The following is a 57,671-nucleotide window of genomic DNA, read 5'->3' on the forward strand; positions in this document are numbered from 1 at the left end:
GTCACTGGTCACTGGTCACTGGTCACTGGTCACTGGTCACTGGTCACTGGTCACTGGTCACTGGTCACTGGTCACTGGTCACCACTCCCTTCTCTACTCTGAAGTGAACGCTAGGCGTTAGACTGATTAAGTCTTCAATATTCCTTTTCATGGTGGTACAAATAGTATCTAACGGCAAGTCATTTTGATCGAAACCAAAAGGGTTTTCTATCTCTAAACCAATCGCTTCAATACCAAACAAAGTAAAACTAACTAAAGCAGCGATTATACCCGTCCACCAACCCAAACTCTCTACAAGTTGAAAAGGTAATAAAAGACAATAAAGTAACAGCAACTGCTTGAGATGAATGGCATAAGCTAGCGGTATAGGAGTTTTTAAAATGCGCTCGCAAGCTCCTAAACTATCTACTAAGCTGTTTAATAATTCTTGTAATGTTGTTAACTGGTAGCTATTTAGACAATTACGATTGTACTGTATTTGTAGGTAATCCCCAATCCAGAAAGCTATTTCCAAGGGGGGGTTGTTCATTGTTTGCAATGTCAGATATTTAGAAATGGGCATGAGTTCTTCTAACTCTTTATTAACCCCTTTGCCACGCAAATGTAATTTTGTTGCCACAGCAAAAGCAACTAATAATCGTAAAACTCTTATTTTTTTATCTTTATCTTCTGGGCTAATTTCATCTATTGATACCCAAATTTGTCTGGCTAGATTTCGGACATCATTGACCATATTACCCCAAATTTTTCTTCCTTCCCAAAAACGTTCGTAAGCTGTATTAGTACGAAAAACTAGTAATAACCCTAAAACAATGCTGGGAATCACATTGGCTAGTATTGGTTGGAAGACAGGCAGTTTTAAATTATAAAGAATAGAAATTCCAAAACTAAAAAGACCGCATCCAATAACGCGTCTATAAATTGACTGAATAACTGAGCCTTCTAACTGAAAGGCTATTTGAAGCCACTTCGATGTTTCTGCTAACTTCATCAATGCGCTAAAAGGGTATTTAATCAATCGGTACAATAAAGGTCTGACTTTAGAAGCCTTCATATTATTTGAGAAGTGGTAGACAGCTTTCACTTATCATAGTCCTATCTCAAAACTCTGTGCATCTAGGGCACCAGTACAGTAATCCCAAAAACCCGGTAACTTCATCGTTGAGCATACAAGATATCAAGCTTTCCGACAAAGAGAAACCGGGTTTTTTGCTCCCTTTTTGACTACTGTATCGGCGCTCTAGGGCATCAGTACACTGATATCACGCAATCCAGTTTTTTGTCAGCTGTTGCCCTTTGAAAAATTACAATTGCTGTAGTGAATAGAGTGTCTGATAAAATCGAAACAAAGACAGTTTTTCTAATAGGTTTAAAACTGTCAGTATAACTCAACTTATAGTTCCTAACATCATGACTCAAACAAAACCAACTCGCCTTCGCAGTCAAGGCAGAATCTTCCCGGAATATTCTATACCGTCAGAAGAGTTAGCCAAGAGGGAAGCTGAAAAGCATGCTCGTTGTCAAAAAGCTCGTCATTTTTTTGACCAAGTTTCCTCTCAACTTATCACAGACCATTACAACTGGTTTATTATCATTGAGCCAAACACTGGAGATTATTTTATAGATCCAAATGAGGAAGTAGCGGCTCAAAAAGCACGTCAAAAATATCCTAGTGGCTGGTTGGTCACTTTCCGTCTTAATGAGACAGGAAACTGTGGTAAAATATGATACTTGGTAGGTTTGGTGATATAGGCGAGCTAATTTTTGAAATTGACTTGGTTGGTGTTGATACCGAAAGATATTCTACAGAGGTATTACTAGATACTGGTATTACTGTACGGCGCTCTAGTTCTTATATTGGTACTCTTTCAGTTAGAGAAAGTGAGACTTTCTGGAGAAAGAGCATCAGTTTGATTTTGATTACTTTTTACTATGTAATAAGTCAATAAACCGATTCCTATTCCTAGAATAGCTGGAGCAGCAACACCAAGAGCAACTGCACCACTACCACCCACTATCGCAGCAGCCAGAGTTCCTGCAACCCCTGCTGTTGTTGATGCAAATCTTCCTGCACGTCTGGCATTTTTTCTGGCATCACGTTCACGTTTGGGTAAATTTTCATCATCTTCCAGTACTTTTCTGACGACTAAATCAGTTGTGACACTACTCACAAAACTCCCCAAGCCTGCAATACTCCCCGCAGTGCTACCTGCTACAGTCGGTGCTTGTTGAATTGCAGTATTAATAATTGTTTGTGATATTGGATTGACAGCTTGCACTACAACTTTAGCTGCTTGTTGAGTGGCGAGTTGTGTTCCCAAACCAACTATACTTCCAGCTACAACACCACTGCTAATTGCACCAAACTTTTTCACTTGCTCGCTTTTGTGCTGACCTGTTTTGCAGTAATAAGCAAAATGCTCGCAGTTATTAAAAAAAACGTTGTATGCCTTCTCATATAACTTACTCTTAGCTCGTTGCACGACAATGTCATTGGTATCACAACTTCCGTACTCTTTTACATGAATTTTTCTGCCCTTCCCAAATCTGTTTTTAGGAATGATAGAAACTTTTTGCATATCGTAATGAATAATGTAACTATCGCCGTAGTCAATTCCATGATGAGTGACAGGAAAGCCATCAAAGAAAAAACTGACGTAAATATGATCTCCTCTTGCCATAATGACATCTCTCTATAGAAATACACATATCGAAGTATTCTATAGAAAGATTAAGGGTATTACATTTTATTGTCCAATTGTGGAATTACGGAAAAGTATAAAAAGCTATCATTAAGCACTAGAGCCTAAAATTGGGAAAAAAGTCGAGTTTTGATGGGTACAAACCAGGATATACGAACAAATATGCAAAAATATCATTTACTATGGCTTTGATTTAAGAGCATTAAATTGTTAATTTTTATATAGTATAGTAGGCTATCGTAGTTGCTCAGATCCCCGACTTCTCAAAGAAGTCGGCGATCTTACAGCCCGTACATATATACTTTGCACGGTCATAAGTTGAGTATTCAAATGAACAACATCCTTTGTAGGGGCGCAATGCCTTGCGCCCCTACACTTGGGTTCAAAAGCGCAATTTATAACCGTGGGAAGTATATTTCAAGTTTTCCGTCAAGGGGGTGAAGAATTCCTTTGACAATCACAACATAATAAACGGGTATAAAACGCAAACAGGAAAAAACCCGTGACAGACGAATTTAAGAAAGGCGACAAGGTTCAATGGAAAACCTCACGAGGTGAAACTACTGGTGAGGTAGAAAAAAAACTGACTTCCCCTACGGAGATAAAAGGACATCACGTTGCAGCTGCAAAAGATAATCCTGAGTATTTGGTCAAAAGTGACAAAACAGGAAAAGAAGCTGCTCATAAACCTAACGCTCTTGAAAAAATCGAGGAGTGATGTAGCAATATGAGTCAAAGTGTCAAATCGGTTATCGACGAATTTCACTCCTCAGTTAATATGACAGCTAAAGAACTCATAGCTTGGCTGGAAACTGAGGAATCACAAGCGGTTGGTCAGAAGAAAGAAGACGATGAATCAATTGGACATAAATCTGGTAAGCACATCGTCGAAGTGTTGCAAAAGGAAAAAAATGAGTACACTGATGATGATATATCGCACATGAAAAAAGTCATCAGTTATATTCATCGTCATTTAGCACAACAACCTGAAGGAGATGTTGAGCATACACGTTGGCGCTACTCTTTGATGAATTGGGGACACGATCCATTAAATTAGAAAATTATGAATTATGAATGCTCACATTATGAAAAAAAATTATATTTGAGCATTCATAATTCATATTTATTTCAATTTAAAAAAAGGACGATCGATAGTTGGGTTAGATTAAGTCTAAGCAAAGCATTCTTAATCCAAAATCCAAAATCTAAAATCCAAAATTGTATCACTTAGCCAAACCAGTGAGAGGGTTCACAATCGGGTTTGACCATTTCACATAAATGATGGCTGACCCAATCTGACTTTTCTTGAATAAGAGAAAAGATACCTTGTTGAATCAAATTCTCTAGATGGAGTTGCTGTTCTAAAGGTTGACGGCGCAACTTATAGCTTGACCAATAAGCTTTTTCTGGTTCAACTGCACTGTAAAAACAAGGAATACGGCTGAGAACGTAAGCTATTAGTTCTTGTCGTAGGTCTGGAATAGCAAAAGCCTGTTGATAAGGATAATAGGGATAATTGTCTAAAATGCTTTCAATTTCTTTTATGACGGACTGCTCTGTCAAGTTGACAACTGTTTTCATAAATGTTTAACTCCTGTTTCTGCAATTTATGGATTGATAAAAAATGCCAGTCGTTTTTAGAAAGCAATGTCACAATAACAAAGCCTACTAAAAAGAATTGAAGCAATAGCTGTTAGAGCATCGGTACAGTAATCCCAAAAACCTGGTTTCTTTGTACAGACTAGCCATGCTTAGTCTCTACGCATACGAGATATTAAGCTTTCCAAAAAAGAGAAACCAGGTTTTTTATCCCCTTTTTGAATACTGTATCGGCGCTCTAAAATCATTAGCCTAACTTTTGACTCCAAAAACATTAAATACCTGGCTGCAATCATTTGAAGGAAAGTTAATTTTTTTTAAGAAATATTTCCTGCAAAAATCTCGTAAAAATGGTGATGTGTCTTAGTTTTATTTATAGTGCCAATTATTGAAAATTTCTACTTTTTGGACAGAAAAATACATAAAACGCAGTATAAACTCAAAACCAGATATTTTCATAAATAACGAAAATGTTTTTGTGCAATAAATACAAATCGTAATTCGATTTGTATTTTACATTGCTTAATATTGAATGTTTCTGTTTATTATAACCTCTAAGCTTTAAAGCTATGAGTCTATACAAAGATTTTTACCATTTTCATGTTAAATGTTACGAGATTGAATTGATAAAAATAATTTTAAAATTCTATGGTGTATTTATATCGTCTTTATATAGAGTTATTAAAAACCTCTAAAAAACTAACTTTTTGGTAGAGGCTGGTGGTTGTTAATTGCCTCTGCTGTTGCAATACCGAAAAGCATTGCACCTCCACAAGATTGCCACTACACCAATCCCCACAACATAAGAGAGGTACAGAAGTTTCAGCAGCTAAATAGGGCTTGCAAAGGACACGTGGGAAAGGCGTAGCGCCAGTGATGAACTTGTATTGATTGTGAAGTTTTTAGCCAAGAAAGCTGTAAAGTGACAGATTTCCGCTCTGTTAGCGATCGCGGCGGTGGATGGATATTTTGCGATCGCACTCAAGCAAGGAGAAAATTCCACAGAACGCAGGTTATACTGTTGGGCGCAAACTAAACCTCCCATACTGGCACCAATCACTGCAATTGTCATTATCATTGGACTTTGGACAAAAAGATAATCATGAGTCCCAAACGCTAATAGTAGAATAAGGTACATACCGAAGCTGCATGGAAGGGAGGAAGGGAAATTGGATGAACTAAGGGCGGTTCTAGAACTGGCAACTGAAGAAGAATTGAAAGATTTGACAGCGATTCTTTTTAGTCGTAAGTTTAATCCTCTAGATTACGTTCACACACCTGAGCCTATAGAAGTACAAAGTAAAGGTCGTAAAGCTTGGCTGGATACACTAGAACAACGCTTTCGTTATTTAGCTGCTGATGGAATAACAGTACTGCGCGGACGTACTGGTCAGGTAAGTTACAGGCAAGTGCTGATTCAAGTATGTAAGTATTTAAAAATACCTTATTCGGATGAACTGACGACTGTTGATTTAGAAGCAGAAGTCTTTCTATTTTTGCTCGGACACGTATGGAAAAAATTGCCAGACAAGGATAAGCAAAAATTCACAGTTCAAGTTCAGCATCAACTCGCTCAATCACAACCGAACCAAAATCTACCACTTTCATTACAGCAAGATCCCCTTGGACTGCTTTTTAAAGGTGGAAGTGCCTTGGCTGTGACTTCCATTATTCAACCATTGCTGCTGAAACAAATTGCTCGTCAGTTTGCAATGCACTTTGCTACTTATGAAGTCACTAGACAAGCCGTAGTCAAAGGTTCGGGGGTAGCAGCCAACCAATTTCAAAACTACGTCACTTTGCAAATGGCAAAGCAGGGTATGGCTGTCAGTGCAACTCGTTATAGTGTAGCTCGCAGTATGTTCGCTTTCTTAGGACCCATGATGTGGGCTTGGTTTTTTGCAGACTTGGGATGGAGAGCAATTGCCACCAACTATAGTCGAATTATACCCACCATCTTCACACTCGCTCAGATTCGCCTCACTCGTACTGAATGTTGGGAGTTTGCTTGAAAATTCTGCTTCGCCATCTCAACTTTAGCTTGCAGTCTCGTTGGAAATACGCCCTACTGGGACTCGCTATCTTCCCACTGACTCCCCTATTTGGGGCGATCGGTATGGGTTGGGCTATATTGGGAACTTTGCAGCAACAGTATCGTGCGGTGGTGAGTCGCCCCCTTAACAGGGGGTTTATACTTCTCAGTGTCTTGCTAATCGTTACAGCTAGCTTTGCTTATATTAAGACTGAAGCTTTCCTGGGGTTGTTTAATTTTTTACCTTATTTTCTTCTTTTTGTTAGCTTTAGTGTTCTGATTCAAACTGTAGCTCAATTGCGGCAACTGTCTTGGATGCTGGTAATAACCTCTGTGCCAGTCATAATAGTTGGTTTGGGACAGTTGCTTTTAGGATGGACGACTCCCCCCCAGGGGTGGATCGGTTTTTTGGGTTGGGCGATCGCACCAAAAGGAGAACCACCAGGTCGGATGTCTTCCATATTTATGTACGCCAACAGCTTAGCTGGCTACTTAATAATAGTTTTTATTTTAGGGCTGGGGTTGTGGGTGGAACACTATCGTCAGTTAAGGACAAGGGAGACAAGGAGGACAGATCCCAGTCCCTCACTCCCTCACTCCCTCACTCCCTCACTCCCCTTCCTCTTCCTAACTCTGGCGATTATTCTCAATCTTGTCGCACTCATTTTAACTAACTCGCGGAACGCTTGGGCAATTGCGATTTTTGCCTGTTTGGCTTATGCCCTATATGAGGGCTGGCGCATTCTTGTCGCTGCTGTCACAGGTGTAGCGGCGAGCGTGCTTTTAGCTGCTTTCGCTCCAACACCTATTGCTCTGTTGTTCCGTCAGTTTATTCCTCGTTTCTTTTGGGCGCGGTTAAATGACCAACTCTATCCCGATAGACCGGTAGCTCTACTCCGCAAAACGCAATGGCAATTTGCTGTATCGATGGCTCAAGATCGTCCCTGGACTGGTTGGGGTTTGCGAAACTTTACCGTACTTTATGAGGCAAAGATGCAAATTTGGTTGGGGCATCCTCATAGCTTGTTTTTAATGCTGTTTGCCGAAATCGGTCTACCTGCAACTCTTTTTTTCTGTGGGTTATTATGCTGGATATTTGTTGGTGGTGTCCAACTTTTGCAAAATTCAAAGTATGTAGAGGCAAAAGATAAAACCATATTGTTCAGTTACCTTGTTGTCTTCATTGGCTGGGTACTATTCAATACAGTAGATGTCAGTTTTTTTGATTTTCGATTGAACGTTATTTCTTGGTTGGTATTGTCTGCTCTTTCTGGAGTTGTGTATCATTACAACCAACAACACAAGATCGCAACTGATAAGACTTAACAGCCCTGATTTTTCAGGATAAATACTGAGGTTATTCAATTTAAAAGTTAATAATATAACTATAAGCACGTCTGTGCCTATGTGACTAATTCCACGTTAGTCATTGTTGCTGATTGTTGGGAAGATGTAGGAATACCTCTTGTTGAAGTTTTCCTGCATAATGGGCATCTCTTGTAGATGCCTTTATTTATTGGTTAGTGGTTAGTGGTTAGTTGTTGATCTCCTTGTAAGATAGGTGTGAGTGGAAAATCAACAAAATAGATCCCCACGGGCAATTGCTCACAACGAGGGAATGAAAATAATTCTTTTCCAATCCCAATGCCCAATCCCCTATCAATTTCTATGTTCACAACAGATAATTTTTTTCAATACACCCAATGGTCTGGTATCGCAACATTGGCATTTGCTGGTCTGGTGATTTTGGGTTTTGTTTTCAAATGGGGTCTCCGTTTTCGTCTGGTGGGTGCGACCGGTTTTATGCTTGTGATTACAGGCGGACTATTTGCTCTCTCGTTAACACCCTTAACTCATACTGTTATTCCTGATGCCATACACTACAGTCTGGTTTATGATAACGGGGGACCCCAAGCAGTGATTGCACTCCCACCAGAAATCACGCCATCACAATTAGAAGCCACTTTACGTCAAGCAGCAAACGATTTGTATTCTTACGGTCGTTTAGGTGCGTTTAGCGATAATCAGTTAACGGTTCGAGCACGAACTATCATACACCCAGAAAAAGGTGTTTCCGTGCCTCTTTATTTGGGTCAGATTAGGAGATCCCTTGCTAAGCGCGAAGACCAACACATGGCGATCGAGATTTACCAAGATAAAGTGGCTCAGTTACCTCAACCTACTGCGTAAAACATTTAAATGTAGAGACGCGCCATGGCGCGTCTCCGATGGCATTAGACATACTGATATTATTTTTTGTTAAGATATAAGTCCAAAGATTACTCAAGGTATTGCAAGTAAAGTTAAAACTCAAGAGTTGTTGGGGACTGAAACAGTTCTTCTTCATCATGTAGTAAAAAAAGTTTCCTCAAGTATCCACCAAGTGTTAGTTTCATAGTTAGTGATATGTCTAATAAATTGACGGAAAAGTTGTCTACTCCAAACTCTAGCTCGTTATTCGCCCTGTGTGTAGCCCCAGCAAAAGTCTTCAGAGGGTCGGGAATTTTGGCTCAAGCTACAGATGCGATCGCCACACTGGGAAATCGTCCCTTAATTGTGGGAGGCAATGCCTTACGAAAAGCTGCTTCGGGTCAAAGTCCTTTTGCTTTCCAACTCCACTTGCAACCACTTTTGCAGCACAAACAGTTAGATTCTACACCAGCTTATTATACTCCCGATTGTAGTGAAGCGAGCTTGAAATCTTTGCACAAAGCAGCAAAAGAACATAAAGCCGATGTTATTATCGGTGTTGGTGGAGGTAAGGCATTAGACACAGCTAAATTACTAGCCCACCAATTGCAGTTACCAGTAGTCACAATTCCCACCTCATCTGCTACCTGTGCTGCTTGGACAGCACTATCCAACGTGTATTCTAATGAAGGTGCTTTTCTTTACGATGTAGCACTAAGACAATGTCCCGATTTGCTCGTACTTGATTACGATTTAGTGCAAACTGCCCCACAACATACACTTGTAGCCGGTATTGGAGATGCACTAGCCAAGTGGTATGAAGCTTCTGTTAGTAGCGGACACTCGGAACAAACTTTGATTATTGCCGCAGTGCAACAAGCGCGAGTGTTAAGAGATATCCTCTTCCAAAAATCTGCCACCGCCATTAAACAACCAGGTAGCGAAGCTTGGCGAGAAGTTGTAGATGCTACAGTGTTACTTGCAGGTGCGATCGGGGGACTTGGAGGCGCACAGTGTCGTACTGTAGCCGCCCATGCCGTGCATAACGGTTTGACTCATATTTCCAAAGGGAGTGGAAGCATTCACGGTGAAAAAGTTGCTTATGGTATTTTGGTACAACTGCGTTTGGAAGAAATGATACAGGGCAATCAGCTAGCAACGGCGGCACGACAACAGTTATTAAAATTTTATGCAGAGATTGGATTACCCCAAAAATTGAATGATTTGGGATTGGGTAACATCACACTGGCACAATTGCAGACTGCGGCTGAAATTGCTCTGACTCCAAATTCTGATATCCACAGACTACCGTTTAAAGTCTCGCTAGAACAATTGATGGCAGCAATGGTTTCTACCACTGCACCGGTAGAAGGAAATCGCCCTTCTATAAGTTTGACGCAAAGCGCGGAAAAAGTTGAGTAGTGATGAAGTGCTGAGGCGTCAACAATTACAAAGCTCCTTTGCACTCCACATAATTACTATCTCATCATATAATTCATAATTCATAATTCATAATTCATTCGATGACTTTAGATTGGATTGTTCCAGCTGAACGCGTACAGAAATTACCACCCTACGTATTTGCCCGTCTAGACGAACTCAAGGCTAAAGCACGGGAACAAGGGCTGGATTTAATTGATTTGGGCATGGGAAACCCAGATGGTGCAACACCGCCTACAGTGGTAGAAGCCGCAATAAAAGCTTTGCAAAATCCTGCAAATCATGGCTATCCTCCTTTTGAAGGAACTGCCAGTTTTCGCCGTGCTATCACTAACTGGTATCAGAGGCGTTATGGAGTGGATTTAGATCCAGATAGCGAAGCATTGCCTTTACTTGGATCTAAAGAAGGATTGGGGCATCTTGCCATAGCTTATATTAATCCGGGAGATTTGGTTTTAGTCCCCTCTCCTGCTTATCCCGCTCATTTCCGTGGTCCTGTCATTGCAGGCGGGACAATCCACAGTTTAATTCTCAAGCCAGAGAATGATTGGCTGATCGATCTAGCTGCAATTCCTGACTCTGTAGCCGAACAAGCAAAAATTCTCTACTTTAATTATCCTAGCAATCCTACGGCGGCGACTGCACCTCGGGAATTCTTTACAGACATTGTCGCTTTTGCTCGGAAGTACCAAATTTTACTGGTACACGATTTGTGTTACGCTGAATTAGCTTTTGATGGTTATCAACCAACGAGTTTGTTAGAAATTCCAGGAGCAAAAGAGATAGGAGTTGAGTTTCATACCCTTTCTAAGACTTATAATATGGCAGGTTGGCGCGTTGGTTTTGTAGTCGGTAATCGTCGTATTATTCAAGGTTTGCGAACGTTAAAAACTAACTTGGATTATGGGATTTTTGCAGCATTGCAAACTGCTGCGGAAACGGCTTTACAACTACCAGATGAGTATTTGTATGAGGTGCAAGAACGATACAGAATTCGCCGTGATTTTTTAATTCAAGGTTTGGGACAGTTAGGTTGGGATATTCCTAAAACTAAGGCGACGATGTATCTGTGGATACCTTGTCCTATGGGTGTCAGTTCTACGGATTTTGCCCTGAGTGTATTGCAGCAAACTGGTGTTGTGTTGACTCCAGGTAATGCTTTTGGGGTTGCCGGGGAAGGGTATGTAAGAATCAGTCTAATTGCAGATTGCGATCGCTTGGGTGAAGCTTTACACAGATTTAAACAAGCAGGTATTTACTACTCTTAAAGGTAAGGGCTGCAAGATCCCCGACTTCTCAAAGAAGTCGGGGATCTTGACCAACTAAGTTTTTAATTATACTTCTTCCTTCTTCCTTATTCTTTGTAACATAACTCTAGCTTCCTTGGCTAAAAATTGAGTTTGGGCAGCAATTCTAAATTTGAATTGGCATAAAGATTTTACGTTTATGTCCCAGCGAATGTGATTATATTTATCAGAAGTATGATTCCAGTACCTGAAGGTATTCACAAAAGAAGAAACTCGCACCTGGCAAGTTCAAACAATGGATTAAAATTGAAGAAGCAAGAACCGTGATTGAACACGGAGCGACAAAAAATGCTACTCATATTAGCGCATACAGACTTTAACTTCAAATAGGAAATAGAAACAAGATGAGTGGTAATCAAGAACCTACCAACCAGACCACGTTCTCTCATAACAACATTGCAACAGTACATAGTGCCAGTGGAAACATTACAGATGTTTCTCAATACATTGTGCAGAACCTTAATGACATCAATAGCTTGATTGAATCTCTACGTAAAAGGGCGCAGGAGTTTCCAGAAAATCAACGCGAAGAGGCTCTGACACATCTGGAGGACTTGCAAGAAGCGATCGATAAACCTGAAAAGCAAAAGTCTCCGAGAATTAAGGCTCTTTTGGTTGCCCTGGGAACAGTTGGGGCTATGGTTGTCGCAGGAACTGATTTTCTCAATAACCTTTTGGAATTGAGTGAAAAACTAGGTGTTCCAATTGAGCTGGCTCAACCTCAAACTGCACAGCAACTACCTCAATCAACGCTTCAGCAAATCGACTTGCAATCTCAGGGTATTGATAGAGCACAGGCTGAGGTTTTGCGAGCAAATCTGAAAATCTTTGCGGATGATTGGAACAGCCCAGAAATGAGTATTTATGACAACTATGACGCAGTCAAAGCCAATCGTAAAACGCGGTGATGTTATTTTGGTACTTTTCCCTAATTCCGATTTAGTTACTGCAAAAACACGACCTGCTTTGATCGTACAAGCAGATAACTTGCAAACTGGCTTGTCTCAAGTCATTGTTGCAATGATTACTAGCCAAATGTTTCGAGTAGGTCATCCAAGTCGAGTTACTGTCTTGCTGAATTCTTCAGAAGGACAGAAATCAGGTTTGCTAACGGATTCAGTAGTGATGACTGATAACTTGACAACAATTGTACTTTCATCGGTTTATCGTGTGATTGGCTCACTGCCGACATCGGACGTTGACGAAGCACTCAAACATACACTTGGATTATTTTAATTCTCGCGTGGGATGCCAGTCACAAGAGTATGAAGCTAGGATAGAGACCCAACCCAGTCTTTATTTGGAATTTACTTAGTTGTTGTGATTAACCAACATTCGGAAACTATCCTTAACGCTCAAGTGAAAAAAATATCAGATCGGGGTTATCCATTTACCTGGTTTGATTGGTTTTGTCTGTGGTATCCTCCTGGTTGGCTGATTTTATTTAACCGACATTGGCAGCACTATCATGTAGATACAGATGGTTGGAATTGGCTGGAGTATATCTTGTTTCTAATTCCAGGAGGATTCTACATAGCACTGTTTGTACGTTGGTTGCGTCTTGGCTGTCGTTCCCCACAGAGTGACTCTGGAGAATTTGACCCAAATTATCAACAAGCGTTTCGAGATGAAATTCTGACGCCTATTATTAAATATTATTTTCGTGGTGAGTTAAAACAAATCGAAAATTTGCCACAAACAGGACCAATGATTGTGGCAATGAATCATGCAGGAATGTGTTTCCCTTGGGATATTGTCACGCTAGGTTACCTTTTAAGTAAAACAAGAGGATGGGTGGTACAACCATTAGCTGGTGTATCTTTGTTCGATCATGTTTGGATAAATTGGTGGCTACCACCTGGATGGACAAAAATTTTAGGTGCTGTGAGAGCAGAGTTAGATGATTTTGAAGCTGCAGTACAAGAGGGTAAAATTCTTCTGTATGCACCAGAAGGTTTACGCGGACCAAGAAAAGGTTGGGGAAACCGCTATCAATTGGAAACCTTTGATTTGAGTTTTATTCGGCTAAGTCAGCGCTATCAAATTCCTATCTTGCCTGTGGTTTGCATTGGTAATGAAAACTTACACCCTTGGACATTCAATATAAAAAAATTACAAAGAATATTAAACTTGCCATTTTTGCCTCTATCACCTTTGATGCCAATATTTATTCTTTTTCCCTCAATGGGAGTTTGGGCAATGAGGTGTCGATTGCGTTATTTTATTCAGCCTTTGCATATAGTAAAAGATGATGGCAAACAAACAGAAAGAGCATTTGCTTATCAAAAAGCACAACAGTTAAAAGAAAAGATGCAAGCTCAAATAAAAGAAAAGATGCAAGCTCAAATAATCCAAATCTTATCTCATAGTCGATACTGACGATGATTTGTATGACCAGATTTTCAATACAAATACTCGTGGTACGTTCTTTCTTTTGCGACAAGCTGCTAAGCGATTGCGTGAGGGCGGACACATCGTCAACTTTTTAACCAGTGCCGTTGGTCTAGCTATGCCCGGTTATGCCGTCTATGCTGGCTCAAAGGCTGCTGTTAAAATCTTTACCAATATTATGGCTAAAGAACTACGGGGACGGAATATCACTGTCAATGCCGTTGCACCCGGACCTACCGCTACTGATTTATTCTATCAGGGTAAGTCTGAGGAATTGATTCAGAAATTTGCTCAACAAGCACCTCTAGAGCGATTGGGACAGCCAGAAGATATTGCTAACGCTGTCGCTTTCTTAGTTAGTCCTGCAGAAAGTTGGATCAATGGTCAAATCATCCGCGTGAATGGCGGCATTGTTTAGGTTGCTCTCTCGTCTCTCGTTCCCAGGCTCAGCCTGGGAACGAGAATAACGCAGGCTTGAGAAACTATGGCTTCACTTCAGGTGTAGAAGTTCCAAAGCGATACCCTTTGCCATAAACAGTGTAAATTAAAGGTGTTTCATTAGTCAGTTCAATCTTCCGCCGTAGCAAACGAATTAGTGCCGCAATCACATTACTGCTAGGTTGTTCGCCATCTTTCCACAAATGTTGCAAAATCTGCGCGTGAGTCAGTAATTGCCCGGAATTTTCCATAAAATACTGTAAAAGCTGGCTTTCTTTTTCAGACAGTTCGATCGCCCTTCCTTGACGATAAGCAACTTGGTTCTCGCCATCTAGTTCTAAATCAGCCACGGTTAACTTTTGAGTGGTTGCACCATAAGGCTGGGAACCAGAACGACGCAACAGAGCACGAACTCGTGCTAGTAACTCCCTTAATTCAAACGGTTTCACTAAATAATCATCCGCACCCACATCTAAACCTTGTACTCGGTCATCCAGAGTATCCTTAGCAGTCAGAAACAAGACAGGCGTTGTTTTACCCTGGCGTCGCAACTCCTGACAAATCTCTAATCCTGTCTTTCCTGGCAGCATCCAATCTAAAATCAGCAAATCATAATTGCCTTCCTGCACCAGTTGACCACCGCTTGTTCCATCATAAACTGCATCAACAGTATATCCCTCACGAGTTAACACGCGCGTCAAAGGGCCAGTCAGTTCAATTTCATCATCAACTACCAAAATTCGCATATCTCATATCAATTTTGATTTTGGATTTTGGATTGGAAAATATGTTCGGGAAACTGATATCCTACAATTTTGAACGCTTACCAGTAACCATACAATCTAAAATCCCCATATGCTGACTGTTGCACTGCCAAAAGGCGAACTTCTTAAAAATAGCATCCGCATACTGCAAGATGTAGGATTGGACTTTAGTGCTTTTTTGGATTCAGGTAACCGCCAACTTCAGATTACTGACTCTAGTGGACAAGCGAAAGGGTTACTAGTACGGGCGCAGGATGTGCCAGTTTATGTAGAATACGGTCAGGCACAGTTGGGTATTGTTGGTTACGACGTACTGCGGGAGAAAAAACCCCAAGTCGCTCATCTAGTTGATTTGCAGTTTGGAAATTGCCGAATGTCGGTGGCGGTGAAACAGTCAAGCCCTTATCGTTCGGCATTGGAGTTACCCCCTCATGGTCGAGTCGCTTCCAAGTATGTCAACTGTGCTCGTGAATATTTTGATAGTTTGGATTTTCCTGTAGAAATTGTACCGTTATATGGTTCTGTGGAACTGGGTCCGATTACAGGGATGTCGGAGGCAATTGTAGATTTGGTTTCGACAGGACGGACTTTGCGCGAGAATGGTTTAGTTGAAATTGCAACCCTGTATGAAAGTACGGCTAGGTTAGTTGCCCATCCTTTGAGTTACCGCCTCAATACAGGTCATTTACTTGAGTTAGTTGAGAAATTGCGGGTTAGGGGTTAGGGATTAGGAATTGGGGGTTATCAGCAATAGCACGAAGCCCAAAACTACCAAAGTATAATCAAAGCAAGGAGTAAACACAATGAGTCTCACTATTCCTGATGAAGTCTTAGAAACAATAGGGATGTCGGAAGCTGAGTTAATCCAGGAAATTGCAATTATTCTCTTTCAAGAAAAAAAATTGAGTGTGGGACGCGCCAGTCATTTAGCAGGAATGAATTTACTTGAATTTAGACGATTACTTGCTTCTCGACATACTGCTGTTGGCTACGGAATTTCAGAGTTTCACGAAGACCTCAAAGTACTAGAAGCAATGGACTCGGAATGATTGTAGTCAGTAATACATCCCCTCTAATTGGTCTAGCTACAATTGGACAATTAAATTTATTACAACAGCTTTACAGTAATATTATTATTCCCCAAGCGGTTTACGATGAAATCACTGCTCTAGATACACAAGACGCTTGTTCAATTGCAGTACAAACTTTTACTTGGATTCAAACCACAGCAGTAACTAATAGTGCAATAATTGCGACATTTCCAAAGAAATTAGACCTGGGTGAAACAGAAGCGATTGCACTGGCCATGGAGATAGGTGCAGATTTGCTGCTTATAGATGATGAATCAGGTCGAAAAGTAGCTCGCTCTCTTGGTATTAAGTTAATTGGAGTGTTAGGAGTTCTAATTAGAGCCAAACGCATGGGATTAATTGCTGCGGTTAAACCTGTGATGGATCGTCTAATTGTAGAAGCTGGTTATTGGATTGATAATAATTTATACAATGAGGTGTTGCAACAAGTGGGAGAGTAGTCAGTTGCCATAGCTGCCTTCCGCTTTTTGTCAATAGTAATTATGACAAAATTTTATATAAGTTAACATAAATCGCGAAAAACATCCTCGAAAAGTGTTAAAAATTAAAAGAACTTTCAAAATACAGAAAAAAGTTACTTTTGCAAGCTATAAATAGAGCAAAGTACAGAGTTATTTCTGTAAATTTATTTAAAGATTTATGAAAGCTGAGACAACTTATGATGAAGTAGCGAGGTTAGAAGCCCTCCGCCAATATCAAATTCTTGATACCGAACCAGAAGAGGCTTACAACAATATTGCCAAGCTAGCTGCCTTTATTTGTGATGCTCCCATTGTTTTGGTGAATTTTATTGATAAGGATCGCCAATGGTTTAAGGCAAAGATAGGTATTGATTTAACAGAAGTACCTCGGAGCATAGGTTTCTCTTACCTATGCCAAGAAAAACAAGATGTGGCGATCGTCTCTGACACTCATACCAATGAAGAGTTCGCAAAGAATCCAGTCGTTACATCCTATCCCTACGTGAGGTTTTATGCAGGATTTCCCTTAATGACTCCTAAAGGAGACATGGTGGGTACTCTCTGTGTTATCGATCGCATTCCAAGAGAACTGAACCAGCAACAGATAGAAGCTCTCAGAGCCTTAAGCCGCCAAGTCATCAGTCAACTGGAACTCAGACGCAATTTAACTGAGGTATGCCATTTTGCAGATGAGCTTCAACTCACGCAAGAAAAACTAGCACACAGTGAAAATCTTCTCCGTACAATTGTTCAGTCAGAACCAGAGTGTGTCAAATTACTTGCCAAGGATGGCACTCTATTGGAGATGAACCCAGCAGGGCTGGCAATGATTGAAGCTGATTCTCCCAACCAAGTTGTGGGAAAGTGCGTCTATCCCTTCATTGTTGCTGAGCACCGTCAAGCATTTATAGATCTCACAAATAAGGTTTTTCAGGGTGAATCGGGGATACTAGAATTTAAAATTATTGGACTTAAGGGAAAGCGCTGTTGGTTGGAAACTCACGCCGTTCCTTTGCGGAATTCCGATGGAAATATAATTTCTCTGTTAGCTGTCACACGCGATACCACTGCTCGCAAGCAAGCAGATCGAGAGCGTCAGAGACTCCTAGAACGAGAACAAATGGCACGCAAACAAAGCGAAGTTGCTCAACGCGAGGCAGAAGCAGCACGAAATCAAAGCATAAAAATCTTAGAGAGTATTACTGATGCCTTCTTTGCCCTAGACAAAGATTGGCGTTTTATTTACATCAATCGACAAGCAGAACGGTTTTTAGAAAGCAATCGAGAGGAATTACTCGGTCAGTCTGTATGGGATAAGTTTTCTGGATCTGTTGATTCTACTTTTTATCAACAATATCACAAAGCAGTCGCTCAACAAATCAGCGTTTCTTTTGAAGCGTTCTATTCACCACGAAATACTTGGTTTGAAGTCCATGCTTATCCTACAAGCGAAGGTCTTTCCGTATATTTTCAGGACATAACTCAGCGCAAGTACGCTGAAGTCGCTCTGCGAGAAAGTGAAGAACGCTGGCAATTGGCTCTAAGGGGCAATAATGATGGTATTTGGGACTGGAATATCAAAACCAATGAAGTGTTCTTCTCACAGCGTTGGAAAAAAATGCTAGGGTATGAAGACCATGAGGTTACCAATTATCTGGATGAGTGGCAGAAACGAGTTCATCTTGATGATTTGGAAAGGGTGATGCAAGTGATGAAGAACCACTTTGCAAAAAAGACCCCATATTATATCAGCGAACATCGAATACAGTGCAAAGATGGTTCTTACAAATGGATTTTAGATAGGGGTCAAGCACTTTGGGATGATGCTGGCAATGTCTTGCGAATGGTAGGTTCTTACACAGATATTACAGAACGGAAGCTAGCAGAAGAAGAATTAAAACACCAAAACAGGCGATCGCAACTTTTTGCCGAAATTACCCTAAAAATTCGCCAATCATTACAAATTGAGGAAATTCTCGAAACAGCAGTTACGGAAGTCCAAAAACTGCTAAAGGCAGATCGAGTTCTGATCTTCCGTCTTTGGGCAGAGGGTTCGGGGACTGTCATGCAAGAGGCTGTTTTGCCCGGATTTCCTGCAGTACTGGGAAAAAATCTTCACGATCCGTGCTTTGGAAAAGATTATCAAGAGCCGTACCGTCAAGGAAGAGCGAGTGCGATCGCGGATATTGAAACAGCAGGCATCCAAGATTGCCATAGACAATTTCTCGCACAATTTGGTGTAAAATCTAATCTCGTTGTACCGATACTCCAACGGGAAAACTTATGGGGTTTGTTGATTGCCCACCAATGCGATCGCCCTCGCAATTGGAGCAATATAGAGATTGAGTTACTACAACAGTTAGCAAACCAAATTGGTATTGCTCTATCTCAGGCACATTTGTTAGCACAAGAAACTCAGCAACGCGAGGAACTCGTTCGTTCTAATGCCGAACTAGAACAATTTGCTTACGTTGCTTCTCACGATTTACAAGAACCACTACGAATGGTCACAAGTTACTTGCAGCTTTTGGAGCGACGCTACAAAGATAAACTAGATGGTCAAGCCCATGAGTTTATAGCCTATGCTGTAGACGGAGCGCATCGGATGCAGAAACTCATTCAGGATTTATTGAGTTATTCTCGTGTCAGCACTCGCGCACAGCCCTTCAAATTAGTTAAGTGTCATTCTATTGTCAAGAGTGCTCTTACCAATCTCAAAATAGCCATAGAAGAAAGTGGTGCAGTCATCACGCAGGATTCTTTACCTGAAATTATGGCAGATGCCACACAACTAACACAGCTGTTTCAAAATCTGATTGCAAATGCCATCAAATTTCGCAGCGAACAAACACCTCAAATTCATATTGGAGTGGAACGTATAGAGGAAAAATGGCGATTTACCGTCAGAGATAATGGAATAGGCATTGAACCTCAGTATGCCGAGCGAATTTTTATTATTTTCCAACGACTGCACACCAGAGATAAGTATTCCGGCACTGGCATTGGACTGGCAATATGTAAGAAAATTGTGGAACGTCACGGTGGAAACATCTGGATTGAGTCACAACCAGAACAGGGTACAACTTTCTTCTTTACTATTCCCGATAGAGCAGGAAATCGTTTGTGAGTACAGAAATAGTTATGCCTATTGAGGTTTTGCTCGTAGAAGACAATCCTGGCGATGTCCAGCTAACCCAGATCGCTCTGGAAGATAGCAAAATCTCCGTCAACTTAAATGTAGCACGTGATGGCGTTGAAGCTATGGCGTTTCTACGCAAGGAAGAACAGTATCAAGGGATGCCAACCCCTGATATTATACTGCTCGATTTAAATCTACCTAGAAAAGATGGGCGAGAAGTGCTAGCAGAAATAAAAGAGGATAGAATTCTTAGAAGAATTCCCGTCGTCGTCCTAACCACATCTGGTTCGGAAGAAGATGTTCTCAGAGCCTACAATCTCTGTGCCAACTGTTACATTACCAAACCAGTAGACTTTGACCAATTCGTTAAAATCGTACATTCTATCGAAAGCTTCTGGTTTACTGTTGTCAAATTACCACAAGAGTAAAGAAGAAGGGAGAGTGGGGGAGTGGGGAAGTGGGAAAGTGGGGGAAAATAGTTAAATGACTACTAACTACTAACCACTAACTACTAACCACTAACCACTAACCAATCATAATGAAAGTCTTATTAGTTGAAGATAACCCTGGAGACGTCCGACTGTTGCGGGAATTTTTATTGGAAGTTCCATCCGTTGAATTTGTTCTGGAACAGGTACAGCGGTTAGATGAAGCACTAAAATCTCTGGAAGAAGAAAGTTTTGATGTCATTTTGCTAGACTTATTATTGCCAGATAGCCAAGGGTTGGAAACATTTGTCAAAATCCACTGTCAATATCCGGCCATTCCTGTGATTGTTTTGACAGGTTTTAATGATGAAACCCTGGCTACTCATGCAATGCAACAAGGAGCGCAAGATTATTTAGTCAAGGGACAGGTGAATGGCGATTTGCTGTTCCGTTCTATGCGCTATGCAATTGAACGTCAGCGCACGGAGGAAGCTTTAAGACAGAGTGAAGAGCGATTTCGGGTGGCATTGAAGAACTCTCCTATTTTTGTATTTAACCAAGACAAAGAACTATGCTACACTTGGGTCTACAATCCAATTTTTGGCTTGAGTGCTGAAGAGATTTTGGGCAAGTGCGACTCAGATTTTATTTGGGCTAACGATAGTGAACGTCTCAAAGAGATTAAATTAGGTGTACTGGCTACAGGGATGGGAATCAGAGAAGAAGTTTCTATTACCACAGCCCAAGGAACTCGATATTACGATCTGACCATCGAACCATTATACAACGAGTCCCATGAAATCGTAGGTATCACCTGTGCCTGCATTGACATTAACGAGCATAAACTAGCTGAAGAGAAAATTCGCCAACAGGCTGCTTTACTTGATGTTACTACTGATGCGATTTTTGTACGAGATTTAGAAAACCGTGTTTTATTCTGGAACAAAGGTGCAGAAAATTTGTATGGCTGGCTTTCAGAAGAAGCATGTGGAGAGAATGCTAGCAAGTTTTTGTACAATGAAACGCCACCAGAAGAGCAAGCAGCTTTTGTAAGTGTGACTCGCAAAGGCAAGTGGCAAGGTGAAGTGACTAAATTGACGAAGAATAATAAGGAAATTCTTGTAGAAAGCCGATGGACTTTGGTGCGCGATCGCAATGGCAAGCCTAAATCAATTCTGAGTGTTGATACTGATATTTCAGAGAAGAAGCTTTTGGAGTCACAATTGTTTCGTGCTCAACGATTGGAAAGTATTGGCACTTTAGCAAGTGGCATTGCTCATGACTTAAACAATATCCTAACACCTATTCTGGCAGTAGCGCAACTATTACCACTGAAATACCCCGATATTTACGAGCAGGATATGCACCTGTTAGAAATCTTAGAAGATAGTGCCAAACGTGGTGCCGATCTAGTAAAACAGGTTTTGTCTTTTGCTCGGGGTGTCGAAGGAAAGCGGATTACTTTACAGATGAGACACTTAATTAAAGAAGTCATAACTATTCTCAAAGAAACATTTCCCAAATCTGTAGAAGTCCGCACTGATATACAACAAGATTTATGGATGGTTTCTGGTGATAGTACACAACTGCATCAGGTACTCATGAACCTTTGTGTCAATGCCCGTGATGCTATGCCTAACGGTGGTACTTTGAGTATCACTGCCAAAAATCTATTGGTTGATGAAAATTATGCTCGCATGCATCTAGAGGCAAAAACCGGACCTTATACAGTCATTACTGTTTCAGACACTGGAGTTGGCATTTCTGCTGAAATTATGGACAGAATTTTTGAACCATTTTTCACCACTAAGGAACAAGGTAAAGGAACCGGTTTGGGACTTTCGACTGTCATTGGCATCGTCAAAAGTCACGGTGGTTTTGTGAATGTATATAGTGAAGTTGGCACTGGAACTCGCTTTAAGGTTTACTTTCCTGCAGTAGAGGAAATGGAAACAGAATTAGCATCAGAAGTTGAGGTATTGACAGGCAATGGAGAACTCATTTTAGTTGTAGACGATGAACCTTCGATTCAAGAAATTACCAAAGCGTCCTTAGAAGCATACAACTATAAGATTTTGACAGCAAATGATGGTGTGGAAGCGATCGCGCTTTATGCCCAGTACAAGGATACAATTTGTGTTGTGTTGATGGATATGATGTTACCTTTACTTGATGGTTTAACTGCTATCCGTACCATCCAAAAAATCAACCCACAGGTGAAAGTGATTGCTACAAGTGGACTTATGTCTAGCAGTAAGTTAGCTGCTGCTACTGGCAATGGTGTCCACAAATTTCTGTCCAAGCCTTATACTGTTAAAGAATTATTGTATGCTTTGCAAACAGTACTAGGTTGAAAAAGGGAGTGGAGAGTGGGGAGTAGGGAGTAGGGGAAGAGGGATTTTCATGATTGGTTGTGTTGAGAGTTGGGAGTGAGGGAAAAGAAAAATTTTGATTTGTTCTGGCGTGCAAAAGTACATAATGGTTACTTATGGGTTGGGAATCATTGCGACCTTAATGACCTTACGTTCCCTCATGTCACAAAAGACTTGTTCTAAATCCGTTAAGGGGCGGCGATCGCTAATTAATAACTCAAAAGGAATTTTCCTGGTAGCAATGAGTGAAAGTGCTTCTCGTACAAATACAGGGGTGTTGTGGAAGACTCCTTTTAGTGTCAGTTCACTATAGTGGAGTTGTTCTGTATTTACAGTAATACTAGTATCTCGCGGGCAACCACCGAAAAGATTGACAGTTGCACCAGGGCGAGCACAGGCAATAGCTGTTTCCCAAGCACTTGGCACTCCAGTTGCCTCGATCGCAACATCTGCACCCATTCCTTGTGTTAAATCTTTCACAACAGCAGGAATATCCGGTAATTGGCGGTAATTAAAGGTTGCTGCTGCACCTAGCTTTTTTCCAATTGCTAGCCGTTGGTCATTTCCTCCAAACAGTAGGACTTCTGCTTGTGTATCGAGAGCCAACTTTGCCACGAACATCAGCCCAATTGCCCCATCCCCTACCACGACAACACGAGCGCCCGGTTTGACGTTGGAACGGGCGACTCCATGCAGTACACAAGCTAAAGGTTCTGTCATGGATGCTAATTCATCGGGTAAGTCATGGGGAATGGGCAACAGATTATGCTGCACAATCGGTGCGGGAATTTTTAAATATTGGGCAAATGTTCCATTATTCCAGGTCAAGTTTGGGCATAAAGAGTATTCTTGGCGATCGCAAAAAAAACACTTCATACATGGAGCAGAATTATTTGCGACTGCGCGATCGCCCACTTGCCAATTTGTAACACCTTCTCCTACAGCTACAATCTGTCCAGCCGCTTCGTGACCAAATAGAGTAGGCGGTTTAAGCATTCTAGCATGACCGCCACGCCGCCACACTTTCAAATCTGTACCACAAGTTGTTGATACTCCCACTTGAAGAACAACTTCACCCTTACTAGGAGTAGGCTTGGCGACTTCTTCCAAACGTAAATCTTCTTTACCGTAAAGTAAAGCTGCTAACACGGATTGCAACCTAATATTTAACTCCACCCGATTGTAGCAGGTGGAGTTAAATATTCGTAGGTTTGTAGTAGCGATGTATGCGCTTAAGCGCTACTACGAGCCAATGAGACTTCTCTTTTTTCCTCACACCCTAATCTCTAATCTTTAGCGACCACCGCAGTCACAACGCCTAGATTTCTGCCTTCAATTTTGGACAATCGATTTACTGTTAATAACGGTACTTCTTGCCAACAAGTTTTACAGAACCAGTAAACTTCACCTTGCCGGACATGACGCAAGAGGCAATCACCGCAACATGGACAACTGTTGGATCTCATGCTCATATTTACGTCCCCCTTGTTAAAGAAATGTTGATATAAATGCAGTCAAAAAAGTGTTGATTAAAACTGGATTTTAGCAGCATGAATTCGACCATTGGTATTGACGCGATCCTTTATAATTCTGCAATAGACCGCTTCATATCCATCAACCATCTGGATAACGCTAAACTTGCTTTCTATATATTCTCGGCAAGTTTGACGATTTAATTCCAATGCTGAGGGAATCATTGCTGCCATTTCTTCGTAGCTTTGGCACACGAACCCTGACACACCATTGGCAACAACTTCTGATACAGAACCCATATTGATGGCAATAACTGGTGTACCAGTTGCCATTGATTCAATCATGACTAGACCAAAAGGTTCTTGCCAGGTAATGGGGAAGAGAGTAGTAGCAGCATTACCCAGAAGTTCAGCTTTCTCAGCATGGTTAATTTCACCTAAATACTGAATTTGCTGACCATCTATTTGGGGGGCAATTTCTTGTTCAAAAAACTTGGAGTCTACTACATCGACTTTTCCTGCCATCTTTAAACGCCAGCCCGCTTGTTTGGCAATAGCGATCGCGTGTTGCGGTCCCTTTTCTGGAGAAAAGCGTCCCAAGAATGCGAGATATGGTGGTTCTTCGTGTTTGGCTACAAAAGGATAATCTTCTGGATTAATCCCGTTATAAACCGTGCCTGCATAGTTCAGGTCTATTTGACGTTGCGCGTTACTAATGCTGACGTAAGATTGCTTTTGGTGATGGGAATAGACATGCCGATTGTCCGGTGTAAAACTGCCGTGCAGGGTATGCACTGTTGGCGTTGGCACTAAACTCGCTAAAGGTAATGCCGATATCCCTACATGGGAGTGAATTATGTCGAATTCCGATGCTAGCTGGTAAACTTGGCTGAGTTCTAGCATTTCGTACACTGCATACTCTTTGACATTTGGGTCTAAGCGCAACGCACGAGGATAAACTGCTTCTAACTTAGCCAACGTTTGCGAATCGCCAGATGCAAACAACGTGACATCATGACCCCGTTTTACAAGTTCATCAGTCACACGACTCACAACTAGTTCAATGCCTCCGTATGTTGGAGGTGGAACTCGTTCCCACAAGGGGGCTACTTGAGCGATTTTCATAGGTCTTTTAGTTCAGCGCTTTTACTGGGCTATAACTCGGATTTGTATCCAACTTAGGTAAAGCATTTATACTTACCTATCTAATTCTTAAGTTAACCCAAATATTTTGCAAGAGTGCAATTTCGGTTAACCGTACCTAGAAATAGTCACCAGCAACTTACGGAGAGTCAGCAATATATTTAGCAACTACACTCTTAATATAGTGCTGATTGCAGAATTTTATCATCTATCTTGGGGATCAGAAAAAATCCAAATTTTTGTAACTAAAAATACTAAATTCCCGGATGGGATCAATTCTTTTTACTTGCGGCTAACTCTTGACCAATGACCATTGACCGATAACTATTAACTATTGACTAATGACCACTGACTACTGATAAACCACTGTAAAAAAAATGAAAGTTGCTACTTGGAATGTCAACTCGATTCGCATACGCACTGGACATGTTATCGATTGGTTGAGTCAAAATCGGGTTGATGTCCTCTGCATACAAGAGACTAAAGTTGTGGATACTGAATTTCCGCGTGCGCTTTTTGAGGAATTAGGCTATCACCTTTATACATCAGGACAAAAATCATATAACGGTGTTGCGATCGCTAGTTGCCAACCACTAAAGGACGTCAGCTGTAGTTTTTATGATGTTTTGTCAAATTTAGACCCAGAATGGGACGAGCAAAAACGGATTATTACAGGTAGTATAGATAATGTAAGAATTGTTAATCTTTATGTACCCAATGGCTCCTCTATTGGAAGCGAAAAATACAATTACAAACTGCGTTGGTTAACAGTACTGCGCGAGTATTTAAAATCGCTTCTGGTGACCTCACCCAGTATTTGTATGTGTGGTGACTTTAATATCGCTTTAGAAGACAGGGATATTCATGAAGGTGCGATTGCCGTAAACCAGATTATGGCTTCCGTTCCAGAGCGCCAAGCCCTACGAGACGTTTTATCACTGGGATTCAGTGATGTTTTTCGTAAATTTACATCTGAAAGCGGGCAATATAGTTGGTGGGATTATCGCGCTGCTGCTTTTCGGCGTAACCTGGGTTGGCGAATCGACCATCACTATCTCACACCAGACTTGTACGAGCGTGCTAAAAGCTGCTCCATTGATGTTACTCCCAGAAAATTAACTCAACCCAGCGACCACGCGCCAGTCGTTGTGGAATTTTAGATTTTAGATTTTGGATTTTGGATTAGGGGATTTTAGATTTTGGATTTTGGATTAGGGGATTTTGGATTAGGGGATTTTAGATTTTGGATTTTGGATTAGGGGATTTTGGATTAGGGGATTTTAGATTTTGGATTTTGGATTAGGGGATTTTGGATTTTGGATTTTGGATTTTGGATTAGGGGATTTTGGATTAGTGTGGAAATGTCTATTGCATAGAGGGATGTGGGCGAAAGGAAATAACTAAATTTACAACACCTAGTGTTCATGACCCAATCCAAAATCCAAAATCTAAAATCCAAAATTCCAAATCCTATGTTTCTAGTTACTGGAGCCACTGGAGGAATAGGTCGCAGAGTAGTGCGACTTTTGCGGGAACAGGAAAATCTTGTGCGGGCGTTTGTTCGCCTCACTTCACATTACGGTGAGTTAGAACACAGAGGAGCAAATATCTTCATTGGCGATTTGCGCCAACAGCAAGATATCCAAAAAGCTTGTCAAGGTGTTCGGTATATTATTAGCGCTCACGGTTCTGATGGTGACGCCCTGTCCTTAGACTACCGCGCTAATATTGAACTTATCGACCAGGCAAAAGCAAATGGAGTGCAACACTTTGTGTTCATTTCCGTGTTGGGAGCAGATCGGGGTTACGAAGATGCTCCCGTGTTCAAAGCCAAACGAGCAGTAGAAAAATACCTGGAAACTAGTGGTTTAAACTACACTATTTTACGTCCAACTGGATTAGCATCGGATTTGCTGCCATCAGCAGAAAGGTTTCGAGAAACAGGGTTATACTTGCTCGTGGGTGACCCTAAAAATCGTACCTCTATTGTCAGTACAGATGATTTGGCTAGGATCGTGGTGGATTCAGTAACCTTGGAAGCTGCTCGCAATCAAATTTTTGCTGTTGGAGGACCGGAAATTTTGCGAAGAGAGGATATTCCCAAAATTTTTAGTCGCGTATTTAACAAAGAACCAGCGGTCATCAATCCGCCACTGTTTCTGGTTGACGCGGTCAGGGGAGGATTTGGTTTGTTTAATCCCCAAGCACAGAAGACTTTGGGTACTTTCCGCACCTTACTAGCAAATGAATTTTTCTGTAACCATGAGGAGATTGCTAAAGTAGAAGCAATTTTCAATTTTCAATTGGAAACACTAGAAAACTTCCTCCGCCGATATTTGGCAGTATGAATGAGGGAGTGGGGAGTGGTGAGTAGGGAGTAGGGAGAGTTATGAATAACTATTCATATAATTGACAACTCTTTACTCTGATTCCCTACTCCCTACTCCCTATTCCCTACTCCCCAATCTAAAATTTTATGAAATATTCCCTAGTAGCAAGTGCAGCTCAAGCACGTAAAACAAAACAGCGTTTCGCTAAACCAGAGGAACAACTTTCTTATGAACTGGGTAAGGCAGTTCAGGAATTGCCACCTTTATATACTAGATTGTTAGCAGGAACAATTAGCGCAGTCGTATTTGGAGCGATCGCATGGGCGCACTTTTCCCAAGTGGATGAAGTGGCGACAGCACCGGGCGAGTTAATAGCATTTTCACAGGTTCGTCCGGTGACAGCTTTGGGTAATGGATCGATTCTTGCAGTTAACGTCAAAGAAGGCGAGCGTGTGATCAAAGAGCAAATTTTGATTCAACGCGATCCTGATTATCAACAAGTTGATGTTGCTCGTCTATCGCAATCTACCAAGCTGATTCAAGAGGACTTGCGGCGTTTAGATGCAGAACGCATTGGAGTTAAAACTACGGGAACGCAGCTCCAAGATGAACTGTTAAGTTCGCGTTTGCGAGATTTTCAAGCCAGTCAAGCAGCTGCGGAAGCAGAAGCAAAGCGTCAGTTAGCCCGAATCGATCAAGCCAAAGTAAGATTGACTCGATTGCAAGAAAATTTGGTGAATGCGAGAACTAGCTTTGCCAATGCGAGAACTAACCTTGCTAACGCTCAAACTCTCCGTGCTAAAATTGAGAATGGCATGACTATTGCCAAGCAAAGAGAACAAAGTCTGAAAACTCTAGTCACTCCCGGTGCGATACCTAGAGTTGATTACTTAGACGCACAAGAAAGACTCAATCGTGCAAATGCGGAAATTACTAGGGCTAGTGACGAAATCACAAACGCCCAAAATAGAATGACAGAGGCGCAAGATAAAGTCAAATCTTTAGAAAAAGATCTTGATGCTCAAGCCCAAGAAATCCGTCAAGCCGAACAAGCATATCAAGCTGCAAGTACTCAAGCAGAAAAATTAGCTTCAGAGCGCCAGAGTGAAATTTTAACTCAGATTAATAAACGTCAAGAAGAATTGACCACCGTTCAAGGTCAGTTCGAGCAGGCGAAGAAGCAAAAAGATATGGAAACCATTAAATCCCCAGTTTCCGGGACTGTTTACAGAGTTAAAGCAACTAAAGGACCTGTTCAAGCAGGTGAAGAATTGCTGTCAATTTTACCTGAAGGAGAAGAACTCCTTTTGGAAGTTAAAGTACTCAATCGCGATATTGGTTTTATTCGTGAGGGAATGAAAGCAAAAGTTAAGATGGCAACCTTTCCTTTCCAAGAATTTGGCACAATTGATGGGGAAGTGGTACAAGTGAGTCCCAATGCCATTGTTGATAAAGAAATGGGCTTAGTTTTTCCCACAAGAATTAAGTTGAGCAAACACGTGGTTATGGTACGGGGTCAAGAGGTTGCATTTACTCCGGGGATGACAGCTTCTGGCGAAATTGTGACTCGTAAGAAGTCAGTTTTGACTTTTATCATGGAGCCAATTACTCGTCGATTTAGCGAGGCTTTTTCTGTTAGGTAATACGATGCGTGGATTTTAGATTTTGGATGAGTGGATTTTGAAGTTTAGATTTTGGAGATTGGAGATTGGAGATTGAAGTTTGGTTTTTGGATTGATCAAGTTTTTATTTCTTGTGGTACGGGCGTCCCCGCCCGTACATAGATGAGAGGGCGGGTGAAGACGCCCACCCTATTCCATGTGGTTTATGAATCTGAAAATTGCTGTAGTTGCGGGCTAGAAGCCCGCACCACAAGACGACTTCCCTACCCCCAGATTAAGAAAAATATTGATCGATCATTTTTTCAAGTTCTTTCAAAATCTTCTCAATATCACCTGTCCCATCATCCTTCTCTTTTTTATCTTTCTCATTGTCACTTACGCTATAGCTAGCGATATTGAAAGTATTTCCATCACTAAATACTTTTGAGAAAAGAACAGAATTTCCAGATGTTTCATTGTTCTTCATTTTAGGCTGGAGACTGAAAACAGATTCTTGCAGCTCCTTATCACTGTTCAACTGATTTGGTAACGTAGGAATTTCACTTGTCCAGCTACCAACCTCTGGAATAGGCAAAGAAGCCAATTCTCCTGTCTTGCTAAAGCCATCATTATATTGTTTGATACGGAAGTTAGAAGATACACTATTGCTTTCTGTAACAAAGTTAGATAGATTTAAAGTCGCTGCTTGTGTACTGTTGGCTGAGGTTTCTGAGACAATTTGACGGATTTGAGCATCACTTAAGTTTTTGTTAGCACTGAGCATCAGAGCAACAACACCAGCAACATGGGGAGTTGCCATTGATGTTCCGCTGTAGGAAGTATAGCCATTGTCTGGAATTGTAGAGTATACATTAACTCCCGGTGCAGTTACGTAAGTGAGGGGGTTGCTTCCTGCTTTGTTAGAGAACTCTGCTATGTTGTTATCCTTATCTACTGCTCCAACCGCAATTCCATATTTTTCCGCGTAACGGGCAGGATACCCTGGTTGCGAATCGCTTTCATTACCTGCCGCCATAACAACAATAACGCCTTGGCGACTAGCATAATCAAGGGCTAACTCCAGAAGAAAGTTACCAGAACTCCCACCCAAACTGAGATTAATGACGTTAGCGCCATTGTTTACGGCATAGTAAATTCCATTTGCGATCGCAGTATAAGAACCTGCACCAGAGTCATTCAAGACTTTTACTGGCATAATTTTGGCATCATAGGCAATACCCGTGACACCAACATTATTGTTTGCGCCTGCAATAGTGCCAGACACGTGAGTACCATGACCAGCGATATCTAAAGTATCTTTGTTATCTGCGTCAAAGTTCCACCCATACACATCATCTATGTAACCATTGTCGTCGTCATCTATGCCATTATCGGCAATTTCTTTGCTATTCGTCCAAATATTTGTTTGTAAGTCATTGTGGTTGCGATCGACTCCAGAATCTAAAACAGCAACAACAACACCTTGACCTGTATATCCTTGTTTCCACACTTCTGGAGCTTTCACAAAATCGGCTCCCCAATTGTTACCTCCAAGGTCAGCGACATCAGCAAAGGTATTCCGATCGGTAGCTTGAGCTACTGCTGCAGCTGCATTAATCGAACCATAACCAGAAGTAGAGCTAAACTGGCTGTTGGCAGTCGTGCTGTAAGTTGTTACAGAGTCTGTAGCTATTTCTAAATTTTCTACTCTTGAATTAAAGCTACTACTGTTAAGGCTTAAGTCATAGTCATTATTAGAATCAAAGGCATTTACTGAGGAGATAGAAGGAATAGTTAGCCCTTTATCGGAAGATAAACTGTGACTCGTAATATCATGGGGCATCAGTATTTTCTCCTCACTCAAATCTATTGAGAGTTTTTTACGCAAATTATGTCTTTATGTAGAAATTACTATTTAATTTAAGAAAAAAAAGATAGTTATTTGACAAATATTCTTTTTTTAAAAGTTTTGTAGTTTATGGATTTTTTCGATAGCGATACCAGTCTTCATAAAGTTAGCGAAGAAAACGCTATTCTCTCTATTAGTGCAAACTAGACTATAGTCTGTACGTTCGCTCATTTTTAAAGGGAGAAAGGAATTAATGCCTGACAGGGTAAGGAAACAAAAGAATTGTGAATCGGCGAAAAACCTAACCGTGTAATACGTGGAAAAGGGGGATTGATAGCTATAGGTTTGCACATAAGATGATATTTTGACAACGAAGGAATAGTACTTTCAGGCACAGTTTTTGCGCATAAGATGAAACGTATCGGCGCAAAAAGTGAAAATTTTCTACCAAAGAAGAGCAGGGATTTTTAAGAGTTAGGTAGGAAAGTACTCCGACTCTACTAGGAATTAACTCTTATGTTGTTTTTGAGTAATAATACTTAATCGTGTAGATGTGTTGACAAAATCGGTTCTCCAACACCTACTGCCAAAGCTTTATGAGCAAACATAGCGCTTATCAAAGCAACTGTAACAGCAATACTCCCCAATCCAGTGACAGAGACTACAAAAGGAATTGAGAAAGCTCCAACAGTAAAAAAAGCGCAAGCAACACAAAGCGCGAAACTGATAGCAACACCAATGGAGCTAGCTACCGCAGAGGCAATACCCAAAGCTCCAGCGACGAGATTGGCAATTAAAGCTCCAGTAATAGTGACAACAACTGTGATCGCAACAGCGCTCAAACCAGCGCCTAGACCTTGCCTAATAGTAATGATAAAGAAAACTGCAATCAAAATTAGGCTAAGCACGCCTGTGATTGAATTTTTAATGTTGCTGTCAAATATAACTGATACGAGATAAGCCGTGGAGCCTGAAACAACCCCCGATAATCCCGATATCAACCATAAACTCGTAACTAAACCAATCGCCCAACGCTTCTGTAATCCAGCTTGAGCAGCTTTGAAGTTAGCACCTTTGAGGTTAGCGCCCCTAAAATCCGCTTCTCGGATATCTGCACCGCTAAAGTTTGCCCCTTCTAGATTCTGACCTCTGAAGGAGCGCCCACGGAGATTTTGACCGGAGTAATCCAGGGGCATAACGAGCGAAAAAATGTTTCCTTACACATACAGCTTCTTCCGTCTGTTTTCCGGTTTTAGAGAAAAATGGCGTGTAAACTGACGATCGCAGCAGCGCAGGCTTTGGCCCCACACGAATCTGATTACCCCTAGGCGCGATATCTGGGTGTTCAACGAAGCGCCCTCTTTGGAGGAATTTAGCAGGTCCTGGAGCGTCAAAGTAAGGGCTTAGTATGGCTTTCACTTTTTTCACCTATTCAAACATAGCGATTAAATAAATGGAATATGGATTTTAGTTTAACAAGGGCAAAAACTGATGAGCATTAATCCACTCTTTACTAAGCTTATCAGAAACACCATACTTAGACTTAAGTTCAGCTGTTAACCAATCAATTATCGATTGACCATCGCCCCCCTAAGAAGACAAGTTGAACAACACCGGGATGGGGTAGGTAGGGTCAAATTTTTTACTTATCGCTTGGTCGCGATCGGCGATCGATGACGGCGCTTACTGCCAGATCGCATTATATGTGGATGTAAGGCGATCCAAAAGTGCTGTATGGTAAAGAGTGCCACTAGGGGATACTATCAATTACGAATGACGAATGATGATGAATTGCCCATACTGCGGGAGTAGTGTTTCCAACGTAGATGCCAGTGTAGTTTATCAAGTACCGGGCTACGGTAGATTGTGGCTGTGCGATAATTACCCAGTCTGTGATGCTTACGTGGGAGCACATTCCCAAAACAATGCCCCGAAAGGAACTTTGGCTAATCGACAACTTAGACATTGGCGGCGAAATGCCCATGCTTGTTTTGACCCAATATGGAAATCGGGAAAGATGAGCCGTAAAAAAGCTTATAAATGGCTTTGCGAACAGATGGGACTGACAAGAGAAAAAGCCCATATTGCCATGTTTGATGAACAGCAGTGCAGACAACTGATAAAACTTTGCTTTTTGAGAAACGAGCAAGCAGAAACTGGGGATTGATTTTTGTTTTTCAACAGGAGTGCGATCTGGCTGTACTCCGTAATACCCTGTTTATTGCTGTTATAAATATAACCAAAAAATTGAAATTACATATTGAACCACCAATACTTATGTATTCCTTTCAGTTTTGAATCCACGTTTCCGTGTTCATCCGACCATGTTAGTGTACTATCATCACCACATACATAACCATCGCTACCAAATTTGTTTTGACCCTCTTCTATGATTTCCATCATCACTTTAACGATGGTTCTTTCACTGACAGAAATGTCATAATGGTCTAGAAGCAATTTTTTAATATCTTGAGCACAAACCTGACTTTTCACGGCAAGTCCTCAAACCGCGAAACAACGTGACTTTTTCCACAAGCTAATTCTCAATAGCTCTAAGTTAATAAAAATGGCTAACGTAAAAATCAGGGTTTGAGAAAAGCTCAAAATGGTGTTTTCCAGATGCCATGAAAAGTCAGGAGCACAAACACCATCAAAAAATCTCGGTTGCTCGTTTAGAATATTAACAATCAGATTTTTGAGTTGTTCTGCTTTCATTGCCCATTCCAATAAATTGATATTCCAACTAACTACTGTACAGGCGCAATGCCTTGCGCCCCTACCAACCACTAACGATGACAGGCGAGACGCCTGTACTACGCCACTAACCACTAACAACTTACACAGTCGTATCCCAGTAACTGAAGTTTGACTGAACTTCACTCCAACTGACTTCGATAACACCAGGTTTGGAAGAGCTTGTGTTTATACCCCAGGGATTGAAAAGGGCAAATTTTTGGGTAGAAGAGTTATAACCAACAAGTGAGTAAGCGTGACCGGCTACTATATTTGCTCCCACTCCAGTGGTTTTTGTACCAAGTCCAACAAGTTGTCCGGAATTGAAGGCATTGATAATTGAGTTACAATCAATAGCTTTACCAAGTGCAGCTTTCTTACCAGTGATTTGTGCAAAAGCATCACTCATGTACCCTCCTTTACCAATACCTTCGTAAGTATTAGTATTGTTTTGAAAAATCCATCCTGATTCGTTTAGTTGAGCATAAGCTTTTTCAGCAAAAGCAACCCATAATTCATTACTAGCATTGCTGTAGTGACTGCCTTTACTTGCATAAATAAAAGCTCCAGAGGCGTCAGTGGGTAAATATTTGTCTACTGTGACGTAATCTGCAACTCCACTTCGCCAAAAGCGTACTGTAAAGGTATTGTCACCATTGTCAATGAACATACTCTCTATTGTGTTAGGGGTGCGAGAGGCTGTTGATGCTAGCCCTGCTAAGAAATAGCAGTCATTCATACTGCCTTGTTTGACATCTTCGTAGTTAATGCCATTTTGAAACAAAGAGCCACTTGCATACTGATAGGTGTAAGAGCTTTGCGGGCGATCGCTCCCAAAAAACCACTTGTTAATTAAGTTTTCTAGTTGAACATCGCTACTACCAGCAACCAAATTGCCTAAAGAGTTTCCTTGATACTTTTGGTTAGCAGTGTCATTATTAAGAACTTTATTAGACAACACTCTAACGTGTTCAGATATGTTTATGTAAGAGGTATTACTTATCAATGTACGGAGATCTGCTAGTTCAGTCCCATCCACCACATTTCCATCTTTCGACTCGCGAAGAATAGAGACCATATCGTTGCGATCTAACAAGCCATCACTAAAACGCGATCTTGCTGCCGAACGTATGACTTCATCTTGAATATTTTGGTCAAACCAATCTAATGCTGCTCCAACTTTAAAGCTTGTTTGTGTACTTTGCGTGCTAGCACCCAGTTTGTCGTAAGCTTTTGCTAGTAACTGGTAATTACCGCTAGATAGGCTATTTAGACAGTAAGTGAAGCTGCTGTAACAACTGTCAGTGTTATCAACAGAGAACTCTAAGACGTCATGAATATCTTGCCAATTACTTCCATCTTTTTGCAGCCAAAAATCAACTCGTGCCAAATCATTTGCACCGTTAGCGTCAAAAACCCTAGTATTGGTGAGATTGACTGTCTCTCCAGCTTCATAAGAGCCTTTATAAGTGTTGAATTGTAAAGATTGTGGTGCTTCGTTTTTAAAAGCCTTTAAGTTGTAACTGGTGTTTGCACTACCAACACGAGAAACTTCAATGTAATAAGTACCTGCACCTACAGTAATACCTAAGGATTCAGCCGTGTTATGACGGTTGTGTGAACCTGTAATGGTTGAACCGTTACTATCAAGCAACTGTACATCTGCATCTGCTGAAAGACCATCAAGACTTAAACTCAAGCTACTACTACCATTGAGGCTAAAACTATAGTAATCATTTGGATTACGCCGATCTAAAGAGCCTGCAAAAGTTTGATGGCTTGCAGTAATGTTAATACTTAAAGAAGTGTGGAGAGCATGACTGGTAAAATCGTTTTGCATAAAAATATATGTGTCCTTTTGCCGCAGAGATTTGGTAGACACACCAATCAGAACCTAAGCTAAGCTAAGGTTTTGCAGAAAGCTCAACGCGTGAGATTGAAGGTCTGTTATTCAATAATGCTTATTGCAACCTTAAAACAGCCACGCTAAAATCACGTATTTTTTTTAACACAAAATTATTTTTATATCAGTGTAAAAACTTATAATAGTGACTCCATGACCAGTGGTCACTGGTCACTGGTCACTGGTCACTGATTATGCAGATCCCATCCCAAGAGCCAATGTTCTACGTACAGCTGCACCAGCATTCACAAAACCATGACCGTAATCTTTGTCATGACCGGGAGTACCCAAGTCGTAAGCTGTTTGTGACAAAATTTCCTTGATTTGGTAAGCAGTCAGGTTCTTGTTAACACTCCAAAGTAATGCAGCTACTCCAGTCACGTGTGGTGCGGCAGCTGAAGTTCCATTAAAATTGGAGTTAGTGCCAAACTGCAATGCAGAAAACGTGTTCGATTGAGACGCGTTTGCGGCTAGTACCTCACCAGGTGCTGATAGGGTCAGATCTTGTCCGCCATTAGAACTCCACCAGTTACTGTAAGTAATACGTTCTCCCAAGAAACTTCTTGGATTGCTATAGTAGTCTCTACGTCCCCAAGAAGCACCTACTGCTATAGCATTTGAGTACTTAGCTAAAATTGCAGGTTCTGCAAGAGTGTCTCCGCCACTGTTGCCAGATGCAAAGACAAATAAAACGTTTTGGTGATTAACAACCAGTTGCTCTAATAGCGTTGAGAATCCTCCAATTAAGCTAAAGTTAATTACCAAACGCCGATTTTCTGTATTTGCCTTACGAATCATTTCTTGAGTGGCATCTACCAAACTTAAGTCGTTAGCATCACCACCCAAAACATCAATATGAAAAACCTCGAAATTCCCAATGCCACTCGTCCCTATACCGTTATTAATCGGGGCATTAATGACTGATTGAGTTGAAAGACCATGAGTTGTAGCAGCGATACCGCTTATCTCGTCCACATAGTTATTTGGGATATAAGTAGTAAGTCCTAGATCGGGGTGAGTATTACCATTGAGAACTGCTAGACCCGTATCTTGAACTCCCACAAGAACGTTCGAGTTACCTGTAGTGAAACGCCAAGCATCTTGCACTCCCATCATGTGTAAGTTCCATTGGTTATTAAACAGGGGATCGTTGGGTTGCACTGACAAATTAAACACTTGGTCTGCAAATACAACGCAGTTCATGCCTTCAAAAAGAATTTTTCTGCCATCAGTAAACTCAATGGCATCAAATAGACGAGTGCCGTTACCTAAGTTATAAAGTACCCCCCCGCCGCTAGTATTGGCAAATTTCACAGAAACTGTTGTGGAAAAAATTGTTGACAAATCCAACCAGTCTCGCTGTCCGCTACCATAATCAACGTTGCCATTACCTAAGAATACTGAGATGGCGGGACCGGACTCATAAGTAAAGGTATTAGCTCCAAGATCTCCTCTAACAATACGTGTACCGTTGTTTAGGGTTTGAGATGTAACTGCAGAAGCGGGTATCGGTGTCACAGCATTACCACTATTACCATTACCACCACCAGTAGAACTGGGTTGCGTGTTGCTATCGATGGGTATGAGTAATGTATCTTCGTTGAGAGGGGTTGCTGAAATACTCAGGTTGTAGTATGTTTTACTGCTGTTAGTGTCTGCATAAACCTGAACATAATATGTACCAGGTGATAGCCTTTGAGTGATGACTTCGTCTACATTGCCCACATTCTTAGAACTGGCAAGGGTAATACCACTGATGTCTTGTAACTTAACATCAGCATTGGCACTTAAACTGTTTAGTTCTAGTTTAATGTTGCAAGTGTTGTCAAGGTTAAATTTATAAGAGTCGATCGCTGAGCTATCTACCCAATCGCTGTAAATGTCAGTGTAATAATTGATCGGAATGGACAGATCTCTACTATAAGTATGATTAACACTGTCTGTAAGTGTTGTTAAAATACTTAACGTGTATTCTGCTACGGAATCTCCACTTGCATAAACTCTGTTGTCAGAGTCTCCTGTTTTTAATGTTGTGTCAATTAACTCAAGTGTCGTACTACCAAGTTGAGAAACCTCGATCGCTTTCGCTCCGTCAATCTTATTATCATTTTCAGATACAATTGGGTCTACATCTACAACATTAAATTTTTTTCCTGGTTTAAAACTACTGCGACCATAAAGATTGTTTGTGCATAATTCATCACTACGTATATTTACATAATTCTTGATGGCGATCGGATTATTCAAAATATTTGAGTTACAACTGGTCTCTAGAGAATCTGGGGATAACGTAACGGACATACTCTTTGCTGTACGGATACATACTTACATCACAATATTTCTTTTTCGGAAAAGAAATATGCTTGTGTATAAATTTACTAAAATAAAATAAAAATTTTACTGAAACTTTAAAGTATATTATGTACTTATATAGAAAATTTTAAAAAAGCCATTTATCTTGTGTTTATCAACACATGCCAAATTAGATTTGCGTATTTTAGAGATTTACTTCTAGTACTTTTTGATACAAAATAAAATTATTTTATATAATTTTGGTCTTTCGTCAGTTATTGGACTTTGCCAGGATTAGGGGTTGTAGCAAGCAATCCGCAATGCACTAGATTAGATATCCTATTGGTACTTTGGCAAAAATACGAGTGAAAAATCAGACGTTAATGATTTCTTTACTAAATTCTGTAAATCCTTGGTTAGTGGGAGTAGGACTCAACACCTTTTTGCTCGGCTTAGCTTGGATTGCTCCTAAAAAGCTACTGACACCAGCAGGATATTTCCACGCATGGTTACTTGGGACCCTCATTTGGGGAACACTAGGTTGGCAGGGATATGTAGTAGTTATGTTCTATTTTCTTGTTGGTTCTTTTGCAACCCGTGTCGGTATGGCACAAAAGGAAGCAGAAGGCATAGCGGAAAAGCGTTCTGGTGCCAGAGGACCAGAAAACGTTTGGGGTTCAGCGCTCACTGGGGCATTATGCGCCGTCGGCGTAGGTATTATTCATTCCGGAGTTCTCCCCCCTCCCCACTCCCTACTCCCCACTCCCTACTCCCTTCTTCTCCTAGGATACGTAGCTTCTTTCAGTACCAAACTTTCTGACACCTGTGCAAGCGAGGTAGGCAAAGCCTATGGTAAAAGTACTTTTCTCATTACTACATTCCAATCAGTACCACGGGGAACTGAAGGAGCTGTTAGTATTGAGGGAACTTTAGCTGGTGCAGTTGCGTCCCTGGCACAGGCGCTCCTTGCTTGGGGAGTAGGTTTGATAGATGTGTTAGGTGTACTGTGGTGCGTGCTGGCAGCGTTCATTGCCACCACTTTGGAAAGTGTGATTGGAGCAACACTACAATCTCGATTTAACTGGTTAACTAATGAATTGGTGAATATTATTAACACATTGATAGGTGCGATCGCCGCAATTTCCTTTGCTCTTTTCTGGTCAAGTGTTCTCGCTTAATTTTTTGTGAATATAATTTAAACTGTTCACCTGCGATTTTTTGAAGTTTAGTTGCGGCTTTAACATCCGACTGCTTAAAATTGCCGTATGATAGTTCTTCCAATCTGTTAGCTAAACTTCAGTCCCCATCTAGCATGAGTTGTATATTTTATTATGTAGTTTTTTCTACTCATTAAATTTATGGAGTCTGTATCGTTTTTAAGTGTAGATGACAAACCAATTTCTATCGGACAAGCAGTAAGATATTTACAAGCTTCTGGAAAATTGGGACAGTTCATAGGAGATGTGCTCCGACAATATGCGATCGAGCAAGAACTCGATAAACGAGTTGATATAGCGATCGGTCCAGCTATAACAGAACAGGCAATCATTGATTTTCGGCTAAAAAATCAGCTAACTGACCCCCAAAGTTTTCAAGAGTGGCTGACGAACAATGGTACGAATTATGAGAATTTCCATGCATCAGTGGCTTTTGGTTTTAAGGTAGAAAAACTTAAAGCCGCCATCACCGAAGCCAAGCTACAAGAATACTTTATTGAGCGGAAAATTTTTCTAGATAGAGTTGTTGTATCTCGGATTATTGTTGACAATCGGGAATTAGCGGAAGAACTACAAATTCAGATTGAAGAAGGTGCAAGCTTTGAACAACTTGCTAAAGAATACTCTCTCGCAGATGACCGGATTGTAAATGGGATGATGGGACCAGTGAGTCGGGGAACAATGCCAGATATACTCAGGGCAGCAATTGACATAGCTAGTCCCGGACAAGTGGTAGGACCAATAGAACTAGAACAACGCTATGGATTGTTTCGTTTAGAACAATTTCTGCCAGCGTCGTTAGAAGATACTCAACTAAAACAAGCACTACAAAATGAGTTATTTGAGAAATGGCTAGCAGAGAAAATCCAAAAGTTAACGGTAAAACTTCAAGTGAATTAAAACTAATAAGTAACGAATCGTTGCAAAATAACGTGCTAGCTTCTATACCTTGGAACCAACCACCGCTATGCTGGTTAACTCCCGAACAAAAAAGCCGACTGCAAGAAGTCTCAGAAACTCTTCGTTACAATTTGGGAGAAAAAATTTGGTCACCAGACATAGGAGATTTTCAGTTTCTGATTATTTCTGGTAAAGTGCGCTTGCGATCTGAAGGAGCCAATCAGCCATTAGCAACTCTACAACCAGGAGACTGGTTTGGTAACCTCCAAAAATTTTCTTTTGATTGTAAAGCTGTCGCTGCTAGCAAAGAAGTCATTGTGGTACGCTGGGATACCACTCTTTGGGCAGAAGTTTCTACACCACAAATAGAGGAGTTTTGGCAAGGCGGGGAAGAAGAGGGGGAGAAGGGGAGAAAGGGAGAGGGGGGGAAAGAACCAATACTCTCCCCCACTCCCCCACTCCCCCACTCCCCCACTCCCATATCAACTTATCCCTTTGTTAGTAGTGGAAATACAGGTGCGGCTTGTTTAACAATGGTGGCACAACAACTAGATAATCCCGTGCAATTGGAATGGGTACAGCGTCAGTTGCGGGGACAGGGACCAAAAAATCTTGTGGAAGCAGCAGAAAAGTTAGGTTTTGTGCTGCGACGGTTACAAGTCAGTTGGGCTGAGTTGCGACAGTTATCATTCCCTGCTTTACTGCTGTGGAGTTCCGATTCATCTTCCAATCCCAATTGGATTGTGGTGTATGCAGTGAAAGGCGATCGCGCGATCGTAGCCAATCCCCTCAATTCCGAACAAACTTGTGAAAGTTTGTCCAGAACAATTGTTGAGGAAACTTGGGATGGACAGTTGTGGCAAGTAGAACTTATTCAAAAACAAGAAAAGTTTAATCTCAGCTGGTTTACACCCGCAGTCTGGAAGTACCGGAAATTGTTGGGAGAGGTGTTGCTAGCGTCTTTTACGTTACAGCTTTTGGGCTTAACAACACCGCTTATTACACAAGTTGTGATTGATAAGGTGATGGTGCAGGAGAGTTTGCCAACTTTAGACGTGATGGCGATCGCACTCCTGTTAGTCGCAGTATTCGAGTCAGTTCTTGGGATCTTGCGGTTATTTATTTTTACCCATACAGCCCGCCGCTTAGATTTAAGCTTATCCGCACAACTCTTTCGTCACCTAATGCGACTCCCTCTAGCTTATTTTGAGTCGCGACGAGTAGGGGACACGGTAGCCCGAGTCCAAGAATTGGAACAGATCCGTCAGTTTCTCACGGGTACGGCACTCACTGTAGTATTAGATAGCATTTTTGCCGTGGTTTACTTGGCATTGATGTTCTACTACAACATTCCACTAACATTTGTGGCGTTAGCAGTTTTGCCCTTATTTGCTCTACTGACACTGATAGCAACGCCCATTCTTCGCAACTGGTTAAACGAAACTTTTAATCGCAGCGCTGACAGTCAATCATTTCTTGTTGAAACAATCACAGGAATTCACTCAGTCAAGGCTCATGCTGCAGAACCAGCAGCAAGAGTTCGCTGGGAAGGTCTATTTGCTCGCTTCATCCGTACAGGTTTCAAAGCTTCTACCACATCCAATATCAGCAGCAATATTGGTGATTTCCTCACTAATTTTTCCAGCTTACTGATTCTTTGGTTTGGAGCTAAGTTAGTCATTGACCAAAAGTTAACAATCGGTCAACTGGTTGCTTTCCAAATGCTTTCCGGTAGAGTCACCGCACCACTGCTGCGCTTAGTACAGTTATGGCAAAGTTTGCAACAAGTTCTACTTTCCGTAGATCGGATTGGTGATATTCTGAACGTAGCCCCAGAAGCGGAATCAGGAACAGGGTTAGTTTTACCATCCCTCAAAGGGCAAGTTTCCTTCGATCGAGTTTTCTTCCGTTACCGACCAAATACTGAACCCGTTTTAAGGGGAATTTCCTTTGACGTACAACCAGGGCATTTTGTCGGTATTGTTGGACGCAGTGGTTCTGGGAAAAGCACCCTTTCTAAACTTTTGCAACGTCTTTATCAAAATGAATCAGGACGGATATTAATAGATGGCTTTGATATAAAAAGTGCTGATTTAGCTTCACTGCGCCAACAAATTGGTGTTGTTCTCCAAGAAGACTTTTTATTCAACGGTTCTATCTTAGAGAACATCACACTGGGCAATCTCGATATTACAGCCGAACAAGTTGTAGAAGCTGCGCGATTAGCTGCAGCCCATGATTTTATTAGTGAATTGCCCCACGGTTATGAAACTAATGTTGGAGAAAGAGGTACAGCTTTATCTGGAGGACAGCGACAGCGCATTTCTTTAGCGCGGTTGTTCCTCTCGCAAGCACCTATTTTAATTTTGGATGAAGCAACAAGTGCTTTGGATAGCGAAACGGAACAGCAGGTACTGCAAAACCTGCAAGCAATTTCTGCTAACCGCACTGTGTTCTTGATTGCTCACCGTTTTGCCCCTCTCAAGCGTGCCGATCTTATTTTAGTGCTAGAAAAGGGTGTGATTGCCGAACGGGGTACTCACTCAGAGCTATTGCAACAAAAAGGTTTGTACTGGTCATTGTATCAAAGGCAACAGGCTAATGTCTAATTGCCCTCATCCCCAACCCTTCTCCCAAGGGGAGAAGGGAGAGGAAATCCAGTCCCTCTCCCTTTGGGAGAGGGTAAGGGTGAGGGAAAAACAAACTTAATTTGCCATAGTTGCCGGATCTAATGTGATTAAAGAGATAGAGCCTATACTGACATCAGCTTTTGCAGAACTGCTGTTGTCACCCAAGAAGAAGTAGTTTGACAAACTGTATTTTTCACCAATTCCTGAATAATCGCGCAGCTTACCACTGAGGACATAAGAATTGTCAGCAAACAGTTGGTAGTTATCTCCCAGAACTGATAGTTCGTAGTTTGTCATGGCAGTTGTATTTTTGGTAGCTTTCTCACTAGTGTCATGAGTCAACGCAAAACTACCAGAAGCACTGTCATAATTCTTTGCCCAGATTTCATTACTCCAGAAACCTAGTTCAATGCCTTTGCCATCACCACTTGCAACAGTTACGTTAAAACCAGCATTGTCGTCTAACTTGTCACCGTTGTTATCACCAAAGTGGCTTTCGGTATTGAGCTTAACTTGGAACTTAAGTTTATAGCCATTATTGCGATCGAGCTTAACAGCACCACCATCGTACTTGCTATAACCAGCAACACCATAAGTAGTAGAGACTAACTGAGATGAACCCTGAACAGCCGTTTGAGTACCACCGCCAAAACTGCTATCAAAGAATAGTGCAGGCGTTCCTTGGTCCGGTGTCCCAGAACCACTGTAGTAATTGTATGTTGTCTGGACTTGGTTAATAGTGGACAGAGTGACCTTATAGTTGATAGGAGTAGCAGTGTTTGATATTACCCGGATATAATAGTCACTGCCAGCAGGTAAAAAGCCCTTGAGTTGCTCTGGTGTCGTGTCTGATTGTGCTGATGAGAAAATCGCATCACTTTTATCAACCAGACCATTTTTATTTACATCCCAAATCACTTGCAAATTAGCATCTCCATTCAAACCATCAAGTAATGCATTGACCGTGCTTTCTGTCTTGACACTAAAGCGGTAAAAGTCATTAGCTGATAATGCGAGTGTGGAAGATTTCCCTAGTGAATTAGTACCATCTAGTTCGCCAAGCGAGATAGCTTTACTTAGAGGATTTTCTGTGGACAGAGTCAGATTGTAGTTAGTATTGGCACTATCAGCAGAGGAAACTTCTATATAGTATGTACCAGCCTCTAGTGTGCCATTAATTGTTTCGGATGTTGCACCCGTATTTAACGAACTTGCGATGATTTTACCTGTAGAGTCTAATATTCTAGCATCGGCGTTGTCAGTTAAGCTGTCGAGTTTGAGGCTGGCATTGGTAAGATTATCAAAAGAAATGCGATAATAGTCTTTGGTGTCGCCAAGACCGACAAAATCACTATAGGCGAGAATGCTTGTGCTTTGGGGAAAGATACGAGCAGAATCTAGAGAATTCCCAGCATAGTCGCTACCAGGACGTCCCTCTTTCTGTCCGTTCATTAGGAAGTGTGAATAAGCTTGTTGATTGCCGAAACCAGCAGCAACCAAATCAGCATTATTGGCTAGGTAAACTTTGACATTGAACGCAGATGATGAAACCCGCCCCTCAGTCAAACCAAAGAATTGAAAGTGTTCAAACAGTTGGCTGTTATTCAACTTTGCTGCTTTTAAGTCAGGATTGACCTCACGGTAGTAGGTGATATCAAAGGCAGGGTTAAATTGGCGTCCTTCAGCAACACCAAAACTGCTCAAATGCTCGAACAGTTGTTCATTGTTGAAGTTTAGTGCTGCTAAGTCACCATTTACTTGCTTGTAGAAGCCCAGGTCAACAAACGGAGAAAAGCGCCGTCCTTCAGCAACACCATAATTGCTCAGATGGTCGAATGCTTGTTGATTATTCATGCCAGTTAGATCGCCGTTGCTAGCACGATAGAAGTTGAGATTAACAAGGGGTGAAAACGATCGCCCTTCATTCAGACCAAAGCTTTGAAAGTGTGACAGTAATTGCTCGTTTGTAGTAATACCTGCTGCTGCTAGATCTGAATTGGCAGCTTTATAGTAATTAGCATCGAATAAGTTAACAGCCATACATTGCGTCCCCGTAACATAAACAAATTGGCTCCTTAACCTATGCCTGGGTGTTATTCATTTAAAAACACAGGATGAGAAGCCAAAAAGTTGGTATTTTATGTTACTTGTTTATTTGTTTTTTCTCTAAAATGAGAATGGTAAATATGCTGATTCTTGCCATTCCATTTAAGCAAGACTTTCAGTAATTATGCGCCCTCAGTAAGCTGTCCTCTACCTTATTGGTACTAACCATGAATCCAACTTTATTTCATCTTGCTTTTCCTGTCACAGATATTACCCAAGCAAAAACTTATTATGTAGATGGTTTGGGCTGTCTCCCCGGTCGGGAGAATCGCCATGCTCTCATTCTCAAGCTCTACGAGCATCAACTAGTAGCTCATGTTACTAAAGAAACACTCGTCCACCAACACAGTATATACCCCAGACATTTTGGCATAATTTTTACCGCAGTGGAAGATTGGGAAGATTTACTGCTAAGAGCGCAACAACAACAGCTACTTTTTCGCGAAGAACCCAAACACCGCTTTGTTGGTTCTCCTTTAGAACATCGCACTTTCTTTTTAGAAGACCCTTTTTATAACTTGATGGAATTTAAGTATTACCGTTATTCTGAAGCGATTTTTGGGGATGCTGAATATACACAAATTGGCGATCGCGTTGAACTGGAGTAGCCAAGGCGTCTGCGACTGATGCTAAGCTTCTGATATCTGTCAGCATCCAAGCATGAGTTAAAACTGGGACAATTACATTTCGTCCCACGGGAAGACGCGAACTATTGGCAGGGACAATCATCAAATCGTATGGCGTCCATATAGATGTAAAATCTAGCTGTTTCAACATTGCAACATCCCGGTTTAAGTCCTGTAGAAAAGCACTGTCAGGACGCATTTGGATACAACCCAAGCCTTGGGTGCAAAAGGCTACCCACGTACCGTGATGTGGAGAGGAGATAGTGATGAACCGTTTTACGCGATTTATGCCACCCAGTTTCTGAATGTAATAACGACTGACGATACCCCCCATACTGAAGCCCACTAAATCTATAGGTTGTTCTGGGTCAAAAGTGGTGTCAATATAGTGAGCGACTTGCTTTGCCAAATCATCAAGACCAATTCGACCACTATTTGGTACCAAGTCTAGGTCGTACAACGTAAAACCCCTCTGTTTGAGGTAGGGAATCATTCTATCGAAAACTCGACCAGTATCAAAAATGCCATGTACCAGTACTACGGGGTTTTTCTGTTCTTCTATACTAGTCATTTAATATTCCTAATTTTTCTAATTTAATCAAGAATGATTGCTACTTGACATATACAATATGACAGTCCCCCTAGTGGTTTGACAGTGACCAGTGACCAGTGACCAGTGACCAGTGACCAGTGACCAGTGACTATTAAGTTTTGTTAAGCAGTCTCTCAAAATCTTGCCTCTAGTTACAATAAAATTTAATAATTAAGTCTGACTGTATACAGGTTACGAGTGCCTGAAAGCAAGAGCTCATAAGCATTAACCCCGTACTGTTACAACAACCTTATTGAGAAGTGAGCCTACGGAGGCTGTTACTCAGATTGGTTATACAGGCGACTGGCTTAATGATGTATGTCTTGATAAAACGTAACAATATTCCGTGATTTTTTAAGGATTGCGGTCAGAGACCAGGTATAAAAAGCAGGAGAAATTGTAATGTTCGGTTTTATCAAAAATTTAATTGCCGGAATTTTGAATTTTTTCATCGGGCTGTTTGGCGGTAAAAAAAACGGCTACTATCTGGAGTTAGATGAAGCTGCTGAGGTAGCACAAGATGCAGCTAAAAAAGCAGTATCAAAGACTCAGGAAGTAGCACAAGATGCAGCTAAAAAAGCAGCATCAAAGACTCAGGAAGTAGCGCAATCAGTTGTATCAAAGACTCAGGAAGTAGCACAATCAGTTGTATCCAGCACAGAGAAAGAGGTAGAAACCGCAGCAGCGAAAGAAAAGAATGCTGCTAAACCTGTCGCTGCACAAGAAGAAGCGACACAGAATGGAGCAAAGATTGCTACAAAAGCTACTAAGGCAAAATCCGCTAAGGCAAAATCCGCTAAGGTAGAGTTAGTACAAACTTCCAATGGTGTAAGACCAGAACCCGTTCAACCAGCAAAAGCTGAAGCAGCAAAAAAAGTCATCAAAGAGCAACCAGCTGAAACAACTTTTGCACCAAAATATCTTGTACCTAACAATAGCAATGGTCGTAGGCGTCCTGGTGCGAACATGAATCCTTTCTTAGATATGGCACGTCAGGTGAAACCTGCTAAGTAATTAAGTTGGAGAAAACTTATTAAAACCCAGTTTCCCCGATCGAGAAACTGGGTTTTTTCCTTGAAAATGACAAATAACCCATGAACTTTAGTTGTGACGACTTACTTTATAAATGACTTCTAACATTCTGCAAAAAAACCAGACTACTATATAAGTGAAAAGCGGAGTCCCAATCAGTTGGTTCTCTGCGAAATAAATGAATATGAGATTGAATTTGATGTAGTAGCTCTGTTCGATCTAATGCTGTCTGTGCAAAATGTGTAAACTCCGACCAAACTTCAACTTGTAGAAGCTTTTGGTCAATCCAACTCAACAAACTATTCCAATTCATTCTGATTGTACTGTGGCTGGTGCGATAAGCCGGGTACGGCTTGCGCTTCGCGACGGCAATTTCTATTCCTTGTTGGAAGTCATAGCCGTTGTCATGAAGTCGTAGAATAGAGCTTCTCCCAGGAAGATGTAAATCGTAAAATTGAAAATAATCTTGAGTTTGAGTTTTGCGTTCCAATTTACCACGCACATTTCTGTCTACAACTTGTTCAAAAATGGGCAGAAGCCCCTGTACGCGTCCTCGGACTTCTGACCATTCAAAGTTAAGAGAACCAAGTTGATTTGAATCATTTTTGCAAACGACAGTTACACCTGAAGTAGATTGTTGGAAGTAACTGACTTGAAAAACTTTAATCTTTTGAATTTCAGAGAGTGTTGTCCAAAAACAGGGAATATTGGCATTGCGTAGCTGTTCGCCATAATATTTTAGCTCTCCTACTGCTCCTGTTCGGTATACCCGCCAACCGCGACTTGGTAGCATCAATCTTGCATTGTAAGCGTCAAGCTGCATAATCTGAGCAAATTTTTGTGCTGCTTGAGTTTTCAATTCATTGCCAATCGGTTCTAAGACTAAAACGCCTAGTTCTGTATTGCTAGCGTCAGATGTTGCTCTTGCTTTCGCTTGCTGTCGCTCCTCTTTTTCAATGTCTTCCAAGCGTTGTAAACCTTGACGTGCTTGTGTTAGTAACTTAGAGTTCGTTGTATCCCGCAGCAGTCGGCGATAGACTTTTTCTGCCTCTGTTTGCTTTCCAGTGGATTCATACAGCCTTCCCAAATAAAACTGCACCCAAGGATTATCTGGTGATTCTTTCAGTAACTGTTTAAGTAATTTAGCAGCAGTAGGATAATCTTTACGCTCTAAAGCGGAAGCAATTTGCTCAAGCATGGATTTTAGATTTTAGATTTTGGATTTTGGATTTTGGATTTTGGATTTTGGATTTTGCGGAAAGTTGAGTTAATCGCTTGCAGTGAGTCCGGTACCAATACTACTTGGATAAGGCAGTAGGGTGGGCATTGCCCACCATTCAATATTGGTGGGCAATGCCCACCAATATTGATGGTAAGTTTTAGCGCGAAATTATTATTTATAGTTCCCAAATTTCTCAGATTCTAACTCAGCTACGACAATAGATAAGGCAACAATTGGAGCTGTGACTGCTCTAAGAATGCGACGCCCAAGCGAAACAGTTTGAAATCCGGCGTCAGTAGCGCACTCTACTTCTTTTTGCGTCCATCCTCCCTCCGGTCCCACTGCAATGACAATTGTTCTTTGTCCGTTATCATTTGTGATTTGTCCTATATCTTGCAAGCAATCTCGCAAATGAGGAGAGTTACCACGAGCAACACAGATGTATTGCTGATCGTTTGCAGATGACAAAGCTGTGCTGAAGGAGACAGGTTCCAAGATAGTCGGGACAAAAGAACGTTCTGATTGTTCTGCCGCTTCTTGTGCAATTCGTTGCCATCTTTCAAGTTTCTGCGGGCTTGGTTTAAGTAGAGTTCGTTCGCTCATCACTGGCGCAATGATAGCAACCCCTAACTCAGTACAACAACGTACCACATCATCAAATGTATTACCTTTGGGCAAAGCGAGTATCAGTGTTATGGTTGCTCTTAATTCGGTTTGTACTACCATTGGTTCTAAAACCTGCGCGTTGTCCCCTTCTAACTGCGCCAGCCACCATTGTCCCATTCCATCCATTGCAATAAAGCGATCGCCTGTACGCAAGCGTAAAACCCGCCCCAGATAATGCTGTTGTTGGGGTGTGAGCAAAATTTGCCCTTGTTGGAGTTGGGATGGTGCGATCGCAATTCTTTGCATTTGTTAGTTGTTAGTGGTTAGTTGTTAGTGGTTAGTTGTTAGTGGTCACTGGTCACTGATTACTGGTCACTGGTCACTGGTCACTGATTACTGATTACTGGTTTAATTTAATTGGTCACCCCTAAGTACTGTCATGCTTCCAAACATTGAAACAATTCCGCAGCGCCATATGGCTTCAGGTGATGTGCTCTCCTTTCAAGTCTATAAATTTATTGGTGCTCATCCCGGCAAAAAAGTTTATATTCAATCTAATTTACATGGTGCGGAAATTGTTGGCAATGCCGTTATTCACCAGCTTATTGAATTTTTGCTATCCATAAACAACACCGATCTAACTGGACAAATTTGGCTGGTTCCTGTTTGTAATTCTATGAGCACAAATCAGCGATCGCACTTTTTTTCTTCAGGTCGTTACTGTATTTCTGAAGCTAAAGATTGGAACCGTATCTTTTGGGATTATGAGAAGTTTACTAACAATTTAAGGGAATTTGCCCAATCTCAAATTCATCTTAATCCAGAAGTAGTGAGGAAAAATTATCTAAATGCTATTGAGCAGAAATTTACGGGTCTTTTAGAAAAAATCAACTCTTCTAGTAGCGTCCCTTATACAGAAAAATTTCGTTACAAATTGCAATCTCTGAGTATAGATGCTGATTTTCTAATTGACTTACACAGCCACACAACTCAAGGATTAAACTATGTGTATTACTTCCGCGATCGAGAAGAAAGTGCAAAATCTTTTTTACTTCCACTAGGAATTTTACTAGATGAATATGATGGAAATGCTTTTGATGAAGCGTTTATCAAACCTTGGTTAGCCCTGGAAAAATCTTTCAAAGAACTTGGAAGGGAAATCAGATTTGATGTGGAAGCTTGGACACTAGAACTTGGAACGGGAATGCAGATGAATCCTGATTCAGTCGAGAAAGGAGTTAGGGGCATAAAAAATTATTTAGTACAGAAAGGAGTGTTGCAAACTTCTGATCTTCCTGTAAAAGGAGCTTTATTACAAAGCGCATCCCATGAGATGAGTTTTAGCAGAAGAAGCCAAGCCAAAAAATATCATGCTCCAACAGGTGGAATGATTCAATCAAAAGTTGACTTGGGGAGTTCAGTAAAGGCCGGAGATAGGGTGTATCAAATTTTGCAATTTAATAAAGAAGGCAAATTACCTACTGTCATTGATGTCTTTGCCGAACAAGACGGGCTGATTTACGATTCTTCAACCAATCACGCCGTTAATGAAGGTGAGTTTGTACTGGGTCTGATTTCAGTGACCAGCGATCAGTGACCAGTGACCAGCGATCAGTGACCAGTAACCAGTGACCAGTGACCAGTAACCAGTGACCAATGACAAATGACAAATGACAAATGACAACTAAGGATTGTTAAACTTTAAGCAAAGGCGCAAAGGCAATTAAGAGAGTTGCCAGGGTGATTTTATGTTCTTTCTGCATTTGCAACAAAACTTAGGAATTCTTAATGTACAAGATGAGGGTGGAGCCAAAGAGTGAATAGTAGTGATAATAACATCTTCTCTAATCCAGGAGAAATGATGATTCCACAGGCTCCTCCTGGATTTAAGTCGGGTTTTATTGGCATTATTGGTCGCCCTAATGTCGGTAAATCTACGCTGATGAATCACTTAGTAGGACAAAAAATTGCCATTACATCACCAGTCGCACAGACAACACGCAATCGGTTGCGAGGCATTTTAACGACACCAGAAGCACAGTTAATCTTTGTGGATACACCAGGAATTCATAAACCTCATCATCAATTGGGAGAGGTGTTGGTGCAAAATGCCAAAATAGCAATTGAATCGGTGGATATTGTACTGTTTGTCGTGGATGGCTCTTCAGTCTGTGGAACAGGCGATCTGTATATTTCCGAGCTACTCAATCGCATTCAAACACCAGTGATATTGGGTTTGAACAAAATTGATCGACAACCAGAAGAGTTTCAACAAATAGATGGGAGTTACGCTCAATTAGCTAAGTCGCTTCAATGGCAAACGGTAAAATTCTCAGCTAAGACAGGTACGGGATTGTCGGAACTGCAAGGGTTACTAATTGAACAATTAGAGCCAGGACCGATGTACTATCCACCTGACCTAGTAACTGACCAACCAGAACGCTTTATCATGGGGGAGTTAATACGAGAACAAATTTTACTGTTAACTCGTGAAGAAGTTCCTCATTCAGTAGCGATCGCAATAGATATGGTAGAGGAAACTCCGACTATTACCCGCGTATTTGCTACCATACACGTAGAACGCGATTCCCAAAAAGGCATTCTCATTGGTAAAGGTGGAGCCATGTTAAAAGCAATTGGTAGTGCTGCTCGCGAGCAAATCCAAAAGTTAATTGCTGGTAAAGTTTACCTAGAGCTATTTGTCAAAGTGCAACCAAAATGGCGTCATTCTCGGGTGCGATTGGCAGACTTGGGGTATCGCGTAGAGGAGTAAAAGTGGCTAATGATTAATGGCTAATAGCTAATGGTAAGAAAGCAATTAGCTATTAACAATTAGCACCTAACAACTAACAACTAACAACTAACAATGTCTTTAGAAAGTACCTTTCTCCTAAATTTGCCAGCCGATGCTTCTCCGGTACGAGTTCTCATTGTGGAAGATGACCCAATGATGCAACTCGGACTCGAACAATCACTCATGGCTCATCCCCAATTAGAAATTGTCGGACAGGCGGAAGATGGTTATTTGGGCGTGCAAGCAGCACTCAAACTCAAACCAGATTTGGTAGTTATGGACATTGGTTTGCCACGTTTAGATGGAATTGCAGCAACACAGCAAATAAAAGCAGCACTTCCAGAAACTCATGTCGTGATGCTAACGTCTCACAAAACAGACACAGAAATTGTTGCTGCTTTATCCAGTGGTGCAGATGCATATTGTATCAAAGGAGCAAGTGTGGAACGGTTGTTAAGTGCGATCGCAGCTGCTGTTGAAGGAGCAACTTACCTCGATCCCCAAATTGCTAGACGAGTTATTGAAAATCTTAAACCACCTACTGCTAGTGGAAATACAGCCAATCTATCTCAGCGCGAGTTAGAAGTGTTGACGCTGATGGTAGAAGGATATAGCAATCCAGAGATTGCTGAAAAACTTTATCTCAGTCCCAACACTATCAAAACTCACGTTCGCGGAATTATGAATAAACTTTCTGTTGATGACCGCGTACAAGCAGCCGTTGTGGCTTTGCGTTCTGGGCTTGTTTGATTTCCGGGGAACTTCTCAATTTCTCGAAAAATCAAGCCAAGCCTCTTATTCTAGTACGCTCTTCTATTGACACACTACTGATGGTCTTTACAGTGGAAATACTTGTTTACTGTAAATATTTCAACTTCAAAAATCCATTAGAGACACCCAAGATTGAGACATTTACTGTGAATTTACCTCAAATTCCACAAGTCGGTCACACAATCGTGGTGGAGAGAATGTCACCAAACAAACAATTTGTCATTATTTTTGAGTACGTAGTTACAGCAGTACAGTTAAATGCGTCAAAGGTATCTACCAATTCTCCCGATGCTAGAGTCAATGCATTTTTGAACCATTGCTGGGAGGGAACATCAAGTTTTAAAGTCACGAATTTTTTAGAACAGTGACCAGTAATCAGTGACCAGTGACCAATGTTAAAAAAATAACTCTTTTAGTTTTTGTTGATTTTCCTGAAGTTCTTTGGGGCTTCCTTCAAACGAAACTTTCCCCAGTTTTAATGAATAAACGCGATCGCAAATTTCTAATACTTCCCGAACTCGTTGTTCTACAACTAAAATAGTGGTGCCAAAGATCTGGTTGATTTCGACGATCTTCTCGAATAACATACTTAATACTGTCGGCGCTAATCCCAACGACGGCTCATCCAACATTAAAAATTGTGGATTGGGGATAAGCGCACGAGCTATTGCTAACATCTGCTGCTGTCCACCACTAAGTTTACCTGCTTTGTGGTATGTTCTTTCTCTTAATGCTGGAAAAATATCTAAAACAGTCTCAGTTCGTTGTTTGAATCTCACAGGGGATAAATGGTGTCCGCCGATCCTCAAATTTTCTAAAACAGTAAGTTCATTAAACACTCGGCTTCCTTGTGGCGCAAATGCAAGTCTACAAGTTGTCATTTGAGCTGGGTGTAAACCATTGAGTCGTTTGTTGTTGAAAACAACTTCTCCATTCCAAATAGGAGTTAAACCATAGATAGCTTTTAGTGTTGTAGACTTACCAGATCCGTTTGGTCCAATAATAGCAACAATTTCACCCAATTCTACGCTAATGGATACACCAAAAAGAATTTGCTTTTTGCCATAACCTGTTTCTAAGGACTTGAGAGTTAACATAAATTTTTAACGTAGGTAAGCTTCAATAACTTTAGAATTGTTATAGACTTGCTCTGGTGTACCTTGAATGATGAGAGAGCCAGCATCTAAAAAGAAGACGCGATCGCATATCTCTTTCACGACATCTGGATTGTGCTCGATTAACACAGCAGATTTATTTTGTCGCGGTAAGTCTTTAATAAGTGGAATAATTTGCTCTATCGCTGCAGGCGAGACTCCAGCTATTGGTTCATCTAGTAGTAGCAAATCTGCACCTGTTGCCAAGCAGCAAACAATACTTAAAAGCTTTTGCTGACCGTAAGAAAGGTCTTCAGCTAAAGTATTGGATTTGTCTGCTAATCCTACATTATTTAGTATTTTCTGGGAAATTTGAGAATGTTTAATTTCTCGATTTTCAGATTTTTTCCAGTTCAGAAATAAGTTCGTAAGTTTTTCACCTGGTTGATGCTTAAATGAAAGCAATACATTTTCCAATACAGTCAAACGCCGAATTAACCTCAAGTCTTGAAATGTTCTGGTAATCCCAATTTTTGCAATTTCATGAGGAGAAAATTGGTGTAAGTTGCGCTCGCGAAAAATCACTTTCCCACTATCAGCACGAAGCAGATTTGTCATTACATTGAAAAGTGTAGTTTTGCCCGATCCATTTAGACCAAGTAAACCAACAATTTCCCCTGCTCTAATGCTACATGAAATCTCATTCAGAACTTTCAACCCATCAAAGCTCTTTGATACTTTTTCTAATACTAAAAAATTTGATTTTAATTTTGTCATATCTTTCCCTCGTTTGCAAGAAAAATTCTCCTAACAAACCTTGCGGTCGCCAAAGCATAAAAGCTATTAAGAGGCTTCCGTAAAAGATTTGACGAATATTTGCAGCTAAAGTAGTTGGTAAGCCCAAAAACCTTAGCAGTTCAGGTAAGGCAATGAGAAATGTTGCACCAACAATTGAACCCCACAAATTACCAGCACCACCAACAATCACAATGGAAATAATAAAAATGGATTCTGTCACTGTGAAGCTTGTAGGATCGATGAAGGTAACGTAACTGGCATACAAACAGCCAGCAACTGCTGCTATCATTGCTCCTACTACAAAAATGGTGATCTTGTAAGCAAAAACATTTTTTCCCAGTGAGACTGCAAAGATTTCATCTTCACGAATGGCTTTCAGAACTCTCCCAAATGGTGAGTGAACAATTCGGTAAACTATCCCTAAAACTGGAATACAAACAGCATATGTTAGCAACAGAAAATCTAAAGGAGTAGAAATTTGCCAGTCCCATAAAGTGGGTTGAGGGATTCCTGTTAATCCCATTGGTCCGCGTGTTAAATCTACCCAGTTATTGAAAATATTGAAAATAATAACCTGAAAACCAAAGGTGGCAATTGTGAAGTAGTCACCACGAGTTTGAAGAGCAGGTATACCTACTATAATCCCTATGAATCCTGTCAGAGCAGTAGCACTTAAACAATTTATCCAGAAAGGAGTGTTCAAGTTTAAAGCCATGAGCGCTAAGGTGTAAGCTCCAATACCGTAAAAAGCTGCATGAGCAATAGAAAGCAATCCTGTATATCCTGCTACAAGATTTAAGGAGACAGCAAGGATAGTATAAATTCCGATAAGTATACCGATATGAATAAGGTATTGCATTAGCTTTTACCTAAAAATCCTTGTGGTTTCAGGAGAAGAAACGCCAACAAGAGAATGAACGCGATTGTTTCTTGCCATTGAAAACCGATGAATGAGGCTCCTACATTCTGAGCAGTGCTGAGAAACAAAGCTCCTAGTAGAGAGCCAGAAATTCTCCCTAAACCACCTACGATCGCAGCAACAACACCTGCCATCATGAAATTCATACCCATGGTTGGAGTCATATCAATATCAAAAGAAATTAAAATACCTGCGACTCCTGCTAGAGCAGAACCAAGCGCAAAGGTTACTCCAATTATTCGATTGCTCTCAATTCCAGCAATTTCAGCTAGTTGGGGATCGTTGGCAACAGCTCGAATTGCCTGTCCTGTTCTCGTTTTTTTTAAAAAAAGCGCCACAGCAATGACAAGCACGAGACTAACGCAAACAATCGCAATTTGAATAGAAGTGATTCGAGCATCAAAAAAACTGATTCCTTCCTCTATAACACCAGATCGAATTGTTCTCGTGGTATCACCAAAAGTCACAGAAATAACATTCTGCAAAACAGTATACGTTCCGAGAGACGCAAGCAAGAGAATCAAAGACGTTGCTCCTTGCTTTCTCAATCGTCGATAAATAAAAAAATCTATGAGACATCCAAGCAATGCACTTAGTATTACAGCAATAATGCCTGAGATAATGAGGGGAAAATGCAACCACTCCTTAAACAAAAATGTAAAATACGCACCAGAAGTTAGAACAATACCGTAGGCAAAATCGAAAAAGTGTGTTGTTTGATAGATAAGTGCAAATCCAAGAGCTATTAAGGTTGTAACTCCCGTTGCGATCGTTATATTAACTATAATTTGAGTCATGCTTACTTCCCTATAGCTACAAACTTACCTTTTTGAATCGTTTTAAAAACTACAGGTTTGACAACATCTCCATTTTTATCAAATACAATCTTTCCGGTAACACCTTCGTAACTTTTCCTAGTACTAAAGTAGTTCTTGATACTTGTTCCGGTGACTTGACCATCACTGCTGTTCGCCGCTTGATATGCCATCATAAAAGCATCATAAGAATGTCCTTCTACCCAACCTGGTTTGTATTTATACTTTTTCTCAAAAGAATTGACAAAATTGTCAACTTTAGGATTTTTGATAATTGTGGGATCGAACCCAGTTGCCAAAGGATAAGTAATCCCCTCGGCTGCGTTCCCAGCTAGTTTAATGAACTCATCATCTTCAATAGCTGTTGTCCCTAAGAATTGAGATTGAATTCCTAACTCACGAGATTGCTTTAAAATACGAGCAGTATCAGCAAAGTAGCCAGCTACATAAACTACATTGGGTTTAAGACTGGCGACTTTAGATAATACAGGGCGGAAATCAGTTGCTTTGTCAAGATAGCCTTCCTTCAAAATAACATGACCACCTTTTTGCTCAAAGGTTTTTTGAAAAATATTTGCGATCGCCAGTCCGTAGTCATTATTTAAATGGAGAATGGCAACACTTTTAAAACCTCTTTGAGTAGCTAGTTCAGCAATCCTAGTTCCCTCAACTAAATCGCTTGGCCAAATGCGGTAAATATATTCGCCTGCATTTGTAATTGCTGGAGCAGAAGAAGTAGGAGCAAGAACAACAACCTGGTTTTTTTCTGCTATCGGTGCGATCGCAAGTGTTACAGCACTAACAATATCTCCTACAATCACTGGAACTTTATCCACATCAATCAGTTTTTGCGTTGCTGTCACACCTGTTTTGGGTTCTGCTCGCGAGTCCTCAAAAATTGCCTTGGCTTTCTTCACCTCTTTTGCGTTAATTTCTTCCATCGCCAGCTCGATAGCCTTTTTCCCTTTTTCACCATAGGATGCAGCATCGCCAGTTAATGGAAATAACACTCCTATCTTGATTTCTGGAGGTTGATAAGAGGAGGATTGATTGTTAATAGAAGTGCAAGATGTTACCGTAACCAGAAGGACACTCGAACTAAAAAGGATTGTTCGTATCAAAAGACGACGTTTCATAGTACTGTCCTAAAAATAGGGAGTAGCAAGGTGGTTTCATAGGGAGCATCCCCATTTGGAAACGCGCCTACGATTGGAAATCGTGGCTATACAAACTAAGTCCGCAAGGCAAGGACTAGTTCTTAGCCTGCGAAGGCACATGAAAAGCAGACGACAGTTTAAGACCCTTAAAATTATTCTTTGCTTGTATAAAATAACTTTGCCACAAAAATAGAGAGTAGGGAAGAGCAATATTCATATTGGGTTGTGAGATTTTTCTATGATTAGAGACCTTTAAATACAAAATATCCCAGAATTTATTGTGGTGCGTGCGTCCCTGCCACTCATAGAGAACGGGTAGGGACACCCGTCCCACAATATAAGGTAATTTATTTCTTGCAGTTCCCTTAGCTAACTTGAAGTAGTTCCAGAGCATTGGTAATACTTGAATTACCATAAACAAATCCTTTACTACCTCGAAAGCGCCCGTCAGGTTCAATTGTGAAAATATCTTGCTGCCAATTATGTTCGTCAATGCTTTCTGTTACAGGAACGTAGTTGAAGCGATCGCATATAACATTGACGTTTGCTTGCTTTAATTCAAGTAGAGATTTTTCTAAGCGCTTTTGGAATAAATAAGAGATTTGATTTGTGCTCGCTCTACCTATGCTGACTAAAGGGCGAACAATTAAGCTTGCGCCAATAGACTTTGCAAAATTCCCAACAGCTAATAATTCGCTAACATTTTCATCGTCAA

55 protein-coding genes (1 of these 55 only partly in view) are annotated in these 57,671 nt (G+C 41.0%); 31 read left to right on the forward strand and 24 right to left on the reverse strand.

Annotation, left to right across the window (positions count from 1 at the left end; all coding sequences use genetic code 11):
- Positions 1–64: 64 nt before the first annotated feature.
- Positions 65–991, reverse strand: coding sequence for a bestrophin family protein (locus WA1_RS03405; RefSeq protein WP_033334745.1), 927 nt, complete (start codon positions 989–991; stop codon positions 65–67).
- A gap of 419 nt (positions 992–1,410) precedes the next feature.
- Between WA1_RS03405 and WA1_RS03410 the strand changes: the two genes are divergently transcribed.
- The gene (locus tag WA1_RS03410) at positions 1,411–1,728 is read left to right on the forward strand and encodes a hypothetical protein (RefSeq protein WP_017741521.1); all 318 of its coding nucleotides are present in this window, start codon (positions 1,411–1,413) and stop codon (positions 1,726–1,728) included.
- A gap of 140 nt (positions 1,729–1,868) precedes the next feature.
- Here the strand turns inward: WA1_RS03410 and WA1_RS03415 are convergent, their stop codons facing one another.
- Positions 1,869–2,681 (reverse strand): lecithin retinol acyltransferase family protein, encoded by an 813-nt coding sequence (locus WA1_RS03415; protein ID WP_017741522.1) that lies wholly within the window; start codon positions 2,679–2,681, stop codon positions 1,869–1,871.
- 523 nt (positions 2,682–3,204) lie between these two features.
- Between WA1_RS03415 and WA1_RS03420 the strand changes: the two genes are divergently transcribed.
- Both WA1_RS03420 and WA1_RS03425 read left to right on the forward strand, forming a co-directional pair.
- Entirely contained in the window at positions 3,205–3,420 is a 216-nt protein-coding gene (locus tag WA1_RS03420; protein WP_017741523.1) for a hypervirulence associated TUDOR domain-containing protein, read from the forward strand.
- 9 nt (positions 3,421–3,429) lie between these two features.
- Positions 3,430–3,759: a DUF3140 domain-containing protein gene (locus WA1_RS03425; RefSeq protein ID WP_017741524.1), complete on the forward strand. Its 330-nt coding sequence runs from the start codon at positions 3,430–3,432 to the stop codon at positions 3,757–3,759.
- Between the two features lie 170 nt (positions 3,760–3,929).
- Here WA1_RS03425 and WA1_RS03430 read toward each other — a convergent pair whose 3' ends face one another.
- The gene (locus WA1_RS03430) at positions 3,930–4,283 is read right to left on the reverse strand and encodes a late competence development ComFB family protein (RefSeq protein WP_017741525.1); all 354 of its coding nucleotides are present in this window, start codon (positions 4,281–4,283) and stop codon (positions 3,930–3,932) included.
- A gap of 847 nt (positions 4,284–5,130) precedes the next feature.
- The gene (locus tag WA1_RS03435; RefSeq protein WP_148662602.1) at positions 5,131–5,379 is read right to left on the reverse strand and encodes a hypothetical protein; all 249 of its coding nucleotides are present in this window, start codon (positions 5,377–5,379) and stop codon (positions 5,131–5,133) included.
- A gap of 91 nt (positions 5,380–5,470) precedes the next feature.
- Here WA1_RS03435 and WA1_RS03440 point away from each other — a divergent pair, with 91 nt between their 5' ends.
- From WA1_RS03440 to WA1_RS03480, 9 genes are all read left to right on the forward strand, one after another.
- Positions 5,471–6,313, forward strand: coding sequence for a YaaW family protein (locus WA1_RS03440; protein ID WP_017741528.1), 843 nt, complete (start codon positions 5,471–5,473; stop codon positions 6,311–6,313).
- Entirely contained in the window at positions 6,295–7,659 is a 1,365-nt protein-coding gene (locus WA1_RS03445; protein ID WP_017741529.1) for an O-antigen ligase family protein, read from the forward strand. Before WA1_RS03440 ends, WA1_RS03445 begins: the two co-directional genes overlap by 19 nt.
- A 342-nt stretch (positions 7,660–8,001) precedes the next feature.
- Positions 8,002–8,523, forward strand: a complete 522-nt coding sequence (locus tag WA1_RS03450; protein ID WP_026134455.1) for a Ycf51 family protein — start codon at positions 8,002–8,004, stop codon at positions 8,521–8,523.
- 216 nt (positions 8,524–8,739) lie between these two features.
- A complete protein-coding gene (locus WA1_RS03455) occupies positions 8,740–9,945 on the forward strand; it encodes an iron-containing alcohol dehydrogenase family protein (protein ID WP_017741531.1) in 1,206 nt (401 codons plus the stop codon).
- Between the two features lie 101 nt (positions 9,946–10,046).
- On the forward strand, positions 10,047–11,231 hold the full coding sequence (locus WA1_RS03460) for an aspartate aminotransferase (RefSeq protein ID WP_017741532.1): 1,185 nt from the start codon (positions 10,047–10,049) through the stop codon (positions 11,229–11,231).
- Between the two features lie 383 nt (positions 11,232–11,614).
- Complete coding sequence (locus tag WA1_RS54590; protein ID WP_017741533.1) at positions 11,615–12,178, forward strand: hypothetical protein; 564 nt, start codon at positions 11,615–11,617, stop codon at positions 12,176–12,178.
- Positions 12,144–12,506 carry a type II toxin-antitoxin system PemK/MazF family toxin gene (locus tag WA1_RS03470; RefSeq protein WP_017741534.1) on the forward strand — a complete coding sequence of 121 codons (363 nt, stop codon included), beginning with the start codon at positions 12,144–12,146 and terminating at the stop codon, positions 12,504–12,506. Before WA1_RS54590 ends, WA1_RS03470 begins: the two co-directional genes overlap by 35 nt.
- 84 nt (positions 12,507–12,590) lie before the next feature.
- On the forward strand, positions 12,591–13,649 hold the full coding sequence (locus tag WA1_RS03475; RefSeq protein WP_017741535.1) for a 1-acyl-sn-glycerol-3-phosphate acyltransferase: 1,059 nt from the start codon (positions 12,591–12,593) through the stop codon (positions 13,647–13,649).
- A gap of 7 nt (positions 13,650–13,656) precedes the next feature.
- Positions 13,657–14,079: an SDR family oxidoreductase gene (locus WA1_RS03480; RefSeq protein ID WP_017741536.1), complete on the forward strand. Its 423-nt coding sequence runs from the start codon at positions 13,657–13,659 to the stop codon at positions 14,077–14,079.
- A gap of 64 nt (positions 14,080–14,143) precedes the next feature.
- Here WA1_RS03480 and rppA read toward each other — a convergent pair whose 3' ends face one another.
- Positions 14,144–14,845, reverse strand: coding sequence for a two-component system response regulator RppA (gene rppA, locus WA1_RS03485; protein WP_017741537.1), 702 nt, complete (start codon positions 14,843–14,845; stop codon positions 14,144–14,146).
- Between the two features lie 109 nt (positions 14,846–14,954).
- Between rppA and hisG the strand changes: the two genes are divergently transcribed.
- From hisG to WA1_RS03515, 6 genes are all read left to right on the forward strand, one after another.
- Complete coding sequence (gene hisG, locus WA1_RS03490) at positions 14,955–15,587, forward strand: ATP phosphoribosyltransferase (protein ID WP_017741538.1); 633 nt, start codon at positions 14,955–14,957, stop codon at positions 15,585–15,587.
- Positions 15,588–15,666: 79 nt separating this feature from the next.
- On the forward strand, positions 15,667–15,912 hold the full coding sequence (locus WA1_RS03495) for a UPF0175 family protein (protein WP_017741539.1): 246 nt from the start codon (positions 15,667–15,669) through the stop codon (positions 15,910–15,912).
- Positions 15,909–16,394, forward strand: a complete 486-nt coding sequence (locus WA1_RS03500) for a PIN domain-containing protein (protein WP_017741540.1) — start codon at positions 15,909–15,911, stop codon at positions 16,392–16,394. The genes WA1_RS03495 and WA1_RS03500 overlap by 4 nt, the downstream gene beginning before the upstream one ends.
- A 199-nt stretch (positions 16,395–16,593) precedes the next feature.
- Entirely contained in the window at positions 16,594–19,542 is a 2,949-nt protein-coding gene (locus WA1_RS03505) for a PAS domain S-box protein (RefSeq protein WP_017741541.1), read from the forward strand.
- 14 nt (positions 19,543–19,556) lie between these two features.
- Complete coding sequence (locus WA1_RS03510) at positions 19,557–19,982, forward strand: response regulator (protein ID WP_051077018.1); 426 nt, start codon at positions 19,557–19,559, stop codon at positions 19,980–19,982.
- A 110-nt stretch (positions 19,983–20,092) separates the two neighbouring features.
- Positions 20,093–22,336, forward strand: coding sequence for a hybrid sensor histidine kinase/response regulator (locus tag WA1_RS03515; protein WP_017741543.1), 2,244 nt, complete (start codon positions 20,093–20,095; stop codon positions 22,334–22,336).
- A 132-nt stretch (positions 22,337–22,468) separates the two neighbouring features.
- Here WA1_RS03515 and WA1_RS03520 read toward each other — a convergent pair whose 3' ends face one another.
- The 3 genes from WA1_RS03520 to WA1_RS03525 form a co-directional block, all read right to left on the reverse strand.
- A complete protein-coding gene (locus tag WA1_RS03520; protein ID WP_017741544.1) occupies positions 22,469–23,503 on the reverse strand; it encodes a zinc-dependent alcohol dehydrogenase in 1,035 nt (344 codons plus the stop codon).
- A gap of 137 nt (positions 23,504–23,640) precedes the next feature.
- Positions 23,641–23,826 carry a hypothetical protein gene (locus WA1_RS52215; RefSeq protein ID WP_081402828.1) on the reverse strand — a complete coding sequence of 62 codons (186 nt, stop codon included), beginning with the start codon at positions 23,824–23,826 and terminating at the stop codon, positions 23,641–23,643.
- Positions 23,827–23,883: 57 nt separating this feature from the next.
- Positions 23,884–24,951 (reverse strand): glycosyltransferase family 4 protein, encoded by a 1,068-nt coding sequence (locus WA1_RS03525; protein ID WP_017741545.1) that lies wholly within the window; start codon positions 24,949–24,951, stop codon positions 23,884–23,886.
- A gap of 395 nt (positions 24,952–25,346) precedes the next feature.
- Here WA1_RS03525 and xth point away from each other — a divergent pair, with 395 nt between their 5' ends.
- The 3 genes from xth to WA1_RS03540 all read left to right on the forward strand — a co-directional run bounded on the left by xth (position 25,347) and on the right by WA1_RS03540 (position 28,942).
- Positions 25,347–26,129 carry an exodeoxyribonuclease III gene (xth, locus tag WA1_RS03530; RefSeq protein ID WP_017741547.1) on the forward strand — a complete coding sequence of 261 codons (783 nt, stop codon included), beginning with the start codon at positions 25,347–25,349 and terminating at the stop codon, positions 26,127–26,129.
- Between the two features lie 312 nt (positions 26,130–26,441).
- Positions 26,442–27,317 (forward strand): SDR family oxidoreductase, encoded by an 876-nt coding sequence (locus tag WA1_RS03535; RefSeq protein WP_026134458.1) that lies wholly within the window; start codon positions 26,442–26,444, stop codon positions 27,315–27,317.
- Between the two features lie 128 nt (positions 27,318–27,445).
- Entirely contained in the window at positions 27,446–28,942 is a 1,497-nt protein-coding gene (locus WA1_RS03540; protein ID WP_017741549.1) for a beta-barrel domain-containing protein, read from the forward strand.
- 253 nt (positions 28,943–29,195) lie between these two features.
- Here the strand turns inward: WA1_RS03540 and WA1_RS52220 are convergent, their stop codons facing one another.
- A complete protein-coding gene (locus tag WA1_RS52220) occupies positions 29,196–30,743 on the reverse strand; it encodes a S8 family serine peptidase (protein ID WP_017741550.1) in 1,548 nt (515 codons plus the stop codon).
- A 545-nt stretch (positions 30,744–31,288) separates the two neighbouring features.
- On the reverse strand, positions 31,289–31,945 hold the full coding sequence (locus WA1_RS03550; RefSeq protein WP_017741551.1) for a pentapeptide repeat-containing protein: 657 nt from the start codon (positions 31,943–31,945) through the stop codon (positions 31,289–31,291).
- A 584-nt stretch (positions 31,946–32,529) separates the two neighbouring features.
- Between WA1_RS03550 and WA1_RS03555 the strand changes: the two genes are divergently transcribed.
- The gene (locus WA1_RS03555; protein ID WP_017741552.1) at positions 32,530–32,916 is read left to right on the forward strand and encodes a zinc-finger-containing protein; all 387 of its coding nucleotides are present in this window, start codon (positions 32,530–32,532) and stop codon (positions 32,914–32,916) included.
- Between the two features lie 86 nt (positions 32,917–33,002).
- Here WA1_RS03555 and WA1_RS03560 read toward each other — a convergent pair whose 3' ends face one another.
- The 4 genes from WA1_RS03560 to WA1_RS03575 form a co-directional block, all read right to left on the reverse strand.
- Positions 33,003–33,242, reverse strand: a complete 240-nt coding sequence (locus tag WA1_RS03560) for a hypothetical protein (RefSeq protein WP_017741553.1) — start codon at positions 33,240–33,242, stop codon at positions 33,003–33,005.
- 9 nt (positions 33,243–33,251) lie between these two features.
- Positions 33,252–33,464, reverse strand: coding sequence for a hypothetical protein (locus tag WA1_RS56585; RefSeq protein WP_017741554.1), 213 nt, complete (start codon positions 33,462–33,464; stop codon positions 33,252–33,254).
- Between the two features lie 121 nt (positions 33,465–33,585).
- On the reverse strand, positions 33,586–35,322 hold the full coding sequence (locus WA1_RS03570) for a C2 family cysteine protease (protein ID WP_017741555.1): 1,737 nt from the start codon (positions 35,320–35,322) through the stop codon (positions 33,586–33,588).
- A 255-nt stretch (positions 35,323–35,577) separates the two neighbouring features.
- Entirely contained in the window at positions 35,578–37,686 is a 2,109-nt protein-coding gene (locus tag WA1_RS03575) for a S8 family serine peptidase (RefSeq protein WP_017741556.1), read from the reverse strand.
- 374 nt (positions 37,687–38,060) lie between these two features.
- On the opposite strand from WA1_RS03575, the gene WA1_RS03580 reads away from it, so the two are divergent.
- From WA1_RS03580 to WA1_RS03590, 3 genes are all read left to right on the forward strand, one after another.
- Positions 38,061–38,855: a TIGR00297 family protein gene (locus tag WA1_RS03580; protein ID WP_017741557.1), complete on the forward strand. Its 795-nt coding sequence runs from the start codon at positions 38,061–38,063 to the stop codon at positions 38,853–38,855.
- A 180-nt stretch (positions 38,856–39,035) separates the two neighbouring features.
- Positions 39,036–39,794, forward strand: coding sequence for a foldase protein PrsA (locus WA1_RS03585; protein WP_017741558.1), 759 nt, complete (start codon positions 39,036–39,038; stop codon positions 39,792–39,794).
- A complete protein-coding gene (locus tag WA1_RS03590) occupies positions 39,743–42,403 on the forward strand; it encodes a peptidase domain-containing ABC transporter (protein WP_066612691.1) in 2,661 nt (886 codons plus the stop codon). The genes WA1_RS03585 and WA1_RS03590 overlap by 52 nt, the downstream gene beginning before the upstream one ends.
- A 96-nt stretch (positions 42,404–42,499) precedes the next feature.
- Here the strand turns inward: WA1_RS03590 and WA1_RS03595 are convergent, their stop codons facing one another.
- Positions 42,500–44,464 (reverse strand): choice-of-anchor Y domain-containing protein, encoded by a 1,965-nt coding sequence (locus WA1_RS03595; RefSeq protein ID WP_017741560.1) that lies wholly within the window; start codon positions 44,462–44,464, stop codon positions 42,500–42,502.
- A 233-nt stretch (positions 44,465–44,697) separates the two neighbouring features.
- Here WA1_RS03595 and WA1_RS03600 point away from each other — a divergent pair, with 233 nt between their 5' ends.
- Positions 44,698–45,138: a VOC family protein gene (locus tag WA1_RS03600; protein ID WP_017741561.1), complete on the forward strand. Its 441-nt coding sequence runs from the start codon at positions 44,698–44,700 to the stop codon at positions 45,136–45,138.
- Here the strand turns inward: WA1_RS03600 and WA1_RS52225 are convergent.
- The gene (locus tag WA1_RS52225) at positions 45,059–45,727 is read right to left on the reverse strand and encodes an esterase/lipase family protein (RefSeq protein ID WP_081402829.1); all 669 of its coding nucleotides are present in this window, start codon (positions 45,725–45,727) and stop codon (positions 45,059–45,061) included. The genes WA1_RS03600 and WA1_RS52225 overlap by 80 nt on opposite strands.
- Positions 45,728–46,150: 423 nt before the next feature.
- Here WA1_RS52225 and WA1_RS03605 point away from each other — a divergent pair, with 423 nt between their 5' ends.
- Complete coding sequence (locus WA1_RS03605; protein WP_017741562.1) at positions 46,151–46,762, forward strand: hypothetical protein; 612 nt, start codon at positions 46,151–46,153, stop codon at positions 46,760–46,762.
- Positions 46,763–46,868: 106 nt separating this feature from the next.
- On the opposite strand, the gene WA1_RS03610 is transcribed toward WA1_RS03605, so the two are convergent.
- Positions 46,869–47,978 (reverse strand): tetratricopeptide repeat protein, encoded by a 1,110-nt coding sequence (locus WA1_RS03610; protein WP_017741563.1) that lies wholly within the window; start codon positions 47,976–47,978, stop codon positions 46,869–46,871.
- Positions 47,979–48,173: 195 nt separating this feature from the next.
- Positions 48,174–48,914 (reverse strand): 16S rRNA (uracil(1498)-N(3))-methyltransferase, encoded by a 741-nt coding sequence (locus WA1_RS03615; protein ID WP_017741564.1) that lies wholly within the window; start codon positions 48,912–48,914, stop codon positions 48,174–48,176.
- Between the two features lie 133 nt (positions 48,915–49,047).
- Here WA1_RS03615 and WA1_RS03620 point away from each other — a divergent pair, with 133 nt between their 5' ends.
- The 4 genes from WA1_RS03620 to WA1_RS03635 all read left to right on the forward strand — a co-directional run bounded on the left by WA1_RS03620 (position 49,048) and on the right by WA1_RS03635 (position 52,541).
- Positions 49,048–50,205, forward strand: a complete 1,158-nt coding sequence (locus WA1_RS03620) for a succinylglutamate desuccinylase/aspartoacylase family protein (protein ID WP_017741565.1) — start codon at positions 49,048–49,050, stop codon at positions 50,203–50,205.
- A gap of 264 nt (positions 50,206–50,469) precedes the next feature.
- Positions 50,470–51,381: a GTPase Era gene (gene era, locus WA1_RS03625; protein ID WP_017741566.1), complete on the forward strand. Its 912-nt coding sequence runs from the start codon at positions 50,470–50,472 to the stop codon at positions 51,379–51,381.
- A gap of 93 nt (positions 51,382–51,474) precedes the next feature.
- Positions 51,475–52,152, forward strand: a complete 678-nt coding sequence (locus WA1_RS03630) for a response regulator (protein ID WP_017741567.1) — start codon at positions 51,475–51,477, stop codon at positions 52,150–52,152.
- Positions 52,153–52,319: 167 nt separating this feature from the next.
- Complete coding sequence (locus WA1_RS03635; protein ID WP_272819055.1) at positions 52,320–52,541, forward strand: hypothetical protein; 222 nt, start codon at positions 52,320–52,322, stop codon at positions 52,539–52,541.
- A gap of 27 nt (positions 52,542–52,568) precedes the next feature.
- Here WA1_RS03635 and WA1_RS03640 read toward each other — a convergent pair whose 3' ends face one another.
- The 6 genes from WA1_RS03640 to WA1_RS03670 all read right to left on the reverse strand — a co-directional run.
- Entirely contained in the window at positions 52,569–53,270 is a 702-nt protein-coding gene (locus tag WA1_RS03640) for an ABC transporter ATP-binding protein (RefSeq protein WP_017741569.1), read from the reverse strand.
- 6 nt (positions 53,271–53,276) lie between these two features.
- Positions 53,277–54,044, reverse strand: coding sequence for an ABC transporter ATP-binding protein (locus tag WA1_RS03645; RefSeq protein WP_017741570.1), 768 nt, complete (start codon positions 54,042–54,044; stop codon positions 53,277–53,279).
- The gene (locus tag WA1_RS03650; protein ID WP_017741571.1) at positions 53,989–54,924 is read right to left on the reverse strand and encodes a branched-chain amino acid ABC transporter permease; all 936 of its coding nucleotides are present in this window, start codon (positions 54,922–54,924) and stop codon (positions 53,989–53,991) included. The genes WA1_RS03645 and WA1_RS03650 overlap by 56 nt, the downstream gene beginning before the upstream one ends.
- A complete protein-coding gene (locus WA1_RS03655; RefSeq protein ID WP_017741572.1) occupies positions 54,924–55,781 on the reverse strand; it encodes a branched-chain amino acid ABC transporter permease in 858 nt (285 codons plus the stop codon). The genes WA1_RS03650 and WA1_RS03655 overlap by 1 nt, the downstream gene beginning before the upstream one ends.
- A 2-nt stretch (positions 55,782–55,783) precedes the next feature.
- Positions 55,784–56,935 carry an ABC transporter substrate-binding protein gene (locus tag WA1_RS03660; RefSeq protein ID WP_017741573.1) on the reverse strand — a complete coding sequence of 384 codons (1,152 nt, stop codon included), beginning with the start codon at positions 56,933–56,935 and terminating at the stop codon, positions 55,784–55,786.
- A gap of 386 nt (positions 56,936–57,321) precedes the next feature.
- Positions 57,322–57,671, reverse strand: the 3' end of a protein-coding gene (locus tag WA1_RS03670; protein WP_158516590.1) for a radical SAM protein. Its footprint extends 448 nt past the window's final position; only the last 350 of its 798 coding nucleotides appear in the window; its start codon lies beyond the right edge, outside the window; it ends in the stop codon at positions 57,322–57,324.

Origin of the sequence: Scytonema hofmannii PCC 7110, assembly GCF_000346485.2 — a bacterium.
GTDB classification, from domain to species: domain Bacteria; phylum Cyanobacteriota; class Cyanobacteriia; order Cyanobacteriales; family Nostocaceae; genus Scytonema; species Scytonema hofmannii.

Coding starts and splice junctions, on each gene's coding strand:
- WA1_RS03405 (WP_033334745.1), bottom strand. CDS start 991: ATGAAGTTAGCAGAAACATCGAAGTGGCTTCAAATAGCCTTTCAGTTA.
- WA1_RS03410 (WP_017741521.1), top strand. CDS start 1,411: ATGACTCAAACAAAACCAACTCGCCTTCGCAGTCAAGGCAGAATCTTC.
- WA1_RS03415 (WP_017741522.1), bottom strand. CDS start 2,681: ATGGCAAGAGGAGATCATATTTACGTCAGTTTTTTCTTTGATGGCTTT.
- WA1_RS03425 (WP_017741524.1), top strand. CDS start 3,430: ATGAGTCAAAGTGTCAAATCGGTTATCGACGAATTTCACTCCTCAGTT.
- WA1_RS03430 (WP_017741525.1), bottom strand. CDS start 4,283: ATGAAAACAGTTGTCAACTTGACAGAGCAGTCCGTCATAAAAGAAATT.
- WA1_RS03435 (WP_148662602.1), bottom strand. CDS start 5,379: ATGATAATGACAATTGCAGTGATTGGTGCCAGTATGGGAGGTTTAGTT.
- WA1_RS03445 (WP_017741529.1), top strand. CDS start 6,295: ATGTTGGGAGTTTGCTTGAAAATTCTGCTTCGCCATCTCAACTTTAGC.
- WA1_RS03450 (WP_026134455.1), top strand. CDS start 8,002: ATGTTCACAACAGATAATTTTTTTCAATACACCCAATGGTCTGGTATC.
- WA1_RS03455 (WP_017741531.1), top strand. CDS start 8,740: ATGTCTAATAAATTGACGGAAAAGTTGTCTACTCCAAACTCTAGCTCG.
- WA1_RS03460 (WP_017741532.1), top strand. CDS start 10,047: ATGACTTTAGATTGGATTGTTCCAGCTGAACGCGTACAGAAATTACCA.
- WA1_RS54590 (WP_017741533.1), top strand. CDS start 11,615: ATGAGTGGTAATCAAGAACCTACCAACCAGACCACGTTCTCTCATAAC.
- WA1_RS03470 (WP_017741534.1), top strand. CDS start 12,144: ATGACGCAGTCAAAGCCAATCGTAAAACGCGGTGATGTTATTTTGGTA.
- rppA (WP_017741537.1), bottom strand. CDS start 14,845: ATGCGAATTTTGGTAGTTGATGATGAAATTGAACTGACTGGCCCTTTG.
- hisG (WP_017741538.1), top strand. CDS start 14,955: ATGCTGACTGTTGCACTGCCAAAAGGCGAACTTCTTAAAAATAGCATC.
- WA1_RS03495 (WP_017741539.1), top strand. CDS start 15,667: ATGAGTCTCACTATTCCTGATGAAGTCTTAGAAACAATAGGGATGTCG.
- WA1_RS03500 (WP_017741540.1), top strand. CDS start 15,909: ATGATTGTAGTCAGTAATACATCCCCTCTAATTGGTCTAGCTACAATT.
- WA1_RS03505 (WP_017741541.1), top strand. CDS start 16,594: ATGAAAGCTGAGACAACTTATGATGAAGTAGCGAGGTTAGAAGCCCTC.
- WA1_RS03510 (WP_051077018.1), top strand. CDS start 19,557: ATGCCTATTGAGGTTTTGCTCGTAGAAGACAATCCTGGCGATGTCCAG.
- WA1_RS03515 (WP_017741543.1), top strand. CDS start 20,093: ATGAAAGTCTTATTAGTTGAAGATAACCCTGGAGACGTCCGACTGTTG.
- WA1_RS52215 (WP_081402828.1), bottom strand. CDS start 23,826: ATGAGCATGAGATCCAACAGTTGTCCATGTTGCGGTGATTGCCTCTTG.
- WA1_RS03525 (WP_017741545.1), bottom strand. CDS start 24,951: ATGAAAATCGCTCAAGTAGCCCCCTTGTGGGAACGAGTTCCACCTCCA.
- xth (WP_017741547.1), top strand. CDS start 25,347: ATGAAAGTTGCTACTTGGAATGTCAACTCGATTCGCATACGCACTGGA.
- WA1_RS03535 (WP_026134458.1), top strand. CDS start 26,442: ATGTTTCTAGTTACTGGAGCCACTGGAGGAATAGGTCGCAGAGTAGTG.
- WA1_RS03540 (WP_017741549.1), top strand. CDS start 27,446: ATGAAATATTCCCTAGTAGCAAGTGCAGCTCAAGCACGTAAAACAAAA.
- WA1_RS52220 (WP_017741550.1), bottom strand. CDS start 30,743: ATGCCCCATGATATTACGAGTCACAGTTTATCTTCCGATAAAGGGCTA.
- WA1_RS03550 (WP_017741551.1), bottom strand. CDS start 31,945: ATGCCCCTGGATTACTCCGGTCAAAATCTCCGTGGGCGCTCCTTCAGA.
- WA1_RS03555 (WP_017741552.1), top strand. CDS start 32,530: ATGATGATGAATTGCCCATACTGCGGGAGTAGTGTTTCCAACGTAGAT.
- WA1_RS56585 (WP_017741554.1), bottom strand. CDS start 33,464: ATGAAAGCAGAACAACTCAAAAATCTGATTGTTAATATTCTAAACGAG.
- WA1_RS03570 (WP_017741555.1), bottom strand. CDS start 35,322: ATGCAAAACGATTTTACCAGTCATGCTCTCCACACTTCTTTAAGTATT.
- WA1_RS03575 (WP_017741556.1), bottom strand. CDS start 37,686: ATGTCCGTTACGTTATCCCCAGATTCTCTAGAGACCAGTTGTAACTCA.
- WA1_RS03580 (WP_017741557.1), top strand. CDS start 38,061: ATGATTTCTTTACTAAATTCTGTAAATCCTTGGTTAGTGGGAGTAGGA.
- WA1_RS03585 (WP_017741558.1), top strand. CDS start 39,036: ATGGAGTCTGTATCGTTTTTAAGTGTAGATGACAAACCAATTTCTATC.
- WA1_RS03590 (WP_066612691.1), top strand. CDS start 39,743: ATGGCTAGCAGAGAAAATCCAAAAGTTAACGGTAAAACTTCAAGTGAA.
- WA1_RS03595 (WP_017741560.1), bottom strand. CDS start 44,464: ATGGCTGTTAACTTATTCGATGCTAATTACTATAAAGCTGCCAATTCA.
- WA1_RS03600 (WP_017741561.1), top strand. CDS start 44,698: ATGAATCCAACTTTATTTCATCTTGCTTTTCCTGTCACAGATATTACC.
- WA1_RS52225 (WP_081402829.1), bottom strand. CDS start 45,727: ATGACTAGTATAGAAGAACAGAAAAACCCCGTAGTACTGGTACATGGC.
- WA1_RS03605 (WP_017741562.1), top strand. CDS start 46,151: ATGTTCGGTTTTATCAAAAATTTAATTGCCGGAATTTTGAATTTTTTC.
- WA1_RS03610 (WP_017741563.1), bottom strand. CDS start 47,978: ATGCTTGAGCAAATTGCTTCCGCTTTAGAGCGTAAAGATTATCCTACT.
- WA1_RS03615 (WP_017741564.1), bottom strand. CDS start 48,914: ATGCAAAGAATTGCGATCGCACCATCCCAACTCCAACAAGGGCAAATT.
- WA1_RS03620 (WP_017741565.1), top strand. CDS start 49,048: ATGCTTCCAAACATTGAAACAATTCCGCAGCGCCATATGGCTTCAGGT.
- era (WP_017741566.1), top strand. CDS start 50,470: ATGATTCCACAGGCTCCTCCTGGATTTAAGTCGGGTTTTATTGGCATT.
- WA1_RS03630 (WP_017741567.1), top strand. CDS start 51,475: ATGTCTTTAGAAAGTACCTTTCTCCTAAATTTGCCAGCCGATGCTTCT.
- WA1_RS03640 (WP_017741569.1), bottom strand. CDS start 53,270: ATGTTAACTCTCAAGTCCTTAGAAACAGGTTATGGCAAAAAGCAAATT.
- WA1_RS03645 (WP_017741570.1), bottom strand. CDS start 54,044: ATGACAAAATTAAAATCAAATTTTTTAGTATTAGAAAAAGTATCAAAG.
- WA1_RS03650 (WP_017741571.1), bottom strand. CDS start 54,924: ATGCAATACCTTATTCATATCGGTATACTTATCGGAATTTATACTATC.
- WA1_RS03655 (WP_017741572.1), bottom strand. CDS start 55,781: ATGACTCAAATTATAGTTAATATAACGATCGCAACGGGAGTTACAACC.
- WA1_RS03660 (WP_017741573.1), bottom strand. CDS start 56,935: ATGAAACGTCGTCTTTTGATACGAACAATCCTTTTTAGTTCGAGTGTC.